The following is a 51881-nucleotide window of genomic DNA, read 5'->3' on the forward strand; positions in this document are numbered from 1 at the left end:
GACGTGCGGCGGGACGTGCGGCGGGGTCTGCCACGTCGGTGCCGTACGCGAGAATGGTCGATGTGCCGCTGTACGTCGACGAGGCCGTGGTGCTCCGCACCCACAAGCTCGGTGAGGCCGACCGGATCATCACCCTGCTGACCCGTCACCACGGACGGGTCCGCGCGGTCGCCAAGGGTGTCCGCCGTACGTCGTCGCGGTTCGGCGCCCGCCTGGAGCCCTGCTCCTACGTCGAGCTGCAGCTCGCGGTGGGCCGCTCCCTGGACGTCATCACCCAGGCCGAGATCCGCAGGCCCTACGCCGAGGCGATGTATGCCGACTACGGCCGCTACACCACCGCGGCGGCCATGCTGGAGACCGCGGAGCGGCTGACCGTCGAGGAGCGCGAGCCGGCCACCCAGCACTTCCTGCTCCTGGTCGCCGCCCTGCGGTCGCTGGCCGAGGGCGCCCACGAGCCCAGCCTGATCCTGGACTCCTACCTGCTGCGGTCGCTGGCCGTCGCGGGCTACGCACCCTCCTTCGACGCCTGCGCCCGCTGCGGCACGGGCGGCCCGCACCGCGCGTTCGCGGTCGCGGCCGGCGGGATGATCTGTGCCGACTGCCGGCCGGCGGGTGTGGCAATGCCCGCGCCGGAGACGGTCGGGCTGCTGGCGGCGCTGCTGACCGGTGAGTGGTCGGTGGCCGACGCGAGCACCGACCGGCACCGGCGCGAGGCGACCGGCCTGGTCTCGGCGTACCTCCAGTGGCATCTGGAACGCGGCCTGCGCTCGCTGCCGTACGTCGAGCGGTTCGAGCCGGAGATCCGGGTACGAGTCACGGAGGACGACCCGCACGACCACGAGCACCACCAGGACGGCCAGCACGAGCATGGGCACCACGAGCACGACCAGCATGGGCACGACCAACACGACGGCGCCTTCCCCCACGACACCGGACGGGGTGTGATCTCGCGATGAGTCCCAGTCTGCGCTCCGGCCTGCGGCGCAGGCCGGCACCTGTCCGCCGGCAGGTCCAGCCGCCCGACCCGCACCCCTCGGGTGCCCGGCCGCCGGCCATCCCGCCGGAGCTCGTTCCCCGCCACGTCGCCCTGGTGATGGACGGAAACGGCCGGTGGGCCAAGGCGCGCGGGCTGCCGCGCACGCGCGGTCACGAACGGGGTGAGGGTGCGCTGTTCGACACCATCAAGGGTGCGATCGAGATCGGTGTGAAGACCCTTTCGGCGTACGCGTTCTCCACCGAGAACTGGTCGCGTTCGCCGGAGGAGGTGCGCTTCCTGATGGGCTTCAACCGCGAGGTGATCCACCGCCGGCGGGACGAGCTGGACGCCATGGGGGTGCGGGTGCGCTGGGCCGGGCGCCGGCCCAAGCTGTGGAAGAGCGTGATCCGCGAGCTCGAGTACGCCGAGGAACGCACCCGCGACAACGACGTCATCACCTTGCAGTTCTGCGTCAACTACGGCGGACGCGCCGAGCTGGCCGACGCGATGCAGGCGATCGCCCGCGACGTGGAGGCGGGCAGGCTGCGCCCGGACCGGATCGACGAGCGGACGATCGGCCGCTACCTCTACCAGCCGGACCTGCCCGACGTCGACCTGTTCGTCCGGTCGTCGGGGGAGCAGCGCACCTCGAACTTCATGCTGTGGCAGTCGGCGTACGCGGAGTTCGTCTTTCTGGACACGTTGTTCCCCGACTTCGACCGGCGCGACCTGTGGCGGGCGATCGAGCTCTACGTCACCCGCGACCGCAGGTTCGGCGGCGCGATCCCCAACGAGGTGGCCGAGCCGTCAGGGTCCTGAGGGGCTCTGCCGTTGCTCCGTCGTTCCGAGGCGTTCGGAGGCGTTCGGAGCGTTCCGGGCGTCTAGGACGCGGCTCGGCGCGCGCAGGAGGCGCAGGTCCCGAACACCTCGAGGGTGTGGGTGACGTCGACGAAGCCGGCCTCGGCGGCGACGCCTTCGGCCCATCGCTCGACCGCGGGTCCCTCCACCTCCACGGTGTGCCCGCAGCTGCGGCACACCAGGTGGTGGTGGTGGCGCGCGGTGGCGCACCGGCGGTAGACCGTCTCGCCGTCGTCGGTACGGATGGCGTCCACCTGCCCGGCGTCGGCCAGGGACGCGAGCGTGCGGTAGACCGTTGTCAACCCGACGTTGTCACCGCGGCCACGCAACAGTGCGTGGATGTCCTGGGCGCTGCGGAAGTCCTCGACTCCCTCCAGCGCCTCCGCGACCGCGGCGCGCTGCCGGGTCGCGCGGATCCTCGGGTTCGCGTTCAGCTGGATCGCCTCCCCTGGGCGGCCGGGCCGCCGGGGCCCGGCCCGCCGGCGACGTGTTCCTCGTCGTCCTCGGCGAAGTGCTCGTCGTAGTGCGCGCCGTGCGGCGCGTGCCGGTGCCCGTCGTGCAGGTAGTCCACGTGGTCCTCGTGGGGGACTGCCCGGTGCCCGCAGGTGGGTCCGTGGGCGTGCAGGTGGTCCTCGGCCTCGTTGTGCGGCCCGCGCATCCGGGCCCGCAGCGCGGTGCCCGCCGCGGTGAGCACGAACACCGCGATGGCCGCGAGCACGATGGTCGCACCGGAGGGAGTGTCGGCGTAGAACGAGGTGAACACCCCACCCACGCTCACCAGGACGCCAACCACCATCGCGGTGGCGACGGTGCCGGCGAAGCTGCGGCCGACCCGCTGTGCCACCGCCACCGGCACGATCATCAGGGCGCTGACCAGCAGCAGGCCGACGACCCGCATCGACACCACGACGGTGACCGCGACCATCACCGCGAGCACGATGTTGAGGGCGAGCACCGGCAGGCCGGCCGCGGTGGCGTACTCCTCGTCCGCGCCGACGGTGAAGAACACCCGGGACATTCCCAGCGCGACCGCCAGCACGACCACCGCGAGGACGGCGAACACCACCAGGTCACCCGGCGTGGTCGAGGTGATCGAGCCGAAGAGATAGGCGTTGAGGTTGGCGGGAGTGCTGCCCGGCGCCTTGGCCAGCAGCACCACGCCACCGGCGATACCTCCGTAGAACATCACCGCCAGCGCGACGTCGCTGCTCGTGCGCCCCTTCGCCCGCATGAACTCGATGAGCACGGCGCCGACGACGGTGCACACCAGTGCCGTCCACACCGGGCCGGAACGGGTGAGCAGCCCGATGCCGACGCCGGTGAGCGCGACGTGGCCCATGCCGTCACCGATCAGGGCGAGCCGGCGCTGGACGAGGTAGATGCCGACCGCCGGGGCGGACAGGCCGATGAGCAGCGCGGCGAGCAACGCCCGCTGCATGAAGTCGAACTGCAGGATCTCCATCGTTTCAGTCCACGAATCCGAAGGGGCCGTCCGGCGAGGCCGGCAGGAAGTGGGGATCGGCGCCCGCGAAGCCGTTCAGCACGTTGTCGGTGGGCGGGCCGTCGTAGGTGACCCGGCCGTGGTGCAGCACGACCGTACGATCGATCAGGTCGGCGAGCGGCCCGATCTCGTGCGTCACGATGAGCAGGGTGGTGCCGGCCTCCACCAGAGCGGTGAGCGTCCGGGTGAGGATCTCCTGGTTGGCCAGGTCGACGCCGGCCAGCGGCTCGTCCATCACCAGCATGTCCGGCTCCCCGGCCAGCGCGCGGGCGATCAGCGCCCGGCGCTGCTGCCCGCCGGACAGCGTGGAGACCTGGGCGCAGGCCTTCTCCTCCAGGCCGACGGTGGCGATGGTGTCGGCCACCACTGTCCGGTCGGCCGGGCGGAGCCAGGGGGTGAGCAGCCGGCGGCGGGCCAGCCGGCCGGACGACACCACCTCCTGCACCGTCGCGGGAACACCGCCGCCGACGGTGTGCCGCTGGGGTACGTACCCGATCCGGGCGCGGTCGTGGAACCGGTGCGCAGGGGTGCCGAAGAGCTCCAGCGTGCCGGCCGAGAGGGGCACCAGGCCGAGGATCGCCCTGACCAGGGTCGACTTGCCCGAGCCGTTCGGTCCGAGCAATGCGACCACCTCACCGGGCAGGACGTCGAGGTCGACACCCGACAGCGCGCGCTGGCCGGCGTAGGAGACCCCGCCGTCACGGAGGCGGACGGCGGCGGCGGTCGCGGGACCTTCGGTGCCGGGTGAGCTGGTGGTCATGAGCAGACCTGTCCCTTCCGGAGCGTGGCGAGGTTGGCGCGCATGACGTCGAGGTAGTCCTTGCCGGCCGACTCCGAGGTCAGCCCCTCCAGCGGGTCGAGGACCGCGCTGGCGGCCCCGGTCTCCCTGGCCACCGTCTTCGCCACCGCCGGGCTCACCAGCGTCTCGTGGTAGATCGTACGAACGTCGTGCCTGCGGGCGAACGTGGCGGCCGAGCTGAGCTCGGCGGGGGACGGCTCCTGCTCCGGTGACAGCCCGGTGATGCCGAACTGCGTGAGCCCGTAGCGGTGGGCGAGGTATCCGAACGCGGCATGGCTGGTCACCAGGTCGCGGGTGCGGCAGGTCTTCAGGCCGGTCCGGAACTCCCGATCCAGGGTGGTGAGGTCGGCGCGGAGCCTGGCAGCGTTCGCCCGGAACCCGTCGGCGTGGCCGGGGTCGACGGCGGCCAGCCGCCTGGCGAGGGCGTCGCCCACGGCGGCCAGCCGGAGCGGGTCGAGCCAGAAGTGCGGATCCTTGCCCGACGCGACGCTGTCGGCCTCCTCGCCGCCCTCGACGTTGTTGGAGTGGTCGGCGTGGTCAGCGTGGCCGCCATGCTCGGCGTGGTCGGACTCGCCTGCGGTCGGTGCGGGCAGGGTCAGCCTGGCGGCACCGGCGACGTCCAGGCCGTGGTCGCCGGCCTCCTGTTTCACCGCCGAGTCCACGGCCGGCTGGAGACCGCGCAGGTAGACCACGAGGTCGGCCTGACTCACCGTGCCCACCGCCCGCGGCGACAGCTCCAGGTCGTGCGGCTCGGCGCCCGGCTTGGTGAGGTTGACCACGTCCGCGGTGTCTCCGGCGACGCGCTCGGCGGCGTACTGCAACGGGTAGAACGCCGTCACCACGCTCAGTCGGTCGCCGCCGGTCCCCGATCCGGACTCCTGGCCGCACGCGGTGAGGAGGCTTCCGGCGCACAGGCCGGCGGTCACGGCGGCAACCGCGGCGAACCGCCGTGCGGCACCATGCCGCCGGATCATGAAGAACATGAGAACCATTTTCAACTAGCGGCCCGGTGCTGTCAACTCGCGGTTGCCCAGGGGAGCGATTGACGGGTCGCCGGAAGCCGGAAAGTCGCGGGAGTCGCGGAGGTCGCTCGGAAGCCGGGAAGTCGCGGAAGGGGTGTGCAGAGGTCGTCGCCGCAAGCTGACGTTGCGGTCGCGCGGTCGCCGGGGGAGGTCCGGGCTACGCGGCGATGATGCGTATCGCCAGCGCGGCGCCGCCGAGGGCGAGTGCGACCAGGCGGATCACCCGGCGGGAGCGGTCGCCCTCGTGCCAGGCGAGGTAGGTGAGCCAGGCCATCAGCGCCACGACGACGCCGAGACAGACCGGTCCGTACGGCGCGGGCGTCAGCAGGCCCGCGACCAGCAGCGCCGCCAGGCCGATCGTCACCACCCAGCGCGGCATGCGGTGCAACCGGAGGATGACGGGGTAACTCAGGCGTTCGGCCGTACGGCGAAATCCGGTGGAGCCTGGCGAGCCTGACGAGCCCGAAGAACCCGGCGACCGTGACGGGCCCGGCGAGGCGGCCGAACTCGGACGACTGCGCGGCTCGCCGGGCTTCGGCTGCCTCGACTTCGGTCGGTCGGACACGACACTCCTCGGCTGGACCTCGACTGGACCGGGCCGACGTCGATGCCGGCCGCCACTCGTTCTGACCGATCCTCTCACCGCGGCCGGGCGTAGGACACCGTGCATCGGGGCACACCGGTAGCCTGTGTCCTTCCCGCGTCCCCGCCGACACCCAGCCGGATGGAGTGCACACGTGCCAGCCGATCGCCTCGACACCCTCGTCAGCCTCTGCAAGCGCCGCGGCTTCGTCTTCCCCTGCGGGGAGATCTACGGCGGCACGCGTTCGGCCTGGGACTACGGCCCGCTCGGAGTGGAGCTGAAGGAGAACCTCAAGCGCCAGTGGTGGCGGACGATGGTGCGCACCCGCGGAGACGTGGTGGGCCTGGACTCCTCGGTGATCCTGCCGCGGGCGGTGTGGGAGGCCTCCGGTCACGTCGAGGCGTTCGTCGACCCGCTGACCGAGTGCCAGAGCTGCCATCGCAGGTTCCGGGCCGACCACCTGGAGGAGGCCTTCGCAGCGAAGCACGACCGGCCGCCCGCCGACATCAGCGAGCTCGGCTGCCCGGCCTGCGGCACCAAGGGCGCGCTCACCGAGCCGCGGTTGTTCAACGGCCTGCTGCGCACGCACCTCGGACCGGTGGAGAGCGCGGAGGGCATGCACTTCCTGCGGCCGGAGACCGCACAGGGCATCTTCGTCAACTTCGCCCAGGTGATGGCCTCCGCGCGTCGCCGGCCGCCGTTCGGCATCGCGCAGATCGGCAAGAGCTTCCGCAACGAGATCACCCCCGGCAACTTCATCTTCCGCACCCGCGAGTTCGAGCAGATGGAGATGGAGTTCTTCGTCCGGCCGGGCACCGACGAGGAGTGGCACGACTACTGGCTGGCCAACCGCTGGGAGTGGTACACCGACCTCGGCATCTCCCCGGACAACCTGCGCTTCTACGAACACCCCAAGGAGAAGCTCTCCCACTACTCCAAGCGCACCGTCGACATCGAGTACCGCTTCGGCTTCGGCGGCAAGGAGTTCGACGAGCTCGAGGGCGTGGCCAACCGCACCGACTTCGACCTCACCACACACGCCCGGGCCTCCGGTGCCGACCTGTCCTACTTCGACCAGGACAAGGGCGAGCGCTGGACGCCGTACGTCATCGAGCCGGCCGCCGGCGTGGGCCGGTCGATGGCGGCGTTCCTGCTGGACGCCTACACCGAGGACGAGGCGCCGAACGCCAAGGGGAAGCTCGAACGCCGCACCGTCCTGCGGCTGGACCGCCGCCTCGCTCCGGTGAAGGCGGCCGTGCTGCCGCTGTCCCGCAACGCCGACCTGTCACCGCAGGCACGCAGGCTCGCCGACCAGTTGCGCCAGTCGTGGAACGTCGAGTTCGACGACGCCGGCGCGATCGGGCGGAGGTACCGTCGGCAGGACGAAATCGGTACGCCGTACTGTGTGACGGTCGACTTCGAGACGTTGGAGGACCACTGCGTGACGGTACGTGAGCGCGACTCGATGACGCAGGAACGCGTCTCCCTCGACGGTGTGGAGGCCTACCTCGCGGCACGTCTGGTCGGCTGCTGACCGTCCCCTCCGGTCCACCTGCCCCGAGCCCCTGCCCCGTTCCCTCCTCCCTGGTGTCATGACACGACTAACCAACCTCTCCCAGCCGCGCTCGTCGTCCGGTCGGCCGTCCTGGCGGTCGTCCCGGCTGCCTCGGTCGTCCCGGTGGCGCCGGCCGCTCGGGCTCGCCGGAGTCCTCAGGCTCCTCCGGGTCGGCGGGCTGGCCGGGCTGGCCCTCGGCGTCACCGTCGGGTGCGGCCCGCTCGACGCCCTGACGAACGCGACCGGCTCCACGGACTCACGCACACCCGAGCCGAGGTCGACCGCCCAGCGCGGCGACACCTCCCTGCGCAAGCTCACCAGCGCGACCGACACACCCAAGCCGACTCCCACGAGGACGCCCACCCCGACGCCGACGGTCACGCTCACCCCGCTGCCGCGGCCGACGAGCACCTACCCGGCGCCGAAGCTGCCCCCGCCGCCGAAGGACGAGGCGCCGGAGCTGGAGCGGATCAAGTACAAGCTGGAGACGGTCGTGTGGGCCTCGGCCGGCGAGGTGGACCAGAAGGGCACGAGGTCCAGCTGCTCGAAGTCCGAGAACGACATCATCGCGCTCGGCACGTACAAGTTCACCTGCGACGTGAAGCTGGACGACGTGCAGACCAGGTTCGCGATCACCGCCACGGTGAAGCGGTCGGAGGTCAACTGGGGCTGGTCGGCGGCCAAGCTGCCGGTGGCGGAGAAGAAGGCGGTGTACGAGGCGACCCGGCAGGCGTTCCGGCCGGCCCGGGTGACCTGTGACGTCACCGACCTGGAAGCCGTCGAGGTCGGCACGCGTACCGGCCTGACCTGCTGGGTCACCGACGTCTACAACGAGAACGTCACCTACCACGGCAAGCTCCTGCCCAACGGCGCCCTCGCGTTCCAACCGGACGGCTCATGACCGCCGCGCCCGTCTCTCATCCGGCGCCGCCGCCGGAGTCGCGCCCGGAGTCGCGTTCCGCGTCGGCTTCGGAGCCGCACGACGTCCCGAGCGGGTTCCGGCTCGGCTCGTCGACGGTCAGCCCGCCGGTCGTCCTCGCCCCGATGGCGGGGGTGACCAACGCGGCGTACCGCACGCTGTGCCGCGAGCAGGGCCAGGCGTACGTGCCCGACGCGGGATCTGCCCCGTCACCCGACGCGCCGACGGGCGGGGAACAACCGCTGGCCGGGGTGTACGTCTGCGAGATGATCACCTCCCGCGGCCTCGCCGAGGGCGACGAGACGACGAAGCGGATGCTGGTGTTCGACCCGGGCGAGACGGTCCGGTCGGTCCAGCTGTACGGCGTGGACCCCACCTACATCGGCCGGGCGACCGAGATCCTCTGCGGCGACTACGGCGTGGGGCACGTCGACCTGAACTTCGGCTGCCCGGTGCCCAAGGTCACCCGGCGCGGCGGGGGAGCGGTGCTGCCCTGGAAGCGCAACCTGCTCGGCGCGATCCTGCGTTCGGCGGTCGCGGCGGCCGCGCCGTACGGCGTCCCGGTGACGATGAAGACCCGCAAGGGCATCGACGAGGACCACCTGACCTTCCTGGAGGCCGGGCGGATCGCGCAGGACAGCGGCTGTGCGGCCATCGCGCTGCACGGGCGGACCGCCGCCCAGCACTACAGCGGCCAGGCCGACTGGGACTCCATCGCCGCGCTCGCGGGGGCGGTCGACATCCCGGTGCTCGGCAACGGCGACATCTGGGAGGCCGAGGACGCGGTACGCATGGTCCGCGAGACCGGGTGCTCCGGTGTCGTCGTCGGCCGCGGGTGCCTGGGCCGGCCGTGGCTGTTCCGCGACCTGGCGGCCGCGTTCGGTGGGCTGCCGGCACCGGCGCTGCCCGGGCTCGGCGAGGTGGCCGCGATGATGCGCCGGCACGCCGAACTCCTCGCGGGGTACGTCGGGGAGGAGCGCGGCTGCCGGGAGTTCCGCAAGCACGTTTCGTGGTACCTCAAGGGGTTCTCCGTCCGGCAGCAGGTCCGCCGGGACCTCGGCCTGGTGTCCGACCTCGCCGGGCTGGACGCCCTGGTCGCCGAGCTCGACCACGACCAGCCGTTCCCGGTCGCCGAGCTGGGCCTGGCCCGCGGCCGGCAGGGCAGCCCGCGGTCGGTCACCATGCCGGAGGGATGGCTGGACGACCGCGACGGGCTGGGGGAGGACCTGGCCGGCGCCGAGCTCGGCGTCTCCGGCGGCTGACACGGCTGACAGTTGTCCGGTGGGGGTACGGTCGGGATCATGGCTGAGCGTGAGGACCACGGGCTGTTCGGCCCCGGCTCGGTCACCTGGCGGGTGCACGGCGAGCACGTCATGTGGGTGGCGGGCGTCCGCGCGCTCTACCTGCAGGCGCTGTATCCGCGGGTCATGCGGGGCACCTTCCAGAACTCCGCGCTGTTCGACCGGAAGAAGGCCTGGGCGCGGTTCCTGCGTACGACCGACTTCGTGGCGATGCGCACCTACGGCACCAAGGCGCAGGTGAAGGAGGCCGGCCGGCGGGTCCGGGCCATCCACGCCGGCCTCACCGGCTACGACCCCGACACCGACGAGACGTTCCGGCTGGACGAGCCGGAGGGCCTGCTGTGGGTGCACTGCGGGGAGATCGACTCCTACGTCGACGTGGCCCGCAGGTCCGGCATCCTGGGCAGCGACAAGGAGGCCGACGCCTACGTAGCGGAGAGCAGGCGGGCCGCCGAGGTGGTCGGGATCCGGCGCTCCGACGCCCCCGCCTCGCGGGCCGACCTCGCCGACTATTTCGCCATGATGCGACCGAAACTGTACCTGTGCGACGAAGCCCGCCAGGGCGTGCTGAACTCGTTCAACCCGCCGTTTCCGTTCCGGCTGGCGCCGCTGCGGCTGGTGGTGCCCTCGCTCAACACGCTCGCCTTCATGGCGCTGCCGCGCTGGGCCCGCCGCATCTTCGGTGTACCCACGCTGCCCACCACCGAGCTGTCCGTCACCCTCAGCCTGCGGGCGGCCCGCCAGGCCACCTCGGTGCTGCCACCTGCGCCGCTCCCCGCGGCCGTGGCCGGCGCGGCGTAGGGCCCGCTCACTTTCCCGCCTGATTCACAGAACACGCCCTACGCTCGAAGCCGGGGTGCCGCACGGAGAGCGGCCGCCGCCGGGGGTGAGCTGCCATGCTGGTGTACGGATTTTCCCAGGGAAACAAGGACATGCGGGACCTGCTCGGCGGGAAGGGTGCGAACCTCGCCGAGATGACCAACCTCGGCCTTCCGGTCCCGCCGGGGTTCACCATCACCACCGAGGCCTGTCGTACCTACCTCGAGACCAGGCAGGAGCCGCCCGGGCTGCACGACGAGGTCAGCGGGCACCTGGCGCACGTCGAGTCCACGCGGGGCATGCGGCTGGGCGATCCCGGCGACCCGCTGCTGGTCTCGGTGCGGTCGGGGGCGAAGTTCTCCATGCCCGGGATGATGGACACGGTGCTCGACATCGGGCTGACCGACCGGTCCGTACGCGGGCTGGCCGAGCAGGCAGGTGACGAGCGCTTCGCCTGGGACTCCTACCGCCGGCTGCTGCAGATGTTCGGCAAGACGGTGCTCGGCATCGACGGTGCGCACTTCGACGACGCCCTGGACGCGCTGAAGCGGGACCGGGGTGCGCCGCACGACGTCGACCTGGACGCGGCGGCGCTTCGCGACCTCGTCACGACGTACAAGGACATCGTGCGCGCCCAGAGCGGCCGTGACTTTCCGCAGGATCCGCGCGAGCAGTTGGACGCCGCGATCCGGGCGGTGTTCGACAGCTGGAACGCACCACGGGCGATCACCTACCGCCGCCAGGAACGCATCAGCGCCGACCTCGGCACGGCGGTGAACGTGGTGGCGATGGTGTTCGGCAACGCGGGCCCGGACTCCGGCACCGGGGTGGCGTTCACCCGCGACCCCGCCTCCGGGGCGCGCGGCATCTACGGCGACTACCTCGCGAACGCGCAGGGCGAGGACGTCGTGGCCGGCATCCGTAACACCGTCCCGCTGACCGAGCTCGCCCAGCTGGACAAGGTGTCCTACGACGAACTGCTCGACATCATGGCCACCCTAGAAGGGCACTACCGCGACCTGTGCGACATCGAGTTCACCATCGAACGCGGCCGGCTGTGGATGCTGCAGACCCGGGTGGGCAAGCGGACCGCGGCCGCGGCGTTCCGGATCGCCACCCAGCTCGTCGACGAGGGACTGATCACCGAGGACGAGGCACTGGCCCGGGTCGACGGGCACCAGCTCGCCCAGCTGATGTTCCCGCGGTTCGACGAGCGCGCCGCGGCATCCTCGTCGGGGCGGGCGGTGGCGCACGGCATGAACGCCTCGCCGGGCGCGGCCGTGGGACGTGCGGTCTTCGACACCGCCACCGCCGTGGAGTGGAACGCCGCCGGCGAACAGGTGATCCTCGTTCGCCGGGAGACCACCCCCGACGACCTGGACGGAATGATCGCCGCCCGCGGGATCCTCACCAGCCGCGGTGGCAAGACCTCCCACGCCGCCGTGGTCGCGCGCGGCATGGGCAAGACGTGCGTGTGCGGAGTGGAGACGCTGGACATCGATGTGGCCCGCGGGCGGTTCACCGCGCCGGGCGGGGTGGAGGTCGCCGAGGGTGACGTGATCTCCATCGACGGTACGACCGGGAACGTCTTCCTGGGCGAGGTTCCGGTCGTCGACTCACCCGTCGTGCGTTATTTCGAAGGGGAACTGGACCCCGCCGCGGCCGAGGCCGACGAGCTGGTGCGTTCGGTGCACCGGCTGATGACGGTCGCCGACAGCCGCCGCCGGCTCGGCGTCCGCGCGAACGCCGACCTGCCCGACGACGCCGCGCGCGCCCGGGCGATGGGCGCGGCCGGCATCGGTCTGTGCCGCACCGAGCACATGTTCCTCGGCGATCGCCGGCGGTACGTCGAGGCGCTGATCCTCGCCGAGAACGATGCGGAGCGAACGGCCGCGCTGGAGGAGCTGCTGCCGCTGCAGCGCGCCGACTTCGAGGGGCTGCTGGCGGCGATGGACGGGCTGCCGGTCACGGTGCGGCTGCTCGACCCGCCGCTGCACGAGTTCCTGCCCGACCTCACCGACCTGTCCGTACGGATGACGCTGGCGACGGAACGCGGCGAGCAGGACCCGAGGGACGAGCGGCTGCTGCGCGCGGTCCGGCGGCTGCACGAGCAGAACCCGATGATGGGCCTGCGCGGCGTCCGGCTCGGCCTGGTCGTACCCGGCCTGTATGCCCTGCAGGTGCGGGCGGTCGCCGAGGCGGCCGCGGCCCGCGAGCGCGTCGGCGGCGACCCGCGGGTCGAGGTGATGATCCCGCTGGTGAGCACCGTCCAGGAGCTGGAGCTCAGCCGCGAGGAGGCCGAGCGCACCGTCGCCGGCGTCCGCGACCGCACCGGGTTCACCCGGCCGATCCCGGTCGGGACGATGGTCGAGCTGCCCCGGGCGGCGCTGACCGCCGGTGCGATCGCCCGGGCGGCGGACTTCTTCTCCTTCGGCACCAACGACCTCACCCAGACGACCTGGGGGTTCTCCCGCGACGACGTGGAGGCGGCGTTCTTCGCGGCGTACCTCGAGCGCGGGGTCTTCGGTGTCTCGCCGTTCGAGTCGCTGGACGTCGCCGGTGTCGGCCGCCTGGTCGAACTCGCCGTCCGCGAGGGCCGGGCCGCCCGGCACGACCTCAAGCTCGGGGTGTGCGGCGAGCACGGCGGCGACCCGGACTCGGTGCACTTCTTCCACGGCGCCGGTCTGGACTACGTCTCGTGTTCGGCGTTCCGGGTCCCGGTGGCCCGGCTGGAGGCCGGCCGGGCGGCGGTACTCGCCGACGCCGACGCGGGCAGCGCCAGCCGGTGAGCGACCGGATCGGCCCCCCGCCCGTCCGGAACGCCCTGAACGTTGCCCTGAGTGCCAATGTCGGTCACTCGTTGACACGACGATCTCGCGCATGCCTAGTGGAACCATGGAGCCGCCACCTTGAGGGGGTGTCCTCGTGGAGCCCAACGAGAGGTTACGTTCCGCGCGCGAGAGAACGGGGTCCCGGGAGTCTCCCGGTCACGCGATGTCCCGGCAGGAGATGGCCGACCAGCTCAACGCATACCTGTTCCGGGTCACCGGGCGCGAGTTCGGAATCGACGCCAACTACGTGGGGAAGCTCGAACGCGGGGTGATTCGCTGGCCGCAGAAGCTCTACCGGGACGCGTTCCGGGCCGTTCTCGGTGTGGGAACCGACCGGGAGCTGGGGTTCTTCAACCCGCGGCGGGCACCGGCCCTCGCCGGCAACGGTGGTGCCGGGGCAGCGACCAACGGCGGTCCGGGGAGCAACGGTCAGTCCGGTGCCACGGGGGAACACGGAGGGGCCGCCGTGCTGTCGATGCGTACCGGCGCGGGTGGATCGCCGGCCACGGCAGGTTCCGCCGGTTCCGGAGGTTCCGCAGGTTCAGGCGGTCCGGGTGGTGGGCTGCTGCCGGCCGCGGCGTTCGCGCTGCTCGGCTCGGTCGAGGCGACCCCGATTCCGTCGCGGATCGGCCGGGACGAGATCGGGCACGTCCGTGCGGCCGCCGTGCTGTTCAGCCGCTGGGACCACAGCTACGGCGGAGGTTTCGTGCGGGACGCCGTGGTCGCGCAGCTGCGCTGGTCGTCCCGGCTGCTGCAGGCCGGCGCCGGGCACCGCGAACGCCTCGAACTACACGAGGCGGTGGGGCACCTCGCGCACGTGGCGGGGTTCATGGCCTTCGACGCGTACGCGTTCACCGACGCAGAACGGCTGTTCCGGTTCACGCTCGCCTGCGCGGAGGCGGCGGGCACCTGGCACCTGCGGGCGAAGGTGCTCTCCTCGATGGCCCGGCTGGCGGTCTGGCGCGGCCACGCCGCCACCGCGCTCGGGCTGACCGACCTGGCCCTGCTCCGCTCGGACCGGATTACCCCCACCGAACAGGCGATGCTGCTCACCGCCCGGGCCCGCGGGCTGGCCCGGCTGGGCCGCACCCGGGAGACCCTGCGCGTGGTCGGCGCCGCCGACGACGCGTTCGCCCGCTCCAACCCGGCCGAGGACCCGCCGTGGATGGCGTACTACGACGCGGCCCAGCATGCCGGCGACACCGGGCACGCGTTGTTCGACCTGGAGGTACGCGGGTACCCGACCGAGGCCGGCCGGCGGCTGGCCGCCGCGGTCGCCGGGCACACCCCGCCCTACGCCCGCTCGCGCACCATCTCCCGGATCAAGCTCGCGTCGTTGCTGATGGCGACCGACGACCCGCGGGAGGCGGTGGCGACGGGAACGTCCGCGCTGGAGGGCGCGGGCCGGCTGCGGTCCCGGCGTACCGCGGAGGATCTGCGTGAGCTCCGCCGGTACGCCGGGCAGCACGCGACCATCCCCGACGTGGCCGACCTCCGCCGCCGGATCGGCAACCTGGTCAGCTGAACCGCACGCCCGGCTGAGCCCCATGCCGCCTGCCGCCTGCGCCGCGGTCAGTCGGCGGGCGGCCACAGCCGGGGGCAGGCCGCCGGGTCGGTGTAGTCGGGGTGGCCGGCGGCGTTGCGGCGTACGTACTGGTCGTTGGGGTGGAAGGCGAGGGTGCCGTCGGCCCGGGTGTGTTCCACGAAGTGGTTCGAGCCCGGCTGCATGTGGACCGCCATCGCTCGCCGCGGCGCACCGCTGCGGTTGGGCCCGCTGCCGTGGACCGTACGGCAGTGGTGGAAGCTCATCGCTCCGCGCGGGATCTCGGCCACCACCACCTCGACGTCGTGCCGCGTCCGCACCGAGTCCAGGGTGGACAGGTCGGGGTTGAAGAAGTCCAGCACCACGTCGTCCTCCCAGCGGTGGCTGCCGGCCACGAACGACACCGCGCCCTCGCGCTCGCCGACGTCGTGGAAGGGCACCCAGGCGGTGAGCATGTCGGCGGAGGCTGCGCTGCGCCAGTACTGCCGGTCGGTGTGCCAGCCGACGTTCACCTTCCCGGACTCCGGAAGGCTGTCCTCGGACGGCTTGTACAGCAGCTGGTCGTGCCACAGGCGGATCTCCGGCTCGCCGTTGAGGCGGGCGGCGCAGGCGCCGATCAGCGGGTGCCGCACCAGTGTGGCCAGGTCGTCGACGATCAGGGACGTGTAGTCGTTCTTGCGGAGCACGTCGCCGTGCTCGGGCCGCCAGCCCACCCGGTCGCTGCCGTCGGGCATCGGGCGGTCGGCGTGCCCGGCGTAGAAGTTCGCCATGCCGCGTTCGGCTGTGTCGATCACCTCCGGTGGCAGGATGCGCCCGGAGATCCAGTAGCCGTTCTCCCGGTAGAACGCCACGTCGTCGGGCGTGGGCAGCAGGTCGGCGTAGCGTTCGAGCAGGTCTTCGGTCGTGGTCGTCATGTTCTGCGACGCTACGGCCGGGTGCGGTCGCAGGCGTTCACGCGCGGGTCGGGAAACGTACACAATCGCCGGATGCGCGCGGACAGTGCCGGTGGGGCGGGCGGAACCGACGAGGTGGTGCGGCCGGACGGGATCTCGGCCGGTTTCCACGCCTACCTCGGCCGGGCCGGCGTGCCCGGCCTCGTGCACGCCGGTGACCAGCGCGCGCCGACGTCCTGGCTGATCGGCGCCCACCACCACGACGTGTGGGAGCTGTACCTCCAGACCGCCGGCCCGGCCACCCGCTGGCGGGTCCGCGACCGCGACTACACCGTGGGCCGCAACGGCCTGCTGGTCGTGCCGCCGGGTGCGGTGCACCACATGGTCTGCCCGGCGACCACGACCTGGCACTACGTGTTCGCGGCGTTCGACGCCGCCGCCCTGCTGGCCGACCTGCCCGAGGCCGTGCCGGTCTGGCAGCGGTCGGTGCCGTCGTACGTGCCGGACGCGGGCTCGGCGGTCGCGCCCTTCGAGGCGTTCCTGCGGGAGGTCACCACCACCCAGTCGCTGCGAGCCGCCGGGCTGACGTTGACCGCGCGGCACCTGCTGGTGGAGGTGACCAGGCTGCTGACCACGGGTGAGGTGGCCGGCCGGGTCGGGCTCCACCCGGCGGTGGCGCACGCCCGGCGGCTGCTGGACGCCGCGCCGGGGGAGCGGCTGCCGCTGGCCGCGCTGGCCCGCGCGGTGGGACTGTCGCCGGCGTACCTCGGTGAGCTTTTCACCGAGCAGCTCGGCGCGAGCCCCGCGAACTACCACCGGTCGCTGCGGCTGCGACGGGCGGAGATGCTGCTGGCCGAGACCGACGCGAGCGTCACCCAGGTCGCGGTGGAGCTGGGCTTCTCCTCTGCCCAGCACTTCGCGACCGCCTTCCGTGCCCGCACCGGCCGCACCCCGCGGGAGTTTCGCCGTCAGTGGCGCGGCGGGCGTACGCCGGCCCCCAGGGTGGGTTCGGCTCGACTCGAAGCCGATGTGCCCCAAGTCGCCGAACGTGACCACGCCGACGTGGTAGGCGTCGACGCGTGACCATCGACCAGGTGCGTGCCCGTCCGGTGACCGCCGCACCGACGCGGGAGCCGTTCGCGACCCTGCCGGTGCTGCTCGTGGCGGCGGTCGTCGCCGCGTTGCTGGTGGCGACGAGCAACCGGTACGGCTACCACCGGGACGAGCTCTACTTCCGGCTGCTCGGTCAGCACCCTGCCTGGGGCTACGTCGACCAGCCACCTGCCACCCCTCTTCTGGCCGGGCTGACGCGCGCGCTGTTCGGGGACCACCTGTGGGCGTTGCGGCTCCCCAGCGCCCTCGCGGTGGCAGGTGCGGCGATCCTCACCGCACTGCTGGTCCGCGAGTGGGGCGGCGGCCGGGCCGCGCAGGTGCTGGGAGCGCTGGGCGTGGTGGCGGTGTTCCCGCTCGCCGGTGGGCACGTGCTGGCCACCGCGACCCTCGACCTGGTGCTGCAGGCGGCCGTGCTGTTGTGCGTGGCCCGGGCGTTGCTGCGCGACCCCCGCTGGTGGCTCGCGGCCGGGGCGGTGGTGGGCGCCGGGCTGTACGTCAAGTACCTGGTCGTGCTGACCCTGCTGGCGGTCGGCGTCGGCCTGCTGCTGGCCGGCCCGCGCCGGGTGCTCGCCTCGCGCTGGCTGTGGGCCGGCGTGCTGCTCGCGCTCGTGGTCGGCGCCCCGAACCTGGTCTACCAGGCCACCCACCACTGGCCGCAGCTCACCATGGCCGGGGCGATCGAACGGAACAAGGGCGCAGGCTCCCGCGTCTCGTTCCTACCGCTCCAACTGGTCATGCTGGGGCTGTTCATGGTGCCGGTGTGGGTGGCCGGGCTGGTACGGCTGCTGCGCGAGCCCGGACTGCGGCCGGTGCGGGCGATGGCGGTCGCGTACCCGGCAGCATGCGTGCTGGTGCTGGTCCTCGGCGGGCAGCCGTACTACACCCTCGGGCTGATCCTGGCCCTGTACGCGGCCGGGTGCGCGCCGGTGGTGCGGTGGATGGCGCGCGGGCAGCGGGTGGGCCGGGTGGGCCGGATCGGTCGGGTCGCCGCTTTCACCACCGCACTGGTGCTCAACGTCGCCATGTCCGTGCTGGTCGCGCTTCCGCTCCTGCCGGTCCGTGTGCTCGCGGCCACCCATCTCGCCGACGCCAACCAGGTCGTCGCCGACCAGATCGGGTGGCCGGAGTACGTGCGCCAGATCGCGGACGTGTACCGGGGGCTGCCGGCCGCCGACGCTTCCAGGGCAGTCATCGTCACCGCCAACTACGGCGAGGCGGGCGCGCTGGACCGCTTCGGCACCGGCCTGCCTCCCGTCCACAGCGCACACAACGCGCTGTGGTTCCTCGGGCGCCCGGCGGAGGACAGGACGGTGGTGATCCTGGTCGGCTTCGCCGACGCCGGCCCGCGACTGGCGTGGTTCGGTTCGTGCCGGGTCGCGGCCCGCCTGGACAACGGCGTCGGCATACCGAACGAGGAACAGAGCAACGACGTCAAGGTGTGCCACGACCCGGTCCGGCCGTGGTCGCAGCTGTGGCCCGACCTCCGGCACTACGACTGATCTCTCGTCGGCGCCCGTGGCTGACGCCGGCGCCGGCCGTCGCGGCCAGTGGGCCCGAACAGGCCCACCGGCCGCGACGGCACCCCCGTGTCGATCGCTTCCCCTCGTCGTACGAACCAGCCTAGGGGTGGGCACCGACAGGTCTCATCGGTCACGAGGCTGAACGCGGGTCATCCGAACGGACCAGTCACCGCGCCTGGTCGAACGGGACGGTCAGGCAGGCCAGCCGCGCACCGGCCATGCCGGCGTGTCCCCGCCCTCTGCTGGTGCGGTGCTCGTGGATGACGACCGACCCGGCGTCCTTGGATGCGATCGGCCAGTACACCGTGCTGACCGCGTAGCCGACCCCGTTGGCGTCGGTGCGGAAGTCCAGCCAGATCTCGTTGCGCGGGTTGGCGTACCGAGGATCCACCGACGGCTGCACCGGATCCTCGATGAACTGCACGTGCGGACCGGCGTCGGTCGGCGCACTGCCGCAGCTGTCGACGTGGACGTGGGCGCCGTAGGTGCGGCGGGGAACCAGGCCGGTCACCGCGAGCACCGTGGTGGTGCCGAACGGCCAGGTGTAGGCGGCCACCGACGCGTGCGCGCCGACCGGCACCAGTGCCGGGTCGTACGTCAACGCGTCGCCGCCGTCCTCGACGGGCCCGAACCGGCCGATCGCGATGACCGGGCGGCCGAGGCTCGCGCGGGCGGCCTGAGCCGTAGTGGCTTGGGAGACCTCGGTGGCCTGGGTGGCCGCGGAGACGGACCGCGCGCTCGTGGTGAACGAGTGCTGTGCGGGTCCTCGTGTCGCCTCCCCGGCCGCAGCGGCGGCGGAGGGGGCGGCAGTCGTGGTGGCGGCCATCGCGACCGCGGCCACGAAAAGTGACAGCATGACTGCGTAACGTTTCATGGGCTGGTTGTAGCACGTCCGAACAGGTCCGTACGGAAGGCGCACAGGCACCGGCGTCGCCCGGGACGGGTTCGGCGAATGCCATAGGGTCTGTGCTGCGATGAACCGAACCACGCCGGGCGAGCGGCACGAGGACTCGAGCTACCAACCCTCCGATGTCGAACGCTGGGTGGGCGAGCCGCCGAAGAGCGCCGGCCGCACGCCGTTCGCCCGCGACCGGGCCCGGGTCCTGCACTCGGCCGCGTTGCGCCGGCTCGCCGCCAAGACGCAGGTACTCGGTCCGGGGATCCACGACTTCGTTCGCACCCGCCTGACGCACACCCTCGAGGTCGCGCAGGTGGGCCGCGAGCTCGGCCAGTCCCTCGGCTGCGACCCCGACGTCGTGGACACCGCCTGCCTGGCCCACGACCTCGGTCACCCGCCGTTCGGGCACAACGGCGAGGCCGCGCTGGACGAGGTGTGCGCGGACGCCGGCGGATTCGAGGGCAACGCGCAGACACTGCGGCTGCTGACCCGGCTGGAGGCGAAGACGTTCGCCGACGGTGCCGGCCGCAGCGCGGGCCTGAACCTCACCCGGGCCTCCCTCGACGCGGCGACGAAGTACCCCTGGCGGCGGGGGGAGGCACCACCGGGTGCCGGGGCGAAGTTCGGTGTCTACGACGACGACCTGGAGGTCTTCGGCTGGCTGCGGGCCGGCGTCGACCGGCGCCGCTGTCTGGAAGCGCAGGTGATGGACTTCGCCGACGACGTGGCGTACTCCGTGCACGACGTGGAGGACGGCGTGGTGTTCGGCCGGATCGTGCTGTCCGCGCTGGCCGACCGGGCCGAGCGCGCCACCGTGTGGGAGGTCGTCCGCGACTGGTACCTCCCCGGTGTGGAGGACGCCGAGCTTGACGATGCGTACGACCGGCTGCGTGGTTTCGGCTACTGGCCGCCGACCGACTACGACGGCGACCGGCGTTCGCTGGCCGCGCTGAAGGACCTCACCAGCCAGCTGATCGGACGGTTCTGCCTGGCCGCCGAGCAGGCGACGCACGCGGAGTACGGACGCGGGCGGCTGGTCCGCTACCGGGCCGATCTTGTCGTACCCCACGAGACCCGGGTGGAGATCGCCGTTCTGAAGGGGATCGCTGCGACCTACGTCATGCGGTCGGCCGAACGCGTCGCCCTGCTCTCCCGGCAACGGGAGGTCGTGCACGGGCTGGTGTCGGCGCTCCGGCGTACCGCGCCGGACGGCCTGGCACCGGCGTTCCGGGCCGACTTCGCCGCCGCGCCCGACGACGCCGCCCGGCTGCGGGTCGTCATCGACCAGACCGCGTCGCTGACCGACGCGTCCGCGGTGGCGATGGCGCGGTCCCTGCGGTCGTAGACGAGCCGCCGGTCACGCGGCCGGTTCCCGCCGAGATCCTGCTTCGCCGGGTCCGCCTGTGGCACGGTTGGAACTCCGTACGCGAGTTCTCGAAGGAGTCGCCGCATGGCTGAGCAGACCGGACAGCAGACGTACGTCGTGATCGGCGGGGGACTGGCCGCGGCGAAGGCGGTGGAGGCGTTGCGGTCGGAGGGCTTCGCCGGCCGGGTCGTCCTCGTCGCCCGCGAGTCCGAGCTTCCGTACGAACGCCCGCCGCTGTCCAAGGGCGTCCTCCTCGGTACCGACGACCCCGTGACGGTGATCACCCACGACCAGGCGTGGTACGACGAGCAGCGGGTGGAGCTCCGGCTCGGTGTAGCCGTACGCCGGTTGGACCCGTCCGCCCACGAGGTGGTGCTGTCCGACGGCGAGACGCTCCACTACGACAAGGCGCTGCTGGCGACCGGCTCGGTCGTCCGTCGGCTGGACGTGCCCGGCGTCGACCTGGCCGGCGTGCACTACCTGCGCACCCTCACCGACTGCCTCACCCTGAAGGAGACCCTGGCCGCCGCCGACCGGGTGGTGGTCGTCGGCGCCGGCTGGATCGGCCTGGAGACCGCCGCCGCAGCGCGGCACCACGGCGCGGAGGTGGTGGTGGTCGAGCCGCAGCCCGGACCGCTCTACACCGTGCTCGGACCGCAGATGAGCGAGGTGTTCGCTCGGCTGCACCGCGACCACGGGGTGGAGTTCCGGTTCGGCACCTCGCTGGCGCAGATTCGCGGCGACGGCGGGAAGGTGACCGGCGCGGTCACCAGTGACGCCGAGGAGCTGGCCGCGGACGCGGTGATCGTCGGCGTCGGTGTCGCCCCGGACATCGAGCTGGCCGAGGCCGCCGGGCTGGCCGTCGACAAGGGCGTGCTCACCGACGAGCGGCTGCGTACCTCCGACCCGGACGTCTACGCCGCCGGCGACGTCGCGCGGTGGTACTCCCCGACGTTCGGCCGCCCGCTGCACGTGGAGCACTGGGCGAACGCGCAGGACGGCGGAGCCGCCGCGGGCCGGGCGATGGCCGGCTCGGACGCGGCGTACGACGCGGTGCCGTTCTTTTTCAGCGACCAGTACGACCTGGGCATGGAGTACTCCGGGGACGTCGGGCCCGACGGGTACGACGACGTGGTGGTGCGCGGTGACCTGGACGGGCGGGAGTTCGTGGCGTTCTGGCTGCGCAAGGGGCGGGTCGTCGCCGGAATGAACGTCAACGTCTGGGACGTCCAGGACGCCATCCAGGCGCTGATCCGGTCCGGGCGCGAGGTCGCCCCGGGCAGGCTCGCCGATGCCGGGGTGGACCTGGACGCGGTGTACGCGTAGCCCCGGGGCGTACCCGTCGAGCTGAGACGTGCTGGTGCACAAGGGCCGTCGACCCGGCGCCGTCGGGCTCGTGAGCACCCGGCCGTAGACTCCGACTCATGGCCGGCCGGATCCGCGACGACGACATCGCGCTGGTCCGGGAACGCACCCGGATCGACGAGGTCGTCTCGCAGTACGTCACGTTGCGCCCGGCGGGTACCGGCTCGCTGAAGGGCCTGTGTCCCTTCCATGACGAGAAGTCCCCGTCGTTCAACGTCCGTCCCCAGGTCGGCGCCTATCACTGCTTCGGCTGCGGCGAGGGCGGCGACGCGATCTCCTTCCTGCAGAAGATCGAGGGCCTCGGGTTCGTCGAGGCGGTCGAACGCCTCGCCACCCTCGCCGGCGTCCAGTTGCGCTACGTCGACGGCGGCCAGCCCGAGCGGCGCCAGCCCGGCACCAGGGCCCGGCTGGTCGAGGCTCACAAGGCCGCCGAGGAGTTCTACAAGGAGCAACTGCACTCCTCACCAGACGCGGCGGCCGGTCGCACCTTCCTCGCCGAGCGCGGCTTCGACCGGGCGGCGGCGGAGCACTTCCGCGTCGGCTTCGCCCCCCGCGGCGGCAGCGCGCTGCTCAGCCACCTGCGCGGTCGTGGCTTCTCCGATGACGAGCTCGCCACCGGCGGCCTGGCCGCCAGCAGTGCCCGCGGCCGCTACGACCGGTTCCGGGGCCGGCTGGTGTGGCCGATCCGTGAGCTGTCCGGTGACGTGGTGGGGTTCGGCGCACGCCGGCTCTTCGACGACGACCGGATCGACGCGAAGTACCTCAACACCCCGGAGACGCCGATCTACCACAAGAGCCAGGTGCTGTACGGCGTCGACCTGGCCCGCCGCGACATCGCCCGGAAGTCCCAGGCGGTCGTGGTGGAGGGCTACACCGACGTGATGGCCTGCCACCTCGCCGGCGTGCCCACGGCGGTGGCCACCTGCGGCACGGCGTTCGGGGAGGACCACGCCCGGGTGCTGCGCCGGCTGCTGCTGGACCACGAGGAGTTCCGCGGCGAGGTGATCTACACCTTCGACGGTGACGAGGCCGGGCAGCGCGCGGCGCTGAAGGCGTTCGAGGGCGACCAGCAGTTCGTGTCGCAGACCTACGTCGCGGTCGAGCCGGACGGGCTGGACCCCTGCGACCTGCGCCTGAAGCACGGAGACGCGGCGGTCCGCGACCTGATCGCCCGCCGGATCCCGCTGTACCGCTTCGTCCTGGAGCGGGCGCTGGGCCGGTTCGACCTGGACCGCGCCGACGGCCGGGTGGACGCGCTGCGGGCGACCGCGCCGTACTTCCGTTCCGTACGCGACCGGGCCAAGCTGAACGCCTACTCCCGTGAGCTCGCCGGCATGCTCGGCATGGACGTCGACGAGGTGCGGGCGGAGGTGGCCCGGGCGGCCGGCGCCGCGGGCCGCACCGGCGGCACCGGTCCCGGGGCCGGGGGTGTGCGCGGCGGCGACCGGGGCGGCCGGGGACGAGGGCCGCTGACGGAGCCGGGTCGTACGCAGGCCGCACCGGCGGCGCCGCAGACGCCGCTGCCCGACCCGAACGAGCCTCGGCTCAGCGCCGAACGCGAGCTGCTCAAGCTCGTCGTCCAGTCCCCGACGGTGGTCGGTCCGGCGTTCGACGCGGTGGAGGAGAGTGACTTCACCCATCCCGCCTACGTCGCGGTGCGGCGGGCGAGTGCGGGCGCGGGCGGCGTCGGCACCTCCGCCGGCGGCGACGCCTGGGTGTCCACGCTCGCCGCGCACGCACCCGACGACGCCGTACGCGGGCTGGTCACCGCGCTCGCCGTGGAGCCGCTGCGCGCGGCCGGCACCCCCGACCAGCGCTACGCCGGTTCGCTGCTGGCCCGGGTGCAGGAGCTCGCGGTCGCCCGGCGCATCGCCGACGTGAAGTCCAAGCTGCAGCGGATGAACCCCGTCGAGCAGACCGAGGCCTACAACAAGCTGTTCGGTGAGCTGGTCGCGCTCGAGCAACACCGCCGCGGCCTGCGCGAACGCGCCGTGGGCGGCCTCGGCTGAGCGCCGCCGGTCCAGTGCCCGGCCCTGTCGTCACCGGCCGGGCGGCAGGCGGGGCGTCAGCCGGGGAGGCTGGCCGGGACCGGACCGGCGTGGCGGCCCGCCGGCACCTCGCGGCCGGGTGAGTTGGTGGCAGCGGTTAGTTTCTAGACATGCCGAAGGTCGCCGGAGTCGACTCCTCCACCCAGTCCTGCAAGATCGTCGTGGCCGACGCCGACACCGGTGAGGTGCTCGACGAGCGGGTCGCCGCGCACCCCGACGGCACCGAGTGCCCGCCGGACGCGTGGTGGTCGGCGCTGCGGGAGGCGGCCGAGGGGCTGCTGGACGACGTGGCCGCGATCGGCGTCGCCGGCCAGCAGCACGGCATGGTCACCCTGGACGAGGCCGGTGAGGTCGTCCGCCCGGCGCTGCTGTGGAACGACACCCGGTCCGCGGCCGCGGCGCTCCGGTTGGTGCAGTTGCTCGGCCCGGCCGGATGGGCGGAGGCGGTCGGATCGGTGCCGCTGGCCAGCATGACCGTGAGCAAGCTCGCCTGGCTGGCCGAGCACGAGCCGGCCAACGCCGAGCGCGTGGCCCGGGTGATGCTGCCGCACGACTACCTGACCTGGGAGCTGTGCGGTCGCCCGGACCAGCCGGTGACCGACCGCGGCGACGCGTCCGGCACGGCGTACTGGTCCCCGGTCACCGGCGACTACCGCACCGACCTGCTCCAGCTCGCACTCGGCCGTACGCCCGAACTCCCCAAGGTGCTCGGCCCGGCCGAACCCGCGGGTGAGACCGGCTCGGCCGGCCTGAACGGCGTCGTCGGTCCCGGCACGCTGGTCTCGGCGGGCACCGGCGACAACATGGGCGCCGCGCTCGGGCTCGGCATCGAGCCCGGTGACGTGGTGGTCTCCCTCGGCACCAGCGGCACCGTCTTCGCCGTGCACGACAAGCCGTCCACCGACCCGACCGGGATCGTGGCCGGCTTCGCCGACGCGACCGGGCGGTTCCTGCCGCTGGTGTGCACGCTGAACGCCGCCCGGGTGCTCACCGCCACCGCGAACATGCTGGGCGTGGACCTGGCCGGACTGGAGCGGCTGGCCCGCGAGGCCGCGCCCGGTGCGGGTGGGCTGGTGCTGCTGCCCTACCTCGACGGCGAGCGCACGCCCAACCTCCCCGACGCGGCGGGCTCGCTGCACAACCTCCGCCGCGGCACGATGACGCCGGCCAACATGGCCCGGGCCGCGGTCGAGGGCATGCTGTGCGGCCTCGCCGACGGGCTGGACGCGGTGCGGGCACAGGGCGTGACCGTCCGCCGGGTGCTGCTGATCGGCGGCGCCGCCCGGTCGGAGGCGGTGCGCTCGGCCGCACCGACCGTGTTCGGCGTACCCGTCACCGTGCCGCCGCCGGCGGAGTACGTCGCGCTCGGCGCGGCCAGGCAGGCCGCCTGGGCGCTGGCCGGGTCGGCGGCGCCGCCGTCGTGGAGTCTCGGCGAGTCGGTGGTACGCGACGAGGTGGACGAGGCCGCGGGTGAGCGCATCCGGTCGGCGTACGCGCAGGCGCGCACTGCGCTGCATCCGGGCGACTGACAGCGGCCGCGACCCGGAGCCTGACCCGGGGGCCGGTCTCGCCGGACAACAGGCCCCGACCTGCGGGGAAGTCGGCGCGACTCGCCGGAGACATTCGGTTGGTCACAAGCTGTGCGGTTGGCGTCGTACTCGGTGGGGAAGGTGCCTGTTTCGGGGAGGCACAATGGTGATGAACTCTGCCGACGTCGGCGCCCGTCGACGGCTGATCGTGATGCAACGTCTGCGTGAGCGGCGTCGCCGCCTCGGACTGACCCAGAAGCAGGTGGTCAGCCGGTTGGGCCGGCTCGGCGTCCTCACGACCAACAAGGCCCTCAGCAGCCTGGAGCACGGTGCCGGTCTGGACGTGGCGAAGCTACCCGAGCTCGCCCACGCGCTGGAGTGCACGGTGACCTATCTCCTGGGCATGACCTCGGACCCGCGAAGCTGGGCACCCGACACCACACCGGCCAGCCAGCAGCAGGGTCCCCGGGACCAGGCCGCGGTCGCCGCGAACCGGCCGAGGGTGCCGGGCGCGGTGCCTGCCGGGGCGCGGCCCGACTGGGCTCGCCGACCTGACCTGGCGCGCCGCCCTGCGGCCGCTCCGGGCCTGGTCAACGCACATCCACCCACCCGTAACCCACCGCCGTCCGCCTGACGGTCGCGCGGTCCGGGCCACCCGGACCGCGCGAACTTCCTCTGCGGGCCCGACTTCCTTCGGGGGCTCGGGCCTTCGTGGACCTGGCCTTCGGGGGATCAGCCCGACCAGGAGCGGTGGGCCCGGGTGACGATGTCCAGGACCAGCTTCGCCGCCGGTCCCACGGCGTTCTCCACCGCGGGTGACAGGCCGATGCCGGTGCCGATGTTGCCGGGTTCGCAGCCCACCACCACGACCCGGGCGACCTGGCGGTGGATCGCGGGTACGAGCGCCAGCACGCCGTCGGGTCGTGGGTACGGTCCGTCGTCCGCGGCGTCGTCGGCGGCCTCCACGACGTACAACGTGCCCGGTGGGCCGTCGCTGTGCAGCGAGTCGACGAGGACCACCAGGCCGTAGCCGTCGAGGTGTTGCGTGGCGAGGTGGCGGCCGCGGATGCCGTAGTCGCGCAGGTCGACCGGTGCGGGCAGCGGGTCGCGGGCCAGCCGGTGGATCACCGCGACGCCGAAGCCGTCGTCGGCGCAGAAGACGTTGCCGACTCCGGCGACGAGGACCCGGCCGCCGGTGCCGCGGCCGGTCCGTTCGCGGCCGCTTCGTTCGCTGATTCGTTCGTGGTGGTCAGGCGGATGGACCACTGCGCGCCCCCCGCGTCGCCGACGAGCCGTTTCCCGGTCAGCGTACGTCCGGGCGGTGATCGCCACGGCGGGAACGCGCGACCTCACAGCCGGGGTGGAACCGCACCCGGTGGCTGGTTCCGGACGCGGTCGGTGCGACATCCCGGCAGGCGGAAGCTGTGCCTTGACCCCCGGTGCGCCGCGGTCCTAGTTTGTTCGGACCCTGAACGAAATGGGCGACCGAAATCCGGCCGGGTCTTCGGCCGGTGGTCCTCGCCCACGACGGGCCCGTACTGGAGGATCCGTGAACGGCGCGACCAGGCAGCTGCCGGGCCGGGCCGATCATGCCGCCGTCCGCCGGGCCAACCTGGCCGTCGCCGTCCGGGCGCTGCGTGCGGGCGGGCGGAGCCGGGCCCAGCTCGCCGCGGACACCAGCCTCACCAAGGCCACCGTCTCCAGCCTCGTCACCGAGCTCGCCGGCCGCGGCCTGGTCCAGACCGCCAGGCCCCGCACCACCGCAGCCGACCCCGCCAACTCCGCCGGCTCCGCCAGCGACACCCACCCCACCAACGCCGGCACCACGGCCGGCAACGGAGGACCGTCGCGGGCGGGTGCGGTGGGCCGGCCGGGCCAGCCGGTCGAGCTGGCCACCGGGCGGGTGCTCGCGATCGGGGTGGAGCTGAACGTCGACTACCTGTGCGGCGTCGTCCTCGACCTCGGCGGGCGGGAGCGGGTGCTGACCCGGACCGCGTTCGACGTGCCGGCCGGCGTGGAGGCCACCGCCGATGAGGTGGTCCGCCTGGTGACCGAGCTCGCCGACCGGACGCTGGCCGACGCCGCGTTCGCGACCGCGGACGACCCGGCCGTCCTGGCCGGGGTCGGCGTGGCCGCACCCGGGCTGGTCGACGGCACCCGCGGGACCGTACGAGTGGCGCCCAACCTGGGCTGGCGCGACGTACCTCTGCACGACCTGCTCGCCGTGCGGCTGGCCGGCCGCGCGCTGCCCTGGCTGCCGGGCGGCGCCCAGCCCTGGGACGAGCGGCTGCTGGTGGACAACGAGGCGACGCTGGCCACGCTCGCGGAGTACGCCGAGTTCGCGGAGTTCGCCGACGACGCCGGTCCCGGCGACCGTGACCTGGTGCTGGTCACGGGCGGTGTCGGCGTGGGTGGCGGCCTGGTCGTCGACGGCCGGCTGGTTCGCGGCAGCGGTGGGTTCGCCGGCGAGGTGGGCCACCTCGCGGTCGCGCCGGACGGTGCCCGGTGCGGCTGCGGCCGCCGCGGTTGCTGGGAGACCCTGTGCGGGCTCGGCGCGCTGCTCGACCTGGCCGCCCCGCCGGACGACCTGGTGCACCGGCACGACCACGACCTCGACGAACGCCTGGACCTGCTGCTCGATCGCGCGCGCAACGGCGACGAGCGCACCCTGACGGCGTTCGACCGGGTGGGGCGGGCACTCGGCCACGGCGCCTCGATGCTGGTCAACCTCACCAATCCGCGGGTGCTGGTCCTCGGTGGCTACTTCGCCCGGCTGGGGGAGTTCCTGCGCCCGGTCGTGGAGTCCGAGCTCGCGGCCCGCGTCGTCGCACCGGACGCCGGCGGGGTCCGGGTCACCTTGTCGCGGCTCGGGCTGGCCGCGGCCGCCACCGGTGCCGCCCACGCGGTGCTCGCCCCCGTACTCGACGACCCGACGCTGGTGCCACCCCTGGCAGGCCAGTCCCCGGCGGCCGCGCAGTCTCCGGCGGCCGCGCAGTCCCCGACGTCAGCAGTACACGCACCATCAACACTCGCAGAGGAGATCGGATGACCGACTACACCCCGACCCGTGAGGACAAGTTCTCCTTCGGCCTGTGGACCGTGGGCTGGGAGGGCGTCGACGTGTTCGGCTCGGCGGTCCGCCCGCCCCTGGCGCCGGCCGACGCGGTCAACAAGCTGGCCGAGCTCGGCGCGTACGGCGTGACGTTCCACGACAACGACCTCTTCCCGTTCGACGCGACCGCCGCCCAGCGTTCGGACCACATCGCGGCGTTCCGCAAGGCGCTGGACGAGACCGGGCTGACCGTCCCGATGGCCACCACCAACCTGTTCGGCCACCCGATCTTCAAGGACGGCGGCTTCACCGCCAACCACCGCGACGTGCGCAGGTTCGCGATCCGCAAGGTGGCCGAGAACATCGACCTGGCCGTCGAGCTCGGCGCGAAGGTCTACGTGTGCTGGGGCGGCCGAGAGGGCGCGGAGTCCGGTGGCGCCAAGGACGTTCGGGTCGCGCTGGACCGGATGAAGGAGGCCTACGACATCCTCGGCCAGTACGTCCTGGACCAGGGGTACGACCTGAAGTTCGCGGTCGAGCCGAAGCCGAACGAGCCGCGCGGCGACATCCTGCTGCCGACGATCGGGCACGCGCTGGCGTTCATCAACGAACTCGAGCACCCCGAGATGGTCGGCCTGAACCCCGAGGTCGGGCACGAGGAGATGGCCGGCGTCAACTTCGCGCACGGTATCGCCCAGGCGCTGTGGCACGGCAAGCTCTTCCACGTGGACCTGAACGGCCAGCACGGCCCGCGCTTCGACCAGGACCTGCGCTTCGGCGCCGGCAACCTGCGCGGTGCGTTCTGGGCGGTCGACACGCTGGAGAACGGCGGCTACGACGGTCCGCGACACTTCGACTTCAAGCCGCCACGGACCGAGGACATGGAAGGCGTCTGGGAGTCCGCACGCGGCTGCATGCGCAACTATCTGATCCTGCGGGAGAAGTCGCGGGCGTTCCGCGCCGACCCGGAGGTGCAGGCGGCGCTGGCCGCGTCGAAGCTGGACGAGCTGGCCCAGCCGACACTGGCCGAGGGGGAGACCCTCGCCTCCCTGCGCGAGGAGGAATGGGACGACGCGCGGATCGAGGCCCTGGCCGAGCGGGGGATGGGCTTCGAGCGGCTCGACCAGCTGGCCATGGACCACCTGCTGGGTGTGGCCTGATGAGGTACGCAGGTGACCTCGCACGCGTTCGCGGTGTGGTGAGTGGGTTCGACCGATCGGACGAGGGAGTACGTACGCATGACAAGTAAGCCAACGCTCGGCGTGGGCATGGTGGGCTACGCGTTCATGGGCCAGGCCCACTCACAGGCCTGGCGGACCGTGAACGCCGCCTTCGACCTGCCGTACGCCGTGGACATGGCCGCGATCGCCGGCCGCAGCGAGGACAAGGTGAAGGCCGCCGCGGAGAAGTTCGGCTGGCGGTCCTACGAGACCGACTGGCGGAAGCTGATCGAACGCGACGACATCGGCCTGGTCGACGTGTGCAGCCCCGGCGGCAACCACGCCGAGGTGGCGATCGCCGCGCTCGCCGCCGGCAAGCACGTGCTGTGCGAGAAGCCGCTGGCGAACACCGTCGAGGAAGCCCGGGAGATGGTGAAGGCCGCCGAGGCCGCCGCGCAGAACGGCGTCCGCTCGATGGTCGGCTTCAACTACCGGCGTGTTCCGGCGGCGGCGTTCGCCCGTCAACTCGTTCTTGACGGCAAGCTGGGCGCGATCCGGCACGTCCGCGCGGTCTACCTGCAGGACTGGATCACCGACCCGGAGTTCCCGCTGGTGTGGCGGTTGAAGAAGGAGGAGGCGGGTTCGGGCGCGCTCGGCGACATCGCGTCCCACATCGTCGACCTCACGCAGTTCGTCACCGGCCAGAAGGTCACCGGCGTCAGCGGGCTGACCGAGACCTTCATCAAGGAACGCCCGCTGGTGGCCTCCACCGAGGGCCTGCGCGGCACCGGTTCGTCCGAGCGCGGCGAGGTCACCGTCGACGATGCGGCGTTGTTCATCGCCCGGCTGTCCGGCGGCGCGGTGGCGACCTACGAGGCGACGCGGTTCGCGACCGGCCGCAGGAACGGCCTGCGGATCGAGCTGAACGGCGAGAAGGGCTCGCTGGTGTTCGACCTGGAACGCCTGAACGAGCTGGAGCTGTACCTCTCCGACGACGACGCCGGGACGCAGGGCTTCCGGCGAATTCTCGTCACCGAGCCCGAGCACCCGTACATGGCCGCGTGGTGGCCGTCCGGGCACATCATCGGCTGGGAGCACAGCTTCACCCACGAGGCGTACGACCTGGTGACCGCGATCGCCGCGGGCACCGACCCGGCGCCCACGTTCGCCGACGGACTGCAGGTGCAGCAGGTGCTCGACGCCGTCGAGCGCAGCGCCGAGTCCGGCTCGGGCTGGATTCCGACCACCGACAACAGCTGAGCGCAGGAGGAGAGCATGCCCCGTCCCGTCACCCTGTTCACCGGCCAGTGGGCCGACCTGCCTTTCGAGGAGATGTGCCGGCTCGCCTCCGAGTGGGGCTACGACGGCCTGGAGATCGCCTGCTGGGGCGACCACCTCGACGTCTGGAAGGCCGCCGAGGACGACAAGTACGTCAAGGCCAAGCTGGACACGCTGGAGAAGCACAACCTGAAGCTGTGGGCGATCTCCAACCACCTCAAGGGCCAGGCCGTCTGCGACGACCCGATCGACGCCCGGCACAAGGACATCCTGCCGGCGAAGATCTGGGGCGACGGTGACCCTGAGGGCGTCCGCCAGCGGGCCGCGGAGGAGATGAAGATGACCGCCCGGGCCGCCGCCCGGCTCGGCGTCGACACAGTGGTCGGCTTCACCGGCTCCTCGATCTGGAAGTACGTCGCGATGTTCCCGCCGGCGTCGGAGGCACTCGTCGACGCGGGCTACCAGGACTTCGCCGACCGGTGGAACCCCATCCTCGACGTGTTCGACGAGGTGGGCGTGAAGTTCGCCCACGAGGTGCACCCGAGCGAGATCGCCTACGACTACTGGACCACGGTCCGCACCCTCGAGGCGATCGGCCACCGGCCGGCGTTCGGTCTCAACTGGGACCCCAGCCACTTCGTGTGGCAGGACCTCGACCCGGTGGGCTTCATCCTGGAGTTCAAGGACCGGATCTACCACGTGGACTGCAAGGACGCCAAGCGCCGGGTCGGCAACGGCCGCAACGGCCGGCTGTCGTCGCACCTGCCGTGGGGCGACCTGCGGCGCGGCTGGGACTTCGTCTCGACCGGCCGCGGCGACGTCCCGTGGGAGGACTGCTTCCGTGCACTGAACTCGATCGGGTACGACGGCCCGATCTCGGTGGAGTGGGAGGACGCCGGCATGGACCGGCTGATGGGTGCTCCCGAGGCGCTGGCCACCGTACGCGCGCTGTGTGAGATCGAGCCGTCCGCGGCGTCGTTCGACGCGGCGTTCAGCTCCGAGGGCTGATCTGCGGGGGTCACATCAGTTCACGGCAGAGGCCGGGACCGCGCGACCAGCGCGGACCCGGCCTCTGTGTCATGCGGGGTCATGCGGGGTCGTCATGCGGGGGCATGCGCGGTCGTGCGCGGTCGTGCGCCGGCCTGCAGGGTGGTGCCTCGCCTTCTCGCGTGCGGTGTCCGGTCGGGTGTGACATTTCGAAGTGCGGGGTAGCTCCTCCTTCGGTCGCAATCGCCGGTGCACTCCCTTTGCACTGTTCACTCGGGGGAGCAATGAACCATCACGACCGGACCCGATCGCTGGCCTTCGCGTCGTTCGTCCCGGTCGGAGCGCGGGCCGCCCGCGTCCTGCTGGCCGGCCTGTTCGTGCCGGTGAGCCTGGCCGCCGCCGGCAGTGGGCTGCCCGGAGCGGGCATGGAGGCGCAGGCGATGGCGGCGGTTCCGCCGGCGGGGTCGGCGGCTGCCTCGACCTCCGGTGCCATGGCGACTTCGGTGCCGACTTCGGTGCCGGGATCGCTGTCCGGCTCACTGTCGGGCTCACTGTCGGGCTCACTGTCGGGCATGGTCGCCTGGCACGGGCTGCCGTTCAGTTTCACCCGGGACGGCTACGGTGCGCTGAGCCTGAACGGCACCCGGCGTCCGTACCGCAGCGGCACGGTTCTTCCGCGGCTCGACGAGGGGACCCACGACGCGCAGGGCGTCCGGATGGTGGTGATCTCGGGCAGGCAGTACGACCACCCCAACTTCCAGGCCAACTACGGCCTGGCGAACCTCGACTCCTACGAAATCACCGGCGACCGCTTCTACCTCGACCGCGCCTTGACGCAGGCTCGCCGGCTCCGTGACCGCCGGGTGGTCTCGGGCGGCGCGTAGTTCCACCCGTACGACTTCGACTTCGACCTGCACCGCACCTCGACCGAGACGATGCGCGGGAAGTGGTACAGCGGGCTGGCCCAGGGAAAGGTGCTGGCGTTCTTCACCGAGCTCGCCCGCGTCACCGGCGACCCGCGCTGGCGGAAGGCCGCCGACTGTACGTTCGAGAGCTTCCTGCGGCCTCCCGACGCCCGGGCGCCGTGGGTGGCCATGACCGACCGCAACCACCTGCTCTGGCTGGTCGAGTATCCGTACGGCTCACCCCAGCAGGCCGATCTGGTCTTCAACGGCCACCTGTCCGCGATCTTCGGCCTGTGGGACTACTACCGGTTCACCCGTGACCGTCGTGCGCTCGCGATGTACGACGGCGCCGTCACCACGGTCCACCGCTACCGCGACTCGCTGCGGGTCCCGGGCGGGTCCTCGATCTACTGCCTCACCCACGGCGCCCCCGCGACCAGCGGCTACCACCGGATGCACTCCCGCCAGCTGATCCAGCTCTCGCTGATGACCGGCCGCAGCGAGTTCGCGCACCTGGCGCAGGCGCTGGTCGGCGACAGCCCGTACCCGGTCCTCAGCTCGCCGCGCCGGGTCGACCTCACTGCCGGGCGGCACGTGGGTCTTTCGTACGACGTCGCCACGGGGAAGGTCACCGGCACCCGCACCGTCACGCTGATGCAGGCGGCCACCGGCACCACGGTCCGGCGGATGCGGCTGAAGGGCGGGGGCATCTACTACCTCGTCGGGACGGGCAGCCCGCTGGCCGGGACGTGGGTGCCGGAGCAGGCGGGTCTGAGCATGATTCGCGGGGTGGTGAGCCCGCTCGACTTCCGCGCCGGCCGGCGTGCGGTGCTGGCGGCCGGGCGCACCTACACCGGGCTGAAGTACGACAGTGCCGGCAACCGGACCGCCACCGTGCAGGTCACCGCCCGCGTCACGTACGACGCCGCCGCCTGGATCCGTGGCGTACCCCACCTGCGGATCCAGAGCGGGAGGCTCCGGGGGTACTGGGTCGCGCAGGCCCACCTGACGAAGGTGGCCTGAGCCCGCAGGGTCGGTTTGCCTCGGTACGACCTCGGTCCGGCCACGGTGCGGCCGTACGGCGACCGGAGACCGGTCCGGGTGCGACCCGGGTGCGCCCGGCGGCGGTCGGCGGCGGCTGACCGGCACTACCAGAACCGGGCCCGATGTGGGAGCCGTCAGCGCGAACTGTGCCGACGTCGGTCATTGCTCCATGAGTATCTCCAAATGCCTAACGTAACTGCCCCCGGACAGGCACACTGGATCACGCCGATCTTCCCCAGGGGAGGAGATGTGCCGTGCCGGTCTTCGTGCTCTTGTCAGCGGCTCTTCGAGCCGACGCATCACCGCCAGCAAGCCCGGGTCCGGGTGGGCACTCGCAGGAAACCACCGTCCACACCGGGCAGTACGCCACCGGGCCTGGCGTGCCGCCCACCGAGTCCGCTGCCGCGTCGACCGGGTCGGGTCCCGCCGGGTCCGATTCTGCCGACCTGCCTGCGGACGTGCCTGCCGGGTCGCCGGTAGCCACCGAGGCTCCGACTGCTCCGGGGTCCGCTGAGGCCACCGAGGCCGCCGAGGAGGAGTTGCCCTCTCTGGACGAACTCAGTGACCGGGCGCCTGATCTGGTCCGCCAGTACCTCCGGGAGATCGGCCGGGTGCCGCTGCTGTCCGCGCAGGAGGAGGTCGACCTCGCGCGCTCGATCGAGGCCGGGCTGTTCGCCGAACGCCATCTCGTCGAGGGCGGTCCCGTACAGGCCACGCAGGAGGAGCTGGAGATGCTGGTCCTGCTGGGCCGCGCCGCCAAGCGGCACCTGATCGAGGCCAACCTGCGGCTGGTCGTCTCGGTGGCCAAGCGGTGCACCGGACGCGGCCTGCCCCTGCTGGACCTCATCCAGGAAGGCAACCTCGGCCTGATCCGGGCGGTGGAGAAGTTCGACTACACCCGGGGCTACAAGTTCTCCACGTACGCCACCTGGTGGATCCGGCAGGCGATCTCCCGGGCGATCGCCGACCAGTCCCGGGCCATCCGGGTGCCGGTGCACGTGGTGGACGCGATCAACCGCGTGCTGCGCGCGCAGCGGCAGCTGTTCCAGCAGCTCGGCCGGGACCCGCTGATCGAGGAGGTCGCCGAGGTCGTGGGGCTGGACCCCGACCGGGCCAGCGAGCTGCTGCGGCTGGCGCGGGAGCCGGTGTCCCTGCACACCCCCATCGGTGAGATGGAGGCGTCGGAGCTCGGTGACCTGATCGAGGACCTGGACGCGGTGGCCCCACTGGACGCCGCGGCCGCCTCGCTGATGCGTGAACACATCGAGTCGGCGCTGGCTCAGCTGGGCGAGCGGGAGCGGTACGTCGTCCAGATGCGGTACGGCCTCACCGACGGGCAGATCCACACGTTGGAGGAGGTCGGCCGCCGGTTCGGTGTCACCCGCGAGCGCGTACGCCAGATCGAGGCGAAGACGCTGGCCAAGCTGCGGGGCGGAAGCTGGGCGCCTGGCCTTCGGGAGTATCTCGCCTGAGGCGGGCCCGGCTCGGCATCCGGAGTACTCGTGCGGCCCTCGGGCTCTGAGGTGCCGAGGTGGTGTCGGACACGTGGGCTGGGCGCCGGGCGGTCCGGTCGATGCCGGACGGCCCGGCGCCCACGCGTGCCCGCTACCGTGAACCCGTGCGTCGTCGGCAAAGTCCTCCGCGCGAGGTGAAGAACGCCCTGGCCCTGCGTCCCCACGAGCGGATTCTCGCCGCCGCGCGGACCGCGACCGAGGAGTGGGTGGTGGCCACCGACCGGCGGCTGCACCTGCCCGAACCCGGCGGTGCCGACACCTTTGCGGGCATCCCGTGGGAACAGGTCGAGCACGCCGAATGGGACCGCGACGAGGAGGTCCTGCGGGTCACCGCCGCCGCGCCGCTCGGGCAGCCGATGCCGACGTGGCGGCTGCGGTTCGACCCACCCGACCAGCGGCTGCTGGCGCTGATCCGCGAACGCATCACCGCGAGCGTGGTCACCGAACGCCACGTGCCGCTGCGGGGGCGTCTGGGCGTACGCGTGATCGCCCGCCGGCCGCCCGCCGGTGACCCTGACGCGGCCGACGGCGGGATCGTCTGGGCGATCGCCTTCGACGAGGGGCTGGACCCGAACGACCCGGACGTCCTCGACGCCGCCCACCGAGCCCTCGCGACCGTTCGGGCGGAGATCGAGCCGTGACCCGGCGGGCGGTCGGGCCCGTCGTGCTCGCCGTCGTCCTCGTGGCGATGGCGGTGCTCGGTGCCTGCACGCCGAGCGCGGGTGACCTGACCGCCCCGACCGCCCGTCCCGGCGACACCCCGACCACCGGTGGGGAAGCCGTTCCGCCGCAGACCCCGCCGCCACGTCCGCGCGGGCCGTCCGGATGCGCGGTCAGCGGTGGTCCCGGCGGTGGCGGTGACGCCGGTTCGAAGGTGTCGTACGAACAACCCCTGTCAGCCGGGCAGCCCCTCTCCGCCCAGCGGCTCTCCGCAGCCGGCGCGCCTTCGCCTGCCGGGCAGGCGGCACCGTGGAAGGACCGGCCCACTGTTTCGTTGTGCTTCGACGTACGGTCCGATCCGCGGGTGGTGCGGGGCTCGGAGCAGGTGACCTTCACCCCTGGTCGGCGTACCTGCGAGATCGTCTTCCGTGCCTGGCCGAACAAGCCGGAGACCGCGCGGGCCGGCAACCGGCTCGAGGTCACCTCCGCCGCCGTGGACGGGCGCAAGGAGACCCCGAAGGTCGAGGCCGCCGGAGCGCCGCCGGGTTCGCCGGGCACTCTGGTCAAGGTGCCGGTCAGGCGTTGTGTGGCTGCCGGCCGCACGGTGCAGGTCGACCTCACGTTCACCTTGACGGTTGGGGAGAACACACCCGAGCGGGTCGGCTACTCGACCCGGGACCGCGCCGTCTGGCTGGGCACGGCGTACCCCCTGCTGGCCTGGCAGCGCGGCAAGGGATGGGTGACCGACCCTGCCGTCGACCTGTTCGGCGAGACGGTGACCAGCGAGGAGTTCCGGCTGCGGCGGCTCGACGTGGTGGCGCCCGCCGGGGACCAGGTGCTCGGCACCGGGCAGGCGGTCGGCAGCATGCCGTCGACGAAGGTACGGGGAAGTGTGGTGCACCGGTTCCGCGCCGACTCCGTACGCGACGTCGCGATCACGGCGGGACGGCTGCGGACGCAGACCCGCGACGTGGACGGCGTACGCGTGCACGTGGGGGTGCCCGACGGCTCGGTCGCCTCCGCGGGGGAGTGGGCCGACGCGACCGCCGCCGCGATCCGCGCGCTGTCGTCCTACCTCGGGCCGTTCCCGTACCACGACCTGTGGGTCACGGTCGCCGACGGTGTGGGCACCGGCATCGAGTTCCCCGGCGCCATCCAGTTCGGCAACGTCTCCCCGACGCGCTACCCCCAACTCGTCCCGCACGAGGTGGCGCACATGTGGTTCTACGGACTGGTCGGCAACGACCAGGCGCGGGATCCGTGGCTGGACGAGGCACTCGCGGAGTACGCCGAGACGCTGGTGGACGGGACCGGCGCCCGGTCGGCGCGGTTCCAGGCGCCGTCGCGGGTGCGCGACCGGGTGGGGGAGTCGATGGCGTGGTACGCCGCGCTGCGTGCCCCCGACCTGTACGCCGCGGGGGTCTACCGCCAGGGCGGCGCGATGCTCCACCGGGCGCGGCAGGCCGCCGGACCTGCGACCTTTGACCGACTTCTGCGCGGCTACGTGAGTGCCAACGCGCACCGGATCGCCACCCCGCGTGACTTCGCCCGGGCGTTCGCGAGCCGGCCGAAGGTGATCGCGATCCTGCGGGAGTACGGCGCGATCCCGCGATGATCCACGGGCCTCGCCGACCCGGCCCCGGGTCGTGCGACCCGATCTGGGGGGCTGCTAACGTATGCGTGGCCGGGGTCGCCCGGCGCCGCGATCCCGCGTAGCTCAATTGGCAGAGCGTCCGGCTGTTAACCGGCAGGTTGCTGGTTCGAGTCCAGCCGCGGGAGCGCCACAAGGATCCCCCGCCCGGTGGTCGTACCGGTCGGGGGATTCTGCTTTTCGGTACGCCATCCACCTCGGTTCCACCCGGTGAATGGCGTGTCGTTTCTGCTCGCGGATGCGGTTCTCGGCATCTGCCGGTCGGCCTCGGCTTGTCCGTGTACGCTCGCTGGCACGGCGCCCGGCCCGGTCAGCAGCCGGTGTCAGTCGTCCATGCCCGGCGTCCGTCGACGCGTGGCTTGTCGCAGCGGGTTCAGGGAGGTCATCCATGGCGGTCCCCGACCTCCGTTCGGCGGTCTTCGCGACGAAGTACGCCATCCTGATCGACGTCGGGTACCTCTACGCCGCCACCGCGGAGGTGCTGTTCGGCGCCCGCGAGCGCCGCGAATACCGCGTCGCCGCCGACGAACTCATTCAGGCCCTGCAGAAACATGCCGTCGAACGCCTGCCGGGCGAACTGCTCCGCGTCTACTGGTACGACGCCGCGCACGACCGCGTACCCACCGTCGACCAGCGGGTGATCGCGGCCCTCCCGGTGGTGAAGCTCCGGTTGGGGAACCTCAACAAGCACGGGCAGCAGAAGGGTGTCGACGCGCAGATCCGTGCCGACCTGGACGCGCTGGCACGGCACGGCGCGGTGACCGACGTCGTGCTGCTGGCCGGTGACGAGGACCTCGTTCCCGCTGTCGAGGCCGCCCAGGCTTATGGCGTACGAATGCATCTGTGGGGCGTCGAGCCGACCTTCGGCAGCAACCAGGCCGAGCGGCTGGTGTGGGAGTCGGACTTCGTCGAGGTGCTGCCGGCCGACCTGCTCCGGCCGTACGTACGACAGGCGCCCGTCCCCGGGTCGGTGACTGCTCCCGCAGCATCTGCGTCGGCTCCCGCATCGCCAGCGTCGGCGTCGGCGTCCGAGCCGGTGATGCCGCCGGCGCAGGACACCTCCACGGCAGCGGACGCGGCGGGTTCGTCGCAGCCGGCACCGGGCACAGCAAAGGGCGCGGCGGCGGACGGACAGGTGGGCACGCCGACCCCTGCGCAGGTGTTCGCCCGGCGGGCCGGAACGACCACGGCCGTCGCGGGGGCGGGTCCGGTTCGCCCGCCGCGGACGGACTCGCCGGGCGCCGCACCCGCGCACGGTCCCGCAGCAGGTCCCGCCTCCGCTCCTGGGTCCGATCCGGGGTCCGCCCCTGGTCCCACGACTACAGCTGACGCTGCGCCGACGATCGGTGCGCAGGGTGCGGGGCCCCGGCTCGGGCCGGACCGGCACGCGGTCGAGGAGGTCGGCGAGCACGTCGCCCAGAGGTGGATCATGGCCCGCGGCCGGGACTACGTACGCGACCTGCTGCCTGGACCGATCCTGCCGACCGTGATCGACAGCGAACTGCTGGTGGAGGCGGAGAAGGAACTTGGCCACTCACTACGCCCGTACCCCGAGGCCCGGGTGTGGCTGCGGGACGGATTCTGGGCCCGGCTCGGCCGCGAGTTCGAGCTGACCGACCACGGCGAGCGCGCGGACCGAAGCGACCGCGCCGAGCATGCCGAACGTAGGCCGACCAAGTAGCCGAGGCGTCGCGACCAGGCGCTAGGCTCAGCGGGCGGTCGCACGCGCGACCGGCACGGGGCGGTAGCTCAGCCGGTTAGAGCAGGGGACTCATAATCCCTGGGTCGCGGGTTCGAGTCCCGCCCGCCCTACCCCGGTTGACCTTCGGAGATCACTTCTCGTAACCACGATGGGTGTCCGTTTCGTCCTTTTCCGTGGTTCGAGTTAATCCCTTGGTCAGCGTTAACTAGAGCCTCACGTCTGGGCTGTAGCCACAAAGCGCGCACGATCGCGATCAGCTCTGAGCCGCATGAGTCTCTTTGTCGCCATGAGGGATCCGGTCGTCGATGAAGCTGTGCACGTCTGCGGCGGTGGCGTAGTGGGCGCCGAGTCGTCGACCGGGTGAGCAGCATGACAGCGCATCGAGCCTCCAACGCGTTTCTCTATGCCGACTGGCAGGCCCTGTCTGCTGAGGTGGCGGGATAGCCGCGGCTCTCAGGTCGTGAACACCGCAGGGGTGACCGGAACTGCCGAGGCCGGTGACAACTTCGGCCTCACTGTCGCCGTTGGGCCGATCACCTGGGTGGGCGAAGGCGCCGAGGACATAGTTGTCGGTGTCCCCGGCGACCGCGTCGGCGCCGTGCCGGCGGCCGGGGCGGTGCAGGTCTTCTTGGGTCATCCCACCGGTCCCAGCGCGACCGGAGACGAAGAGAGACTCCTCAGTCAGGACACCCCAGGGATGCTGGGAGCCGCAGAGACCGGCGATAAGTTCGGCGCCTCCCTCGCCATCGTGAACATGGGGGGATCCATTTGCTGCGCGTTCCCTCTCATCGGGGCACCTGGCGAAACACTGAAAGGCGTCCCACACGCCGGCGCCATACACGTGATCGGCAACGTGTTCGGCCCCCCCTGATCCGCATGACCAGTTCTACAACTGGTTCTTCTCAGCCGGCACCATCGACGTCAAAGGACCCCTCGAGCCAGACGGCGCCTTCGGTGCCGCTCTTAGCAACCCAGGCCGGAAGTGACCCGCCCCGAACGGCAGGCAACGACGCTTCGCCAAACGGGTACCCCTGCTGTGGATTCGTACGGAGCCGCGGCCTCTTGACCTCCGGCGATCCAGGTGGTCGTCGATGTGCTGCCGGTTGCGGTCGTCTAGCGCGCCTAGGGAGCCGCCTCACTGAATCCATGTGACGGGCGGTCAGCGCTGGTGCGAGCTCACCCGTGCGCTTGTCCGGCAACCGAGAGGATGTCCCAGTGGTTGTGCCAGATCCTGATTCGATTGAACGGGATCGCGTGGTGGGTGCTGCTCGGATTGCGAGGACGAGTGCCACCAGGTTGGGTAGCCAGCCACTCGTCGTTCTCTCGTGTGACGTCCTCGCGTACCCACTCCGCGGGCGCGACGTAGAAGTTAGGTTCGTCACCGGTCAGGTCTACGAAGACAACAGCCTCGGCATCCTCAACGACGGGACGATCGGATCGCACCTGCCACGGAGAGCCCGGCAGCAGGCGCGCCGATACTTGCAGGGTGACACCACCTACCTGCACGCGCGTCTGTGGCCCAACTAGGTCTGCTCGTTGTCCGATCTGTGCTGTCACCTCGGCGGCAGCCAGGAGGCGTGCTACGTGATGCACGAGGTGATTGTTTCCCCTGACGTGGTCGAGTCTCATCCGACCTCCCTCCCCGAGTGGTCGCAGATGCTACGCACAAACATGAGTATCGCGGGGGCAAATGAACAAGAATCCCAGCAGGAGCTGCTTTGTAGCTCGGCGTACCCGCTCGGCGAGGTCGATGGGTCACCGCAGTGGCATGGAAACGGGGTTCCGCCCCCGCGTCGTCGCAGGGGCCGTATCGCCGCAGGTCGCCGTCGATACCGGACAAGTGCCCGGGCGGTCTTCAGATCCCTTTGCGAAGCGACGCGGCCGAGGTGTGGTGCGGGTGGGGACTTTGCAACGGGCGCTATCGACTTGTGGCGGTTTGGGCTCATGGTGCGTGGCGGGAGGGCATTCTTTGTTGATCACGCGCGTCCTGCCACGCGTGCTGCGCCGGAGGTGACCTCATGCGTGCGTTTGCTGCTGTAGGGCTGCTCGCCCTTGGACCGTTCATTGCGTTCGGGGCCCTCAACTCGCCCGGCGCGGGTGCGACGACCATCGGCAGGGCCGCTGCGGCCAGTGTCTGCGCCCAGGTGTTACCCAACCAAGACATCAACGGTGATGGCAGCAACCCTCCCCAGAGGGACCGCGGAGACGCCGTCATCGGAGCGCCGGGGGAGAACTCGGCCGCCGGCGCGATCCACGTGTTCTACGGCGGAGATGCACTCTCAACCGAGCCCGGCCCGGACAACCCCATTGGCGATCAGTGGATCAGCCAGGACACCACGGGTGTAGCCGGGGGTCGGAAGCGAACGACCACTTCGGTGCGGCCGTGGTCACCGGTGACTTCAATGGTGACCGCTGCGCCGACGCCGCGGTCGGTGTTCCGGGCGAGGACAGCAACGCTGGGGCGGTTAATGTGTTCTACGGGTCAGCTCGTGGCCTCGTTACGACCGGGAGCAAGATGCTGCTGGAGGGAGCCGCGTCGATTCCCGGTCCGCGCCGCGCGGGGGAGCGGTCCGGCTCGGTACTGGCGATCGGTGATCTCAACGACGACGGCGTCACCGACCTGGCCATCGGTGCACCCGGCGAGGGCGGCTCCGCGGGTGCGGTGTTCGTCGTCTATGGCAATACCGCCGGGCTGAACGCCGGATCCACCCATGCGGTGCGTTTGGCCCAGTCGACCGCGCTGGTCCCGGGGGCTTCGGAGGCGTCCGAGCGGTTCGGTGCCAGCCTGACCGTGGGCGACTTCGCTGGTGACGGGATCGACGACCTGGCGATCGGTGTCCCAGGGGAGAACTCGAGCTCCGGCGGCGTGGTTGTGGTGCCGGGCAGCCGTGGTGCCGCCCTGACCGGCGCAGGGTCGAGGGTCTGGTCGCAGAACAGCGCCGGCATCGTCGGAGCCGCTGAACCCAACGATGAGTTCGGTGCCGCCCTCGGTGCTGGCGCTGTCACCCCTGACGGGCGTGACGATCTGGTGGTCGGTGTCCCGGGGGAGAACCGCAGTGGGGAATCGCGATCCTGTTCGGCGCCTCGACCGGACTCGCAGCAGCGGGGAACGAGTCCTGGTCACAGAACACCGCTGGCGTGACCGGAACCGCCGAGGCCGGGGACCAATTCGGCCTGACCGTCGCGGTCGCGCAGATCTTGGACCTCACTGCCGCCGAAGGAATAGTCGTCGGTGTCCCTCGTGATCGTGTCAGCGGAGTGCCGGCGGCTGGGGCGGTCCAGGTGTTCTGGGGCCAACCGGGCGGGCCCAGTGCCGACGGTGACGCCGAAGAGCTCGTCAGCCAGGACACCCGCGGGATCCGGGGAGGCGCAGAGACCGGCGACCTGTTCGGTGCCTCCCTAGCCATCGTGATGGTAGCCGGGTGGAACCAAGGAGATCTCCTCATCGGAGCACCCGGTGAGACCCTTGCCGGCATCCAGCACGCCGGTGCCGAGCTCCAACCCAGCGCGTTCGGCTACGTGGGGGATCCAGGTACGGAATCGAGCGCCATCAACTACTTCTTCTCAGCCGGCAGCGAGGGGGCCAAAGGACCACGCGAACCAAACGGCGCGTTCGGCGCCGCACTCAGCAATCCAGGCCGGCTATGACGAGGCCGAACGACAAGCAGTAGCGGACCATCGCATGCCCGCTTGGCTACTTGCGCGACCGTCCGCCGTCGGACGGCCCGTAGGATGCGGGCCACCTACGCCGAACTGCTTGGCGAGGGCGTGCTGGTTCGGCGTCACGTTCTCGCCGTACTGGGTAAGCGACGCGTCGCCGTTGCCCTGTGGGATGTCGCCGAAGAATTGGTCGTAGGAGTGGTTCTCCTTGACGATCAGGAAGACGTGCTTGATGGTCGACGGGTCGCCCAGGCGCACCGGAACCGGCACCGGTGCGACGCCGCCCTTGCCGGTGCTCAGCGCGAGCGAGTTGGTGATCCAGCCGTTCTGTTTGAAGACCTTGGCCGTGTAGCCGTGGATTGCGTTGTCGTTCGGCAGGGTGAACCGCTGCAGGCTGGACGTGGTGTCGTGGGTGGCGTGCCCGGCGGGGTTGTTGGGGCGGCGGGCGTCGATGCCTCGTGTGTTGGAGACCAGGACGTCGTCGCCGACAGTGGTGATCTCCGACGGGAAGTAGTCGGCCGGAAGCAGGCCGACGTAACTGACCGGCTCCAGCGGCTTGGTGTAGCGGTAGACCGCGACCGCGTTGGCGCGGCCCAGGGTCACCAGGAGGTGGCCGTCGTCGGTGAGCGTCACCGCGTCGGGTTCGTAGCCCACCTTGGCTTCGGGCCAGGGCTGGGTGGCGATGGTCTGGACGACCTCGTCGTTGGCGGTGTCGATGACCGAGACGGTGTCGCTGTTGGTGTTCGTGACGAACAATGCACCCTTCTTGGCGTACAGCGCGGTGGGGTGCAGGCCGACGTCGATGCTCGTGGCGTCGGCGGCCGGGTTGGCAAGGTCGATGACGCTGACGGTGCCGGTCGTGGTCGCAGCAGTCTTCGGGTCGGCTGGCACGTCGGTGTTGTAGGAGTTCAGCGTGGCATCGCCGGCCTTGGCCGGCCAGCCGCCCTCGTTGCTGACGTAGAGCTTGTTGCCGACCATGGCGAGATCGCGCGGGGCTATTCTCACGGCCCAGCTGTGCTGGATGGCCCGGTCGCGGCGTCGATGGCCACAACTCGGTTCTGGCCGTTGACGGCGGAGTAGACGGTCTTGCCGTCGGAGGAGAAGGCTGCCTCGCCCATCAGCGCGCGTTTGGGGCCGTCCGCGGGGATCGTGACGAACGTGGGGTCGGCGAGCGTGCCGTCGGCGTTCACGGTGAACTTGCGATAGCCGTTGATCTGCCCGAGCCACAGCTGCTTGCCGTCGGGGGAGTACGTCGGGCCTTCCTGACCCACGTCGTTCCCGCTGATACGCAGGTCTGCCTTCGCGTTGTTGCCGACGAGCTGCTGAACCTTGTAGTCCTTCAGGTCCACGATGGCCAGCGCCATCCCGCCGTCGGTGACCGAGACCGCGAGGTGGTAGCCGTCCGGGCTGAGCGAAGACGACATGATCTTGCGGTTGTTGACGACAAGCCGGCGCCCGATCGGATTGAGGTACTGGTCGGAGGACACGACCAGACCATTGTCTGTGCTCTGGCCTAGCTGGTCGGTTCCAAAGAAGTCGGTCGATGCCTGGGCGATGCCCCCGCCGGCGACGGCGAGAGCAGCGGCGCCGGCCGCGATGATGCGGGTCCGGCGGCCGGCGCGTACACCGAGAAGCCCGGGACGGGCCTCTTTAGTGACGCGTCGGCGCTGGCGCTGACGCGCATGAATTATCCCTTCGGAATGGAGAGTAGATCGGGGGGGATGTCGGGGGTCCGCAAACTGGCAGTATTCATTGACTGAAACTTCGCGAGCAGTCGTGGCTGCGCCCCGCAGATGTCTATCCATGCCGGTCCCCTTTGCTGGCCATGAGGTTGGCAGCAGCAGAGGAATCTAAAGATCTTGGATTGCCGTGGCGGGGCCGGCAATGGAACGTTTAAAGAACGCTCCCGGCCATGGTCCGCGGTGCGACCTGCCAGTCCACGTCGGGGCCTACCAGACCTCCGTCCCGAAGTTCGTCGACCTCGCCGTCCTCGACCACGAAGCTGGTCCGGCTGTCCTGCGCACCCGGCGCGACGACGGCTGCCGAGCTCGGCCAGTGGGACTTCCAGCTCGCGGTCGCGCCGATCCGCTTCGCCGGCACCTCAGGCAGCCCGGTCAACCCGATCGCTACATTCTGACGCGTTCAACACTTCCTCAGACCCCGGTACGGACCGAGCGCTGAGCAGTACCTCGCGAAGAACCTCGTTCGGATACCCGCTGCCACGGCAACAACCATCGTCGACCTGTCCCGGCCGGAGATGGTGTGACGTCGCGCCTGGCTGATCGCCATCAACCGGGCTACCGATAGTTCCGCACCGAAAGCGGTCAGCTGGCGCCATTAAACGGGGCTATTAGGATTAAAATGGCCCATTAAGCCAAGGACGAACCTTGACCATTCCGGGGCATCTGGTCAGGCAAATATCCCGGAGCCTTCCGGCACCACCCTCGGAGTGGAGTTGGAGTTCCCTGAAGGCCGGGTGGGGAGCCGTTCTTCACTGTCGCGATGGCTTTGCTTGACACTTCGCTTCGCGGGGTCATGGCGATGTCGGGAGCTAACAGGAAAATTGGTGTGGTCAGTCGAATTAGAAGGAGTGTCATGTTCTGCGTTCGACCGTCCATGCGCCCTGTGACTACCTAGCGTGGGGTGGACAGGGCCAGGGCGATTGGTGAGAGGATCTCAGGCCGTGGCCGGTGCGGCGGCAAAGGGGATCAGGGTGCGTTATCTCGTCTGCGGCGTGGCCGGGGTTCATCGGAAGTCAGGTGGCGGAGGCTTTGCCGCCGCGGGTTACTACGGTGATCGGGGTGGACTGGTTCATACCGAACTATCCACGCCGGATCAAGGAATGGAACCTTCGACGTCTCCGCGACGCCGCCAATTTCGCGTTCGTGGAGGCAGACCTGCCCACCGCGGCATGGTGCTGGCACTCAATGGACGCAACAGTTGGCTGCCCGGACAATCCTCGTGGCCCGCCACGTCACGTGTGTGGCCATTAGGGGCGACGGTAGGTCTACCTGGACTCGACACGAATCAAGATTGCCGTCTCCGGCCAGATGGAGTCGCATCTCCCGGCGTGTTTAGGCTCCGTCTCGCATCAGAGGTAGAAACGCATGCCGAAAAGAACACACGTAATGGATCGCGAAGCGTAGGTCTGGCATGACCACTCGCAGGACCAAGGTCGACGACACACTGCGCACGACCAGGCACCGCCATGAAACCTCGCGCCGCGCCCACAGGTCCGTGAGTCGCCGTGTCGGGGTGGGCCTACTCATCCTGTTGTCGACAGCACTCTTCATTGTCGGTGGTCTTGCGCTTGCCACCCTCCACAACTTTCAGAAGTTCGACCGCATCCAGAGATTCCCGGCGTTGCGTGAGATACCGGAGGCCGAACGGCCCAAGAAGCCGACGGGCGACAGCGCTGCCGACGCCGTCAACGTCCTGATCGCCGGAAGCGACGCTAGGACGCATGGAGTCAGGACGACCGGCGAAGGCAAGGGCGATGCGTGGAAGCGTCGTAGGCAGCGCGCCGACACTTTGATGCTCCTACACATCACCAGCGATCGCAAGTCTGTGCAAGTGATCTCGTTCCCTCGTGATTCATGGGTGACGATTCCTGGCCATGGTAAGAACAGGCTCAATGCTGCTTACTCCTTTGGCGGACCTCAGCTCTATGTCCGAACAATGGAACATCTCACCGGCCTGCGGATCGATCACGTGGCGGCAATAGACTGGGCAGGGTTCATGGCGCTAACGGACGCGCTAGGCGGCGTCGAGATGTCCTTTAAACACGACACCCGGCTGACGACCGGCAAGCAGTATGCTCCTGGTACGCATACACTCAGCGGCGAAGAGGCGCTCGCCTACGTGCGTGAGCGCCACCACGTGCCAGGTGGTGACTTCGGCCGTATCGATAGACAGCAGAACTTTCTTCGGACTCTGATGGGTAAAGTCCTGTCCAGCGGAACGCTCACGCATCCGATCATGCTCGACCGGATGCTCACCGCGATCAGCCAGAACCTCTCTGTCGATGACGAATTCACCAGCGATGAAATTCGGAGCCTTGCCATCGAAATGAGGAATCTGCACGCCGGCAACGTGACGTTCATGACTGCACCGACGAAAGGTTATGGTACGGAAGGCAGCCGGTCGGTGGTATACCTCGACAAGGCAAACCTATCGACACTTATGAGCGCCATCAGCTCTGACGATCTCCAGGAGTGGCTCCGGACACACGGCAAGAATGACGTGCTCGGCCGCGATGTCAGGTGAACATCGAGTCGCCCAAGTGGTCGATCCATGTGGAGTCGTCAGGTTCGCGGTTGGATTGAGTGCTGAAAGGTGCTGTGCGGACCAGCAGGATCGGCGCGCTTGCCCGTCGCGGGCCGGCTCATCCTGTTCCTACTGCGTGAGTGGGTGAATGGCCTTTGCAAGGCAGGACTCGATCGCCGCCCATCGGGGCCACCGCCGTTGCTGTCCGCGGTCGCTCCTGGACCATGCCGGCGAGGGGAGACAGGTGATCCAAACGGGTGCGCCTCGAGAGTCCTCAACCTGCCCGGCCCCTCCCCGCTGGCTAGTTGCCTCAGTTGGTCATGCGCGCCCAGCTCGACGGACTCCGCACAGTCATCGGCATGCTAGGTGTTGCGGCGCATGGAGTGATCACGGCACGCGACTAGGGGTTGATCTCGGGTGGGCACGTGGGAAGTTCACGATGGCCGCGTTGGTCGCTCGGCCCCCGACAAGTCGATGTCGACTTCCACCTCCACCTCGTCGCGAAGTTTCAGTGCACCGAGAAAGGCCGTGTAGGGCTTGATTCCGTATGCCGACTGCACTACCACAGCGGTGCCGTGGTACCGGTGTGGTGTCACCTCGCGCACGTGCAACTCGATGGGGGCTGAGGCGCCATGCAATGTCAGCGTTCCGGTGACCGTGGCGCCGCTGGCAATGGGGGTCACCTGGCTGGACTGGAAGGTTGCATGGGGATGGCGGTCTACCGCAAGGATCCGCCGGGCATTGCCGTGGATCTCGCCCCGGTCCTTGTCGGTCAATGGCTTGACGCCGCCAGTGCCCTCTCGAACCTGCAGCGACTCCAGATTGATCTGCGCGGTGACCGTCGCGTCGGCCGGCGTGTCGGCGGGCAAATCCAGCTGTGCTGACCAGTCGGTTACCTCGATCGTCAGGTCATGTCCTACCTTCGACGCGACGCCTTGACGGCCGGTACGCAGGATGAGATGTCCGTTGTCTGGTCCAAGCCGGACCTGGCCGGCCGAGGCTGCCATGCCTGTGAGGTTACGGAGTCGCCTGGTCGCCGCTCCACTGGTTCGGGGAATTGCGGACAGGCGCGTCAGTGGCCTCATGCTTTGACTGTGGCCACACGTAAGCGCACGGATGCAGCCAGACCCAGAATCTTGTCGACCCTCGGGAGCGTCCAGGACGGGCGTCGACGAGCCTCCGGGCGCGCCTTTCCCTTTGCACGGACGAGGTCGCCCTGGCCGCGGAGAGGCAGCCGCGGCCGGGGGGCACTGTGGATTAACGGTGTTTCCGGCTCCGACACGCTGAGCCGTGGGCTTGGCGGGGAAGGCGCCGTGATGACGGTGACACTGCAGGGCGTGACTGCGAAGAAGAAGGCGGAGGAGGGGCTGAGGCGGAGGCCGCGAGGGAGCTGGTGCGTCGGGCTCGGGAACAGGGCCTGTCGCTGACCGGGCCGGACGGGCTGTTGAAGCAGCTGACGAAGACGGTTCTGGAGACTGCTCTGAACGAGGAGCGTTGTATGCCAAGGGCCTGACCACCGGGGAGATCTCCGCACACTTCGCACAGATCTACGGCGCCTCGGTGAGCAAGGAGACGGTCAGCCGGATCACCGACAAGGTGGTCGAGGAGATGAACCAGTGGGCGGTGCGGCCGCTGGACGAGGTCGGCGCAACACCCAGCGCCGACGACCTGCTCGCCCGGGGATACAACCCCGACCGCGGCGCGCCGCAGATAGAGGCGCTGCGCGACGTCGAGCGGCGGGGCGAGCAGCTCGACCCGCACATGCGCATCGCGCTCGGGTACGCCACCACGGCGCAGGCCGCGCACGCCCGCATCACCGGTGCCGGCGCCGAGACCATCCGACGACGACCAGGAGACCACCGCATGAGCCCGACCCGCACCGGCGGCAACCTCGCCGATCTCAGTGAATCCCAGCTCGCCGACCTCGGTGGGTTGACCGACGCGCAGCTCGCTGCCCGCCACGCCGACGCCGCGCAGGCCGCTGCGGCAGCGCGTGAGGTCGAGGCCGAGCTGCAGCGCCGCGCCGAGCAGCGTGACGCCGAGCTGAAGGCGCTTGTGCGCCGCTACGACGAGGACCTGCTCGCTCGGTTCCGTGAGCTCGCCGACAGCCTGCAGGAGACCGAGCGCGAACACTCCGAGCAGGTCGACCGAGACGTCGCGGCCGGGGACATCGACGCCGCCGTAACGTCGCGGATCGCCCGCCGGGCGCAGCGGAACGCCCGCGCCTCTCTGCACCAGGCAGCGCAGGCCGCGCAGATGCGCACCGGCGACACCGGGCGGGCGATCCCGGAGCTGCGGTACACCGACGTCGACCTGCTCGCCCGACTGGAGGCGGCGGCCGAGAGAGCCCCTGCGGTGCTTGGCGCCGAGACCTTCGACCGGCTCGTCGGCGACCCCCCGACCTCGCTGCCCGACTGACCATGACCACCCTCGGGCGTGAACGTCACCGCCGCCGGGAGTAATCGGCCGACTGTGCCCGGCGTCGGAACGATGGCAGCGAGCGAGTCGTCAGGTCGTTCTCGCACAGACCTGCCAGCGCCAGGCGGGCGCACGTTACTGAGCAAGGGGACGTGCGCCCGCCAGCACCACCCCGACCCTCGACGACCGCAGGCAGCAGCGCGCACCGGCGACCACGCAGGCGAACCGCGAGGACGTCGACGAGCGCGACCACCGAGCACGACACGCGACGACTGGCTCGAGGACCTCCGAACGGTCGAACGCACGTAGGTTCGGTTAGGACCCTGGCGGAGCACCCCCGATCCGCTACGACGCAGGACCGTCGGAGAGAGCTCCCTTTGGGGCGGCTTGCCTACTCATCCCAACAAGGACGTGACCCATGTCTCTGACTGACTTCGGCACTCGGGGCGCGGCGTTCTGGCTGCACGCGACCGAGCAGTACGACCCCGAGCGGCACGAGCACGAGCTGCTCACACAGGTCTGCAGACTGCTCGACCTGCTCGACGACCTGCAGGCGCGTGTCGACGCCGACGGACCGGTCGTGACCACCTCACGCGACGACATCAAGACGCACCCGCGCTCGTCGAGCTGCGGCAGTCAGCCTCGCGTTCGGGCGGCTGCTCGCACAGCTTGAAATCGAGGGCGAGGGCGACGCACCGAGCGGGAAAGCGGCGATCCGGTCGGGGTGGCAGAGCCGTGCCGAGAAAGCCGCCCGCGCCCGGTGGGGCACCCCGGCGCGCTCGGGTGCCGACGGCGGCGAGGCGTCGTGAGGCGGCGGCGTGCGGCCGTGCAGGCGTCCGTCGGCGGGCCGCCGCCCGAGCTGCTCGACCCCGACGCGCACGTGTGGCACGACCCGGTGCGGTACCGCACGTATATGTCGCGGCGGGGGTGGGTGCTGCCGGTGCGTGAGCGCATGGGTGACGCCTCGCCGCCATCGCACCGCCGCCATCGCACCGCCGCCTGCGGGTGGGCGCGTGAGGCAGGCGTCACGACCGCCGCCGGGTTTCCCGATCATCGTCGCCTCGCCGAGCTGCTCGGCTGACCCGACACGACGACCACCACCAACAGAGCAAGCGGAAACCATGAGCCGCGCAGATGACCTTGTGCCGCTGTTCACAAGCGGCAACCGAGGGCAGGAGTCCGCTCTGCGGCACACGGCGGAGCTCGAGCCCTGGTGCCCACCCCCGAAAGGGGGGCGGTCCCCAGCTCCCAATCAGGGCCAGAAAGGGAGATGAAAGCTGCCTCCCATAACGTGCGCGGATCCAGCTCCCTTTCTACGCTCGAAAGGGAGAACCACGGGGTTCCCACCATAGGTAGAGGGTCAGTTACCGAACACCGATCACCACAGGGCACCCATGGGCGGGAAACGCCTGGGAGGACGGGACACCACTCCTCCCGGAGCCCGACGTGACCGACGACCCCTGTGGGGGCAGGCCACCCAGCGGACGCCTACGCCCGGGCCTACTCCGACGCCCTCCGAAGATCATCCACATTCGGCCTGACCAAGCGGTTCTCAGCTTGGACAGGCAAGCGAAACCACCCATACACCGCCAGCTAGGAGACAACGCATGGCCCTGCCCACCATCACCGCCACAGGCCGAGTCGCCTCCGACCCCGATCTGAAGTACGGGCGGACCGGCACCGCCTACACCCGACTCAGGATCGCTTGCACCGAACGCAAGAAGAACCAGGCCGGACAGTGGGAAGACGGCGCCACAACCTGGCTCGACATCACCGCATTCGCCGCCCTGGCCGAAGCCGCCGCCGAACACCTCACCCGAGGCTCCACAGTCACCGTCACAGGCCGCCTGGAGCAGCGGGAAGTCGGAGACAAGACCTACTACCGCGTGAAGGCCACCGACCTCTCCACGCCCCTCCAGAGCATCAAAACCGTCCAACGGCAGCAGGCACCAACCAACGACCCCTGGGCCATCGAGTGACCACACGCCACCAGACACACAGCCCCACACGGCCCCACACAGCCGAGAAGACGACCCGACAGACAACCGGACTTAGCCCGGATCCGCCGATGGGCTGGGTGTGGTGAGCGGGTCGTGACGCGAGAATGCCCTTGCGTGTTGGAGGATCGGTCTTGTCGAAGGAACG

The 51881-nt window shown here is 70.9% G+C and carries 43 protein-coding genes, 2 tRNA genes and 3 pseudogenes; 35 read left to right on the top strand and 13 right to left on the bottom strand.

The window, feature by feature from the left end:
* Nucleotides 1-62 precede the first annotated feature (62 nt).
* Together recO and ABZV93_RS24765 are read left to right on the top strand one after the other, a co-directional pair.
* A pseudogene (recO, locus tag ABZV93_RS24760) lies at nt 63-788 on the top strand (DNA repair protein RecO); the annotation flags it as partial.
* 164 nt (nt 789-952) lie between these two features.
* The gene (locus tag ABZV93_RS24765) at nt 953-1795 is read left to right on the top strand and encodes an isoprenyl transferase (protein ID WP_354940268.1); all 843 of its coding nucleotides are present in this window, start codon (nt 953-955) and stop codon (nt 1793-1795) included.
* Nucleotides 1796-1857: 62 nt separating this feature from the next.
* Here ABZV93_RS24765 and ABZV93_RS24770 read toward each other — a convergent pair whose 3' ends face one another.
* The 5 genes from ABZV93_RS24770 to ABZV93_RS24790 form a co-directional block, all read right to left on the bottom strand.
* Nucleotides 1858-2268: a transcriptional repressor gene (locus ABZV93_RS24770; protein WP_354940394.1), complete on the bottom strand. Its 411-nt coding sequence runs from the start codon at nt 2266-2268 to the stop codon at nt 1858-1860.
* Nucleotides 2265-3296 carry a metal ABC transporter permease gene (locus ABZV93_RS24775; RefSeq protein WP_354940271.1) on the bottom strand — a complete coding sequence of 344 codons (1032 nt, stop codon included), beginning with the start codon at nt 3294-3296 and terminating at the stop codon, nt 2265-2267. The genes ABZV93_RS24770 and ABZV93_RS24775 overlap by 4 nt, the downstream gene beginning before the upstream one ends.
* Before the next feature lie 4 nt (nt 3297-3300).
* Nucleotides 3301-4095 carry a metal ABC transporter ATP-binding protein gene (locus ABZV93_RS24780; RefSeq protein WP_354940274.1) on the bottom strand — a complete coding sequence of 265 codons (795 nt, stop codon included), beginning with the start codon at nt 4093-4095 and terminating at the stop codon, nt 3301-3303.
* Complete coding sequence (locus tag ABZV93_RS24785) at nt 4092-5117, bottom strand: metal ABC transporter substrate-binding protein (RefSeq protein ID WP_354940277.1); 1026 nt, start codon at nt 5115-5117, stop codon at nt 4092-4094. Before ABZV93_RS24785 ends, ABZV93_RS24780 begins: the two co-directional genes overlap by 4 nt.
* A gap of 196 nt (nt 5118-5313) precedes the next feature.
* Complete coding sequence (locus ABZV93_RS24790; protein WP_354940280.1) at nt 5314-5826, bottom strand: DUF6703 family protein; 513 nt, start codon at nt 5824-5826, stop codon at nt 5314-5316.
* A gap of 67 nt (nt 5827-5893) precedes the next feature.
* On the opposite strand from ABZV93_RS24790, the gene ABZV93_RS24795 reads away from it, so the two are divergent.
* From ABZV93_RS24795 to ABZV93_RS24820, 6 genes are all read left to right on the top strand, one after another.
* Nucleotides 5894-7273 (top strand): glycine--tRNA ligase, encoded by a 1380-nt coding sequence (locus tag ABZV93_RS24795; RefSeq protein WP_354940283.1) that lies wholly within the window; start codon nt 5894-5896, stop codon nt 7271-7273.
* A gap of 58 nt (nt 7274-7331) precedes the next feature.
* Nucleotides 7332-8195 (top strand): hypothetical protein, encoded by an 864-nt coding sequence (locus ABZV93_RS24800; RefSeq protein WP_354940286.1) that lies wholly within the window; start codon nt 7332-7334, stop codon nt 8193-8195.
* Complete coding sequence (gene dusB / locus ABZV93_RS24805; RefSeq protein WP_354940289.1) at nt 8192-9475, top strand: tRNA dihydrouridine synthase DusB; 1284 nt, start codon at nt 8192-8194, stop codon at nt 9473-9475. The genes ABZV93_RS24800 and dusB overlap by 4 nt, the downstream gene beginning before the upstream one ends.
* A gap of 39 nt (nt 9476-9514) precedes the next feature.
* Nucleotides 9515-10315, top strand: coding sequence for an oxygenase MpaB family protein (locus tag ABZV93_RS24810; protein ID WP_354940292.1), 801 nt, complete (start codon nt 9515-9517; stop codon nt 10313-10315).
* Between the two features lie 95 nt (nt 10316-10410).
* Nucleotides 10411-13122 carry a pyruvate, phosphate dikinase gene (ppdK, locus tag ABZV93_RS24815; protein WP_354940296.1) on the top strand — a complete coding sequence of 904 codons (2712 nt, stop codon included), beginning with the start codon at nt 10411-10413 and terminating at the stop codon, nt 13120-13122.
* A 205-nt stretch (nt 13123-13327) separates the two neighbouring features.
* Entirely contained in the window at nt 13328-14689 is a 1362-nt protein-coding gene (locus ABZV93_RS24820) for an XRE family transcriptional regulator (protein ID WP_354940299.1), read from the top strand.
* A gap of 47 nt (nt 14690-14736) precedes the next feature.
* Here the strand turns inward: ABZV93_RS24820 and ABZV93_RS24825 are convergent, their stop codons facing one another.
* Nucleotides 14737-15621 (bottom strand): phytanoyl-CoA dioxygenase family protein, encoded by an 885-nt coding sequence (locus ABZV93_RS24825; protein ID WP_354940302.1) that lies wholly within the window; start codon nt 15619-15621, stop codon nt 14737-14739.
* Nucleotides 15622-15693: 72 nt separating this feature from the next.
* Between ABZV93_RS24825 and ABZV93_RS24830 the strand changes: the two genes are divergently transcribed.
* Both ABZV93_RS24830 and ABZV93_RS24835 read left to right on the top strand, forming a co-directional pair.
* Nucleotides 15694-16683: an AraC family transcriptional regulator gene (locus ABZV93_RS24830; RefSeq protein ID WP_354940305.1), complete on the top strand. Its 990-nt coding sequence runs from the start codon at nt 15694-15696 to the stop codon at nt 16681-16683.
* Nucleotides 16680-18212 carry a glycosyltransferase family 39 protein gene (locus ABZV93_RS24835; RefSeq protein WP_354940308.1) on the top strand — a complete coding sequence of 511 codons (1533 nt, stop codon included), beginning with the start codon at nt 16680-16682 and terminating at the stop codon, nt 18210-18212. Before ABZV93_RS24830 ends, ABZV93_RS24835 begins: the two co-directional genes overlap by 4 nt.
* Before the next feature lie 187 nt (nt 18213-18399).
* On the opposite strand, the gene ABZV93_RS24840 is transcribed toward ABZV93_RS24835, so the two are convergent.
* Nucleotides 18400-19107 (bottom strand): superoxide dismutase, encoded by a 708-nt coding sequence (locus tag ABZV93_RS24840; RefSeq protein WP_354940311.1) that lies wholly within the window; start codon nt 19105-19107, stop codon nt 18400-18402.
* 100 nt (nt 19108-19207) lie between these two features.
* On the opposite strand from ABZV93_RS24840, the gene ABZV93_RS24845 reads away from it, so the two are divergent.
* The 5 genes from ABZV93_RS24845 to ABZV93_RS24865 all read left to right on the top strand — a co-directional run bounded on the left by ABZV93_RS24845 (nt 19208) and on the right by ABZV93_RS24865 (nt 26073).
* Nucleotides 19208-20476, top strand: a complete 1269-nt coding sequence (locus ABZV93_RS24845; RefSeq protein ID WP_354940314.1) for a deoxyguanosinetriphosphate triphosphohydrolase — start codon at nt 19208-19210, stop codon at nt 20474-20476.
* A gap of 105 nt (nt 20477-20581) precedes the next feature.
* A complete protein-coding gene (locus ABZV93_RS24850) occupies nt 20582-21823 on the top strand; it encodes an FAD-dependent oxidoreductase (protein WP_354940317.1) in 1242 nt (413 codons plus the stop codon).
* 98 nt (nt 21824-21921) lie between these two features.
* Complete coding sequence (gene dnaG / locus ABZV93_RS24855; RefSeq protein WP_354940320.1) at nt 21922-23871, top strand: DNA primase; 1950 nt, start codon at nt 21922-21924, stop codon at nt 23869-23871.
* Between the two features lie 149 nt (nt 23872-24020).
* Nucleotides 24021-25439, top strand: a complete 1419-nt coding sequence (xylB, locus tag ABZV93_RS24860; protein ID WP_354940323.1) for a xylulokinase — start codon at nt 24021-24023, stop codon at nt 25437-25439.
* A 169-nt stretch (nt 25440-25608) separates the two neighbouring features.
* On the top strand, nt 25609-26073 hold the full coding sequence (locus tag ABZV93_RS24865) for a hypothetical protein (RefSeq protein ID WP_354940326.1): 465 nt from the start codon (nt 25609-25611) through the stop codon (nt 26071-26073).
* A gap of 98 nt (nt 26074-26171) precedes the next feature.
* Here ABZV93_RS24865 and ABZV93_RS24870 read toward each other — a convergent pair whose 3' ends face one another.
* Nucleotides 26172-26705 (bottom strand): hydrogenase maturation protease, encoded by a 534-nt coding sequence (locus tag ABZV93_RS24870; protein WP_354940329.1) that lies wholly within the window; start codon nt 26703-26705, stop codon nt 26172-26174.
* 283 nt (nt 26706-26988) lie between these two features.
* Here ABZV93_RS24870 and ABZV93_RS24875 point away from each other — a divergent pair, with 283 nt between their 5' ends.
* The 13 genes and pseudogenes from ABZV93_RS24875 to ABZV93_RS24935 all read left to right on the top strand — a co-directional run bounded on the left by ABZV93_RS24875 (nt 26989) and on the right by ABZV93_RS24935 (nt 40263).
* Nucleotides 26989-28488: an ROK family protein gene (locus ABZV93_RS24875; RefSeq protein ID WP_354940332.1), complete on the top strand. Its 1500-nt coding sequence runs from the start codon at nt 26989-26991 to the stop codon at nt 28486-28488.
* Nucleotides 28485-29651 (top strand): xylose isomerase, encoded by a 1167-nt coding sequence (gene xylA, locus ABZV93_RS24880; RefSeq protein ID WP_354940334.1) that lies wholly within the window; start codon nt 28485-28487, stop codon nt 29649-29651. Before ABZV93_RS24875 ends, xylA begins: the two co-directional genes overlap by 4 nt.
* Nucleotides 29652-29729: 78 nt before the next feature.
* Nucleotides 29730-30911, top strand: coding sequence for a Gfo/Idh/MocA family oxidoreductase (locus ABZV93_RS24885; RefSeq protein ID WP_354940337.1), 1182 nt, complete (start codon nt 29730-29732; stop codon nt 30909-30911).
* A gap of 15 nt (nt 30912-30926) precedes the next feature.
* Nucleotides 30927-31937 carry a sugar phosphate isomerase/epimerase family protein gene (locus ABZV93_RS24890; RefSeq protein ID WP_179788605.1) on the top strand — a complete coding sequence of 337 codons (1011 nt, stop codon included), beginning with the start codon at nt 30927-30929 and terminating at the stop codon, nt 31935-31937.
* A gap of 263 nt (nt 31938-32200) precedes the next feature.
* Entirely contained in the window at nt 32201-32800 is a 600-nt protein-coding gene (locus ABZV93_RS24895; RefSeq protein WP_354940340.1) for a hypothetical protein, read from the top strand.
* A gap of 24 nt (nt 32801-32824) precedes the next feature.
* Nucleotides 32825-33844 (top strand): annotated as a pseudogene (locus ABZV93_RS24900) (D-glucuronyl C5-epimerase family protein); the annotation flags it as partial.
* Between the two features lie 560 nt (nt 33845-34404).
* A complete protein-coding gene (locus ABZV93_RS24905) occupies nt 34405-35337 on the top strand; it encodes an RNA polymerase sigma factor (RefSeq protein WP_354940343.1) in 933 nt (310 codons plus the stop codon).
* Nucleotides 35338-35483: 146 nt separating this feature from the next.
* Complete coding sequence (locus tag ABZV93_RS24910; protein ID WP_354940345.1) at nt 35484-36020, top strand: hypothetical protein; 537 nt, start codon at nt 35484-35486, stop codon at nt 36018-36020.
* Complete coding sequence (locus tag ABZV93_RS24915) at nt 36017-37654, top strand: M1 family aminopeptidase (RefSeq protein ID WP_354940348.1); 1638 nt, start codon at nt 36017-36019, stop codon at nt 37652-37654. Before ABZV93_RS24910 ends, ABZV93_RS24915 begins: the two co-directional genes overlap by 4 nt.
* A 91-nt stretch (nt 37655-37745) precedes the next feature.
* Nucleotides 37746-37818: transfer RNA gene (locus ABZV93_RS24920), tRNA-Asn, on the top strand.
* A 260-nt stretch (nt 37819-38078) separates the two neighbouring features.
* Nucleotides 38079-39371 carry an NYN domain-containing protein gene (locus tag ABZV93_RS24925; RefSeq protein WP_354940350.1) on the top strand — a complete coding sequence of 431 codons (1293 nt, stop codon included), beginning with the start codon at nt 38079-38081 and terminating at the stop codon, nt 39369-39371.
* Between the two features lie 57 nt (nt 39372-39428).
* Nucleotides 39429-39502, top strand: a tRNA-Ile gene (locus ABZV93_RS24930).
* Between the two features lie 350 nt (nt 39503-39852).
* The gene (locus ABZV93_RS24935) at nt 39853-40263 is read left to right on the top strand and encodes a hypothetical protein (RefSeq protein ID WP_354940353.1); all 411 of its coding nucleotides are present in this window, start codon (nt 39853-39855) and stop codon (nt 40261-40263) included.
* Between the two features lie 305 nt (nt 40264-40568).
* Here the strand turns inward: ABZV93_RS24935 and ABZV93_RS24940 are convergent, their stop codons facing one another.
* The gene (locus ABZV93_RS24940; RefSeq protein ID WP_354940355.1) at nt 40569-41021 is read right to left on the bottom strand and encodes a hypothetical protein; all 453 of its coding nucleotides are present in this window, start codon (nt 41019-41021) and stop codon (nt 40569-40571) included.
* A gap of 754 nt (nt 41022-41775) precedes the next feature.
* Between ABZV93_RS24940 and ABZV93_RS24945 the strand changes: the two genes are divergently transcribed.
* Nucleotides 41776-42534, top strand: a complete 759-nt coding sequence (locus ABZV93_RS24945) for an FG-GAP repeat protein (RefSeq protein WP_354940357.1) — start codon at nt 41776-41778, stop codon at nt 42532-42534.
* Nucleotides 42531-43040, top strand: coding sequence for a hypothetical protein (locus ABZV93_RS24950; protein ID WP_354940360.1), 510 nt, complete (start codon nt 42531-42533; stop codon nt 43038-43040). Before ABZV93_RS24945 ends, ABZV93_RS24950 begins: the two co-directional genes overlap by 4 nt.
* On the opposite strand, the gene ABZV93_RS24955 is transcribed toward ABZV93_RS24950, so the two are convergent.
* From ABZV93_RS24955 to ABZV93_RS24965, 3 genes are all read right to left on the bottom strand, one after another.
* Nucleotides 43035-44057 (bottom strand): hypothetical protein, encoded by a 1023-nt coding sequence (locus ABZV93_RS24955; protein WP_354940362.1) that lies wholly within the window; start codon nt 44055-44057, stop codon nt 43035-43037. The genes ABZV93_RS24950 and ABZV93_RS24955 overlap by 6 nt on opposite strands.
* Nucleotides 44054-44857 carry a hypothetical protein gene (locus tag ABZV93_RS24960; protein ID WP_354940365.1) on the bottom strand — a complete coding sequence of 268 codons (804 nt, stop codon included), beginning with the start codon at nt 44855-44857 and terminating at the stop codon, nt 44054-44056. The genes ABZV93_RS24955 and ABZV93_RS24960 overlap by 4 nt, the downstream gene beginning before the upstream one ends.
* Nucleotides 44858-44945: 88 nt before the next feature.
* Nucleotides 44946-45170, bottom strand: coding sequence for a hypothetical protein (locus ABZV93_RS24965; RefSeq protein WP_354940368.1), 225 nt, complete (start codon nt 45168-45170; stop codon nt 44946-44948).
* Between the two features lie 1035 nt (nt 45171-46205).
* On the opposite strand from ABZV93_RS24965, the gene ABZV93_RS24970 reads away from it, so the two are divergent.
* Nucleotides 46206-47318, top strand: coding sequence for an LCP family protein (locus tag ABZV93_RS24970; protein WP_354940371.1), 1113 nt, complete (start codon nt 46206-46208; stop codon nt 47316-47318).
* A 434-nt stretch (nt 47319-47752) separates the two neighbouring features.
* Here ABZV93_RS24970 and ABZV93_RS24975 read toward each other — a convergent pair whose 3' ends face one another.
* Nucleotides 47753-48325: a YceI family protein gene (locus ABZV93_RS24975; RefSeq protein ID WP_354940374.1), complete on the bottom strand. Its 573-nt coding sequence runs from the start codon at nt 48323-48325 to the stop codon at nt 47753-47755.
* 309 nt (nt 48326-48634) lie between these two features.
* On the opposite strand from ABZV93_RS24975, the pseudogene ABZV93_RS24980 reads away from it, so the two are divergent.
* The 4 genes and pseudogenes from ABZV93_RS24980 to ABZV93_RS24995 all read left to right on the top strand — a co-directional run.
* Nucleotides 48635-48962 (top strand): annotated as a pseudogene (locus ABZV93_RS24980) (transposase); the annotation flags it as partial.
* Between the two features lie 1192 nt (nt 48963-50154).
* A complete protein-coding gene (locus tag ABZV93_RS24985; RefSeq protein ID WP_354940376.1) occupies nt 50155-50409 on the top strand; it encodes a hypothetical protein in 255 nt (84 codons plus the stop codon).
* Nucleotides 50410-50562: 153 nt separating this feature from the next.
* Nucleotides 50563-50817: a hypothetical protein gene (locus ABZV93_RS24990; protein ID WP_354940379.1), complete on the top strand. Its 255-nt coding sequence runs from the start codon at nt 50563-50565 to the stop codon at nt 50815-50817.
* Between the two features lie 526 nt (nt 50818-51343).
* Nucleotides 51344-51715 (top strand): single-stranded DNA-binding protein, encoded by a 372-nt coding sequence (locus ABZV93_RS24995; protein ID WP_354940382.1) that lies wholly within the window; start codon nt 51344-51346, stop codon nt 51713-51715.
* Nucleotides 51716-51881 lie beyond the last annotated feature (166 nt).

Origin of the sequence: Actinopolymorpha sp. NPDC004070, from assembly GCF_040610475.1 — a bacterium.
GTDB lineage: Bacteria > Actinomycetota > Actinomycetes > Propionibacteriales > Actinopolymorphaceae > Actinopolymorpha.

Coding starts and splice junctions, on each gene's coding strand:
- xylA (WP_354940334.1), top strand. CDS start 28,485: ATGACCGACTACACCCCGACCCGTGAGGACAAGTTCTCCTTCGGCCTG.
- ABZV93_RS24780 (WP_354940274.1), bottom strand. CDS start 4,095: ATGACCACCAGCTCACCCGGCACCGAAGGTCCCGCGACCGCCGCCGCC.
- ABZV93_RS24985 (WP_354940376.1), top strand. CDS start 50,155: ATGTCTCTGACTGACTTCGGCACTCGGGGCGCGGCGTTCTGGCTGCAC.
- ABZV93_RS24925 (WP_354940350.1), top strand. CDS start 38,079: ATGGCGGTCCCCGACCTCCGTTCGGCGGTCTTCGCGACGAAGTACGCC.
- ABZV93_RS24995 (WP_354940382.1), top strand. CDS start 51,344: ATGGCCCTGCCCACCATCACCGCCACAGGCCGAGTCGCCTCCGACCCC.
- ppdK (WP_354940296.1), top strand. CDS start 10,411: ATGCTGGTGTACGGATTTTCCCAGGGAAACAAGGACATGCGGGACCTG.
- ABZV93_RS24840 (WP_354940311.1), bottom strand. CDS start 19,107: ATGAAACGTTACGCAGTCATGCTGTCACTTTTCGTGGCCGCGGTCGCG.
- ABZV93_RS24785 (WP_354940277.1), bottom strand. CDS start 5,117: ATGTTCTTCATGATCCGGCGGCATGGTGCCGCACGGCGGTTCGCCGCG.
- ABZV93_RS24940 (WP_354940355.1), bottom strand. CDS start 41,021: ATGAGACTCGACCACGTCAGGGGAAACAATCACCTCGTGCATCACGTA.
- ABZV93_RS24810 (WP_354940292.1), top strand. CDS start 9,515: ATGGCTGAGCGTGAGGACCACGGGCTGTTCGGCCCCGGCTCGGTCACC.
- ABZV93_RS24960 (WP_354940365.1), bottom strand. CDS start 44,857: ATGGATAGACATCTGCGGGGCGCAGCCACGACTGCTCGCGAAGTTTCA.
- ABZV93_RS24820 (WP_354940299.1), top strand. CDS start 13,328: ATGTCCCGGCAGGAGATGGCCGACCAGCTCAACGCATACCTGTTCCGG.
- ABZV93_RS24790 (WP_354940280.1), bottom strand. CDS start 5,826: ATGCACGGTGTCCTACGCCCGGCCGCGGTGAGAGGATCGGTCAGAACG.
- dusB (WP_354940289.1), top strand. CDS start 8,192: ATGACCGCCGCGCCCGTCTCTCATCCGGCGCCGCCGCCGGAGTCGCGC.
- ABZV93_RS24800 (WP_354940286.1), top strand. CDS start 7,332: ATGACACGACTAACCAACCTCTCCCAGCCGCGCTCGTCGTCCGGTCGG.
- ABZV93_RS24850 (WP_354940317.1), top strand. CDS start 20,582: ATGGCTGAGCAGACCGGACAGCAGACGTACGTCGTGATCGGCGGGGGA.
- ABZV93_RS24865 (WP_354940326.1), top strand. CDS start 25,609: ATGAACTCTGCCGACGTCGGCGCCCGTCGACGGCTGATCGTGATGCAA.
- ABZV93_RS24830 (WP_354940305.1), top strand. CDS start 15,694: ATGCGCGCGGACAGTGCCGGTGGGGCGGGCGGAACCGACGAGGTGGTG.
- ABZV93_RS24765 (WP_354940268.1), top strand. CDS start 953: ATGAGTCCCAGTCTGCGCTCCGGCCTGCGGCGCAGGCCGGCACCTGTC.
- ABZV93_RS24970 (WP_354940371.1), top strand. CDS start 46,206: ATGACCACTCGCAGGACCAAGGTCGACGACACACTGCGCACGACCAGG.
- ABZV93_RS24975 (WP_354940374.1), bottom strand. CDS start 48,325: ATGGCAGCCTCGGCCGGCCAGGTCCGGCTTGGACCAGACAACGGACAT.
- dnaG (WP_354940320.1), top strand. CDS start 21,922: ATGGCCGGCCGGATCCGCGACGACGACATCGCGCTGGTCCGGGAACGC.
- ABZV93_RS24890 (WP_179788605.1), top strand. CDS start 30,927: ATGCCCCGTCCCGTCACCCTGTTCACCGGCCAGTGGGCCGACCTGCCT.
- ABZV93_RS24895 (WP_354940340.1), top strand. CDS start 32,201: ATGAACCATCACGACCGGACCCGATCGCTGGCCTTCGCGTCGTTCGTC.
- ABZV93_RS24885 (WP_354940337.1), top strand. CDS start 29,730: ATGACAAGTAAGCCAACGCTCGGCGTGGGCATGGTGGGCTACGCGTTC.
- xylB (WP_354940323.1), top strand. CDS start 24,021: ATGCCGAAGGTCGCCGGAGTCGACTCCTCCACCCAGTCCTGCAAGATC.
- ABZV93_RS24845 (WP_354940314.1), top strand. CDS start 19,208: ATGAACCGAACCACGCCGGGCGAGCGGCACGAGGACTCGAGCTACCAA.
- ABZV93_RS24775 (WP_354940271.1), bottom strand. CDS start 3,296: ATGGAGATCCTGCAGTTCGACTTCATGCAGCGGGCGTTGCTCGCCGCG.
- ABZV93_RS24825 (WP_354940302.1), bottom strand. CDS start 15,621: ATGACGACCACGACCGAAGACCTGCTCGAACGCTACGCCGACCTGCTG.